Source organism: Klebsiella sp. JB_Kp031 (assembly GCF_040064295.1).
Taxonomy (GTDB): domain Bacteria; phylum Pseudomonadota; class Gammaproteobacteria; order Enterobacterales; family Enterobacteriaceae; genus Klebsiella; species Klebsiella quasipneumoniae.
The window spans coordinates 57672-113424 of the sequence record NZ_JBEAJW010000043.1 but is presented as its reverse complement, the minus strand read 5'-3'; the positions used below and the strand labels follow the sequence as shown (position 1 = coordinate 113424).

General features: G+C 57.3%; 54 protein-coding genes, 8 tRNA genes and 1 pseudogene (2 of these 63 only partly in view). 23 read left to right on the top strand and 40 right to left on the bottom strand.

Annotation, left to right across the window (positions count from 1 at the left end):
* Positions 1-443, bottom strand: the 5' portion of a protein-coding gene (locus tag ABLV64_RS25110; protein ID WP_004203450.1) for an RpiB/LacA/LacB family sugar-phosphate isomerase. The gene continues 196 nt to the left of window position 1, outside the view; the window shows 443 of its 639 coding nt (coding positions 1-443); it begins with the start codon at positions 441-443; its stop codon lies off the left edge, out of view.
* A 142-nt stretch (positions 444-585) separates the two neighbouring features.
* Here ABLV64_RS25110 and ABLV64_RS25105 point away from each other — a divergent pair, with 142 nt between their 5' ends.
* Both ABLV64_RS25105 and ftnA read left to right on the top strand, forming a co-directional pair.
* On the top strand, positions 586-795 hold the full coding sequence (locus ABLV64_RS25105; RefSeq protein WP_048295836.1) for a hypothetical protein: 210 nt from the start codon (positions 586-588) through the stop codon (positions 793-795).
* Positions 796-852: 57 nt separating this feature from the next.
* A complete protein-coding gene (ftnA, locus tag ABLV64_RS25100) occupies positions 853-1350 on the top strand; it encodes a non-heme ferritin (protein ID WP_004203451.1) in 498 nt (165 codons plus the stop codon).
* 36 nt (positions 1351-1386) lie between these two features.
* On the opposite strand, the gene ABLV64_RS25095 is transcribed toward ftnA, so the two are convergent.
* Positions 1387-1626 carry a YecH family metal-binding protein gene (locus ABLV64_RS25095; RefSeq protein WP_004203452.1) on the bottom strand — a complete coding sequence of 80 codons (240 nt, stop codon included), beginning with the start codon at positions 1624-1626 and terminating at the stop codon, positions 1387-1389.
* Between the two features lie 191 nt (positions 1627-1817).
* Between ABLV64_RS25095 and tyrP the strand changes: the two genes are divergently transcribed.
* Entirely contained in the window at positions 1818-3029 is a 1212-nt protein-coding gene (gene tyrP / locus ABLV64_RS25090; protein WP_004203453.1) for a tyrosine transporter TyrP, read from the top strand.
* Positions 3030-3054: 25 nt separating this feature from the next.
* Here the strand turns inward: tyrP and ABLV64_RS25085 are convergent, their stop codons facing one another.
* From ABLV64_RS25085 to uvrY, 8 genes are all read right to left on the bottom strand, one after another.
* On the bottom strand, positions 3055-3723 hold the full coding sequence (locus ABLV64_RS25085) for a YecA family protein (protein ID WP_004203454.1): 669 nt from the start codon (positions 3721-3723) through the stop codon (positions 3055-3057).
* 98 nt (positions 3724-3821) lie between these two features.
* The gene (locus ABLV64_RS25080; protein ID WP_017900232.1) at positions 3822-4703 is read right to left on the bottom strand and encodes a dihydrodipicolinate synthase family protein; all 882 of its coding nucleotides are present in this window, start codon (positions 4701-4703) and stop codon (positions 3822-3824) included.
* A gap of 1486 nt (positions 4704-6189) precedes the next feature.
* Positions 6190-6276 (bottom strand) — tRNA-Leu (locus tag ABLV64_RS25075).
* Between the two features lie 13 nt (positions 6277-6289).
* Positions 6290-6363, bottom strand: a tRNA-Cys gene (locus ABLV64_RS25070).
* A gap of 40 nt (positions 6364-6403) precedes the next feature.
* Positions 6404-6479, bottom strand: a tRNA-Gly gene (locus tag ABLV64_RS25065).
* A gap of 150 nt (positions 6480-6629) precedes the next feature.
* Positions 6630-7178 (bottom strand): CDP-diacylglycerol--glycerol-3-phosphate 3-phosphatidyltransferase, encoded by a 549-nt coding sequence (gene pgsA / locus ABLV64_RS25060; RefSeq protein ID WP_004141115.1) that lies wholly within the window; start codon positions 7176-7178, stop codon positions 6630-6632.
* Between the two features lie 57 nt (positions 7179-7235).
* Positions 7236-9068: an excinuclease ABC subunit UvrC gene (gene uvrC, locus ABLV64_RS25055; RefSeq protein WP_017900233.1), complete on the bottom strand. Its 1833-nt coding sequence runs from the start codon at positions 9066-9068 to the stop codon at positions 7236-7238.
* Positions 9065-9721: a UvrY/SirA/GacA family response regulator transcription factor gene (gene uvrY, locus ABLV64_RS25050; protein WP_002911539.1), complete on the bottom strand. Its 657-nt coding sequence runs from the start codon at positions 9719-9721 to the stop codon at positions 9065-9067. Before uvrY ends, uvrC begins: the two co-directional genes overlap by 4 nt.
* A gap of 461 nt (positions 9722-10182) precedes the next feature.
* On the opposite strand from uvrY, the gene ABLV64_RS25045 reads away from it, so the two are divergent.
* Positions 10183-10407: a DUF2594 family protein gene (locus tag ABLV64_RS25045; RefSeq protein WP_004203457.1), complete on the top strand. Its 225-nt coding sequence runs from the start codon at positions 10183-10185 to the stop codon at positions 10405-10407.
* A 67-nt stretch (positions 10408-10474) separates the two neighbouring features.
* Here ABLV64_RS25045 and sdiA read toward each other — a convergent pair whose 3' ends face one another.
* The 5 genes from sdiA to tcyJ form a co-directional block, all read right to left on the bottom strand.
* Complete coding sequence (gene sdiA, locus ABLV64_RS25040) at positions 10475-11197, bottom strand: transcriptional regulator SdiA (protein ID WP_004203458.1); 723 nt, start codon at positions 11195-11197, stop codon at positions 10475-10477.
* Positions 11198-11511: 314 nt separating this feature from the next.
* The gene (tcyN, locus tag ABLV64_RS25035; protein ID WP_004203465.1) at positions 11512-12264 is read right to left on the bottom strand and encodes an L-cystine ABC transporter ATP-binding protein TcyN; all 753 of its coding nucleotides are present in this window, start codon (positions 12262-12264) and stop codon (positions 11512-11514) included.
* Positions 12261-12929: a cystine ABC transporter permease gene (gene tcyL / locus ABLV64_RS25030; RefSeq protein ID WP_004203466.1), complete on the bottom strand. Its 669-nt coding sequence runs from the start codon at positions 12927-12929 to the stop codon at positions 12261-12263. The genes tcyN and tcyL overlap by 4 nt, the downstream gene beginning before the upstream one ends.
* A gap of 15 nt (positions 12930-12944) precedes the next feature.
* A complete protein-coding gene (gene dcyD, locus ABLV64_RS25025; RefSeq protein WP_348843110.1) occupies positions 12945-13931 on the bottom strand; it encodes a D-cysteine desulfhydrase in 987 nt (328 codons plus the stop codon).
* A 95-nt stretch (positions 13932-14026) separates the two neighbouring features.
* Positions 14027-14827 (bottom strand): cystine ABC transporter substrate-binding protein, encoded by an 801-nt coding sequence (gene tcyJ / locus ABLV64_RS25020; protein WP_004203468.1) that lies wholly within the window; start codon positions 14825-14827, stop codon positions 14027-14029.
* A 200-nt stretch (positions 14828-15027) separates the two neighbouring features.
* Between tcyJ and amyA the strand changes: the two genes are divergently transcribed.
* Positions 15028-16515 carry an alpha-amylase gene (gene amyA / locus ABLV64_RS25015; RefSeq protein ID WP_004203469.1) on the top strand — a complete coding sequence of 496 codons (1488 nt, stop codon included), beginning with the start codon at positions 15028-15030 and terminating at the stop codon, positions 16513-16515.
* Between the two features lie 41 nt (positions 16516-16556).
* On the opposite strand, the gene yedD is transcribed toward amyA, so the two are convergent.
* Positions 16557-16991, bottom strand: a complete 435-nt coding sequence (gene yedD, locus ABLV64_RS25010; RefSeq protein ID WP_072140493.1) for a lipoprotein YedD — start codon at positions 16989-16991, stop codon at positions 16557-16559.
* Between the two features lie 374 nt (positions 16992-17365).
* Between yedD and rcsA the strand changes: the two genes are divergently transcribed.
* The gene (rcsA, locus tag ABLV64_RS25005; protein WP_004203475.1) at positions 17366-17989 is read left to right on the top strand and encodes a transcriptional regulator RcsA; all 624 of its coding nucleotides are present in this window, start codon (positions 17366-17368) and stop codon (positions 17987-17989) included.
* Positions 17990-18021: 32 nt separating this feature from the next.
* Here the strand turns inward: rcsA and dsrB are convergent, their stop codons facing one another.
* Positions 18022-18213: a protein DsrB gene (dsrB, locus tag ABLV64_RS25000; protein WP_004203477.1), complete on the bottom strand. Its 192-nt coding sequence runs from the start codon at positions 18211-18213 to the stop codon at positions 18022-18024.
* 135 nt (positions 18214-18348) lie between these two features.
* Here dsrB and yodD point away from each other — a divergent pair, with 135 nt between their 5' ends.
* Entirely contained in the window at positions 18349-18570 is a 222-nt protein-coding gene (gene yodD / locus ABLV64_RS24995) for a YodD family peroxide/acid resistance protein (RefSeq protein ID WP_004203478.1), read from the top strand.
* 299 nt (positions 18571-18869) lie between these two features.
* Here the strand turns inward: yodD and dgcQ are convergent, their stop codons facing one another.
* Positions 18870-20549, bottom strand: coding sequence for a cellulose biosynthesis regulator diguanylate cyclase DgcQ (gene dgcQ, locus ABLV64_RS24990; protein ID WP_217324794.1), 1680 nt, complete (start codon positions 20547-20549; stop codon positions 18870-18872).
* Between the two features lie 116 nt (positions 20550-20665).
* Positions 20666-21577, bottom strand: a complete 912-nt coding sequence (locus ABLV64_RS24985) for a DUF808 domain-containing protein (RefSeq protein ID WP_004203481.1) — start codon at positions 21575-21577, stop codon at positions 20666-20668.
* A gap of 183 nt (positions 21578-21760) precedes the next feature.
* On the opposite strand from ABLV64_RS24985, the gene yedA reads away from it, so the two are divergent.
* Positions 21761-22672 carry a drug/metabolite exporter YedA gene (gene yedA, locus ABLV64_RS24980; protein ID WP_004203484.1) on the top strand — a complete coding sequence of 304 codons (912 nt, stop codon included), beginning with the start codon at positions 21761-21763 and terminating at the stop codon, positions 22670-22672.
* Here the strand turns inward: yedA and ABLV64_RS24975 are convergent.
* The 4 genes from ABLV64_RS24975 to drpB form a co-directional block, all read right to left on the bottom strand.
* On the bottom strand, positions 22647-23141 hold the full coding sequence (locus tag ABLV64_RS24975; RefSeq protein ID WP_004203485.1) for a very short patch repair endonuclease: 495 nt from the start codon (positions 23139-23141) through the stop codon (positions 22647-22649). The two genes, yedA and ABLV64_RS24975, sit on opposite strands and share 26 nt — an antisense overlap.
* Complete coding sequence (locus tag ABLV64_RS24970; RefSeq protein ID WP_217325194.1) at positions 23122-24522, bottom strand: DNA cytosine methyltransferase; 1401 nt, start codon at positions 24520-24522, stop codon at positions 23122-23124. The genes ABLV64_RS24975 and ABLV64_RS24970 overlap by 20 nt, the downstream gene beginning before the upstream one ends.
* Positions 24523-24598: 76 nt before the next feature.
* Positions 24599-25309: a phosphohydrolase gene (locus ABLV64_RS24965; RefSeq protein ID WP_004203487.1), complete on the bottom strand. Its 711-nt coding sequence runs from the start codon at positions 25307-25309 to the stop codon at positions 24599-24601.
* Between the two features lie 41 nt (positions 25310-25350).
* Positions 25351-25632: a cell division protein DrpB gene (gene drpB / locus ABLV64_RS24960; RefSeq protein WP_004203489.1), complete on the bottom strand. Its 282-nt coding sequence runs from the start codon at positions 25630-25632 to the stop codon at positions 25351-25353.
* A gap of 537 nt (positions 25633-26169) precedes the next feature.
* On the opposite strand from drpB, the gene ompC reads away from it, so the two are divergent.
* Complete coding sequence (gene ompC, locus ABLV64_RS24955; RefSeq protein ID WP_217324793.1) at positions 26170-27306, top strand: porin OmpC; 1137 nt, start codon at positions 26170-26172, stop codon at positions 27304-27306.
* A 274-nt stretch (positions 27307-27580) separates the two neighbouring features.
* Here ompC and ABLV64_RS24950 read toward each other — a convergent pair.
* Positions 27581-27670 (bottom strand) — tRNA-Ser (locus ABLV64_RS24950).
* Positions 27671-27760: 90 nt separating this feature from the next.
* Here ABLV64_RS24950 and mtfA point away from each other — a divergent pair.
* Together mtfA and ABLV64_RS24940 are read left to right on the top strand one after the other, a co-directional pair.
* On the top strand, positions 27761-28561 hold the full coding sequence (mtfA, locus tag ABLV64_RS24945) for a DgsA anti-repressor MtfA (protein ID WP_074194586.1): 801 nt from the start codon (positions 27761-27763) through the stop codon (positions 28559-28561).
* A gap of 100 nt (positions 28562-28661) precedes the next feature.
* Positions 28662-28737: transfer RNA gene (locus ABLV64_RS24940), tRNA-Asn, on the top strand.
* Positions 28738-28826: 89 nt separating this feature from the next.
* On the opposite strand, the gene ldtA is transcribed toward ABLV64_RS24940, so the two are convergent.
* From ldtA to nac, 3 genes are all read right to left on the bottom strand, one after another.
* Positions 28827-29768 carry a L,D-transpeptidase gene (ldtA, locus tag ABLV64_RS24935; protein WP_080847792.1) on the bottom strand — a complete coding sequence of 314 codons (942 nt, stop codon included), beginning with the start codon at positions 29766-29768 and terminating at the stop codon, positions 28827-28829.
* 78 nt (positions 29769-29846) lie between these two features.
* Positions 29847-30797: an HTH-type transcriptional regulator Cbl gene (gene cbl / locus ABLV64_RS24930; protein ID WP_004180456.1), complete on the bottom strand. Its 951-nt coding sequence runs from the start codon at positions 30795-30797 to the stop codon at positions 29847-29849.
* Positions 30798-30903: 106 nt separating this feature from the next.
* Positions 30904-31821 (bottom strand): nitrogen assimilation transcriptional regulator NAC, encoded by a 918-nt coding sequence (gene nac, locus ABLV64_RS24925; protein WP_004203498.1) that lies wholly within the window; start codon positions 31819-31821, stop codon positions 30904-30906.
* A 330-nt stretch (positions 31822-32151) separates the two neighbouring features.
* Here nac and ABLV64_RS24920 point away from each other — a divergent pair.
* Positions 32152-32227 (top strand) — tRNA-Asn (locus ABLV64_RS24920).
* Positions 32228-32320: 93 nt separating this feature from the next.
* On the opposite strand, the gene ABLV64_RS24915 is transcribed toward ABLV64_RS24920, so the two are convergent.
* Positions 32321-33955, bottom strand: coding sequence for a Na+/H+ antiporter (locus ABLV64_RS24915; protein WP_348843111.1), 1635 nt, complete (start codon positions 33953-33955; stop codon positions 32321-32323).
* 492 nt (positions 33956-34447) lie between these two features.
* Between ABLV64_RS24915 and ABLV64_RS24910 the strand changes: the two are divergent.
* The 3 genes and pseudogenes from ABLV64_RS24910 to ABLV64_RS24900 all read left to right on the top strand — a co-directional run bounded on the left by ABLV64_RS24910 (position 34448) and on the right by ABLV64_RS24900 (position 37177).
* Positions 34448-35273, top strand: a pseudogene (locus ABLV64_RS24910) (TetR/AcrR family transcriptional regulator).
* Positions 35212-36126: an MDR family oxidoreductase gene (locus ABLV64_RS24905; protein ID WP_224222647.1), complete on the top strand. Its 915-nt coding sequence runs from the start codon at positions 35212-35214 to the stop codon at positions 36124-36126. The pseudogene ABLV64_RS24910 and the gene ABLV64_RS24905 overlap by 62 nt, the downstream one beginning before the upstream one ends.
* A 118-nt stretch (positions 36127-36244) precedes the next feature.
* Positions 36245-37177: a nucleoside recognition domain-containing protein gene (locus ABLV64_RS24900; RefSeq protein WP_004203502.1), complete on the top strand. Its 933-nt coding sequence runs from the start codon at positions 36245-36247 to the stop codon at positions 37175-37177.
* Here the strand turns inward: ABLV64_RS24900 and ABLV64_RS24895 are convergent.
* Positions 37088-38710: an alpha/beta hydrolase gene (locus tag ABLV64_RS24895; RefSeq protein ID WP_348843112.1), complete on the bottom strand. Its 1623-nt coding sequence runs from the start codon at positions 38708-38710 to the stop codon at positions 37088-37090. The two genes, ABLV64_RS24900 and ABLV64_RS24895, sit on opposite strands and share 90 nt — an antisense overlap.
* Positions 38711-38980: 270 nt before the next feature.
* On the opposite strand from ABLV64_RS24895, the gene pmrD reads away from it, so the two are divergent.
* Both pmrD and ABLV64_RS24885 read left to right on the top strand, forming a co-directional pair.
* A complete protein-coding gene (gene pmrD / locus ABLV64_RS24890; RefSeq protein ID WP_004203504.1) occupies positions 38981-39226 on the top strand; it encodes a signal transduction protein PmrD in 246 nt (81 codons plus the stop codon).
* A 129-nt stretch (positions 39227-39355) separates the two neighbouring features.
* On the top strand, positions 39356-40810 hold the full coding sequence (locus ABLV64_RS24885; protein ID WP_004203506.1) for an AMP nucleosidase: 1455 nt from the start codon (positions 39356-39358) through the stop codon (positions 40808-40810).
* 168 nt (positions 40811-40978) lie between these two features.
* On the opposite strand, the gene ABLV64_RS24880 is transcribed toward ABLV64_RS24885, so the two are convergent.
* Positions 40979-41054 (bottom strand) — tRNA-Asn (locus ABLV64_RS24880).
* A gap of 126 nt (positions 41055-41180) precedes the next feature.
* Complete coding sequence (locus ABLV64_RS24875) at positions 41181-42617, bottom strand: EmmdR/YeeO family multidrug/toxin efflux MATE transporter (RefSeq protein ID WP_032456343.1); 1437 nt, start codon at positions 42615-42617, stop codon at positions 41181-41183.
* Positions 42618-42810: 193 nt separating this feature from the next.
* On the opposite strand from ABLV64_RS24875, the gene ABLV64_RS24870 reads away from it, so the two are divergent.
* Positions 42811-42886, top strand: a tRNA-Asn gene (locus tag ABLV64_RS24870).
* A gap of 281 nt (positions 42887-43167) precedes the next feature.
* Positions 43168-44271, top strand: a complete 1104-nt coding sequence (locus ABLV64_RS24865) for an AarF/UbiB family protein (RefSeq protein WP_231791962.1) — start codon at positions 43168-43170, stop codon at positions 44269-44271.
* On the opposite strand, the gene ABLV64_RS24860 is transcribed toward ABLV64_RS24865, so the two are convergent.
* The 3 genes from ABLV64_RS24860 to ABLV64_RS24850 all read right to left on the bottom strand — a co-directional run bounded on the left by ABLV64_RS24860 (position 44268) and on the right by ABLV64_RS24850 (position 47049).
* Positions 44268-45239 (bottom strand): sensor domain-containing diguanylate cyclase, encoded by a 972-nt coding sequence (locus ABLV64_RS24860; RefSeq protein ID WP_004203513.1) that lies wholly within the window; start codon positions 45237-45239, stop codon positions 44268-44270. The genes ABLV64_RS24865 and ABLV64_RS24860 overlap by 4 nt on opposite strands.
* 205 nt (positions 45240-45444) lie before the next feature.
* On the bottom strand, positions 45445-46281 hold the full coding sequence (locus ABLV64_RS24855; RefSeq protein ID WP_004203515.1) for an alpha/beta hydrolase: 837 nt from the start codon (positions 46279-46281) through the stop codon (positions 45445-45447).
* 192 nt (positions 46282-46473) lie between these two features.
* Positions 46474-47049 carry a hypothetical protein gene (locus ABLV64_RS24850; protein WP_032456345.1) on the bottom strand — a complete coding sequence of 192 codons (576 nt, stop codon included), beginning with the start codon at positions 47047-47049 and terminating at the stop codon, positions 46474-46476.
* Positions 47050-47180: 131 nt separating this feature from the next.
* On the opposite strand from ABLV64_RS24850, the gene ABLV64_RS24845 reads away from it, so the two are divergent.
* Positions 47181-48095 carry a LysR substrate-binding domain-containing protein gene (locus tag ABLV64_RS24845; protein ID WP_004203519.1) on the top strand — a complete coding sequence of 305 codons (915 nt, stop codon included), beginning with the start codon at positions 47181-47183 and terminating at the stop codon, positions 48093-48095.
* 5 nt (positions 48096-48100) lie between these two features.
* Here the strand turns inward: ABLV64_RS24845 and ABLV64_RS24840 are convergent, their stop codons facing one another.
* The 4 genes from ABLV64_RS24840 to ABLV64_RS24825 all read right to left on the bottom strand — a co-directional run bounded on the left by ABLV64_RS24840 (position 48101) and on the right by ABLV64_RS24825 (position 51379).
* Positions 48101-48436, bottom strand: coding sequence for a DUF1869 domain-containing protein (locus tag ABLV64_RS24840; protein WP_032456346.1), 336 nt, complete (start codon positions 48434-48436; stop codon positions 48101-48103).
* Positions 48437-48440: 4 nt separating this feature from the next.
* Positions 48441-48773: a DUF1971 domain-containing protein gene (locus ABLV64_RS24835; protein ID WP_004203524.1), complete on the bottom strand. Its 333-nt coding sequence runs from the start codon at positions 48771-48773 to the stop codon at positions 48441-48443.
* 223 nt (positions 48774-48996) lie between these two features.
* Entirely contained in the window at positions 48997-50907 is a 1911-nt protein-coding gene (locus tag ABLV64_RS24830) for an EAL domain-containing protein (protein ID WP_017899687.1), read from the bottom strand.
* A gap of 10 nt (positions 50908-50917) precedes the next feature.
* On the bottom strand, positions 50918-51379 hold the full coding sequence (locus ABLV64_RS24825; protein ID WP_023318660.1) for a molybdopterin-dependent oxidoreductase: 462 nt from the start codon (positions 51377-51379) through the stop codon (positions 50918-50920).
* A 340-nt stretch (positions 51380-51719) separates the two neighbouring features.
* Here ABLV64_RS24825 and shiA point away from each other — a divergent pair, with 340 nt between their 5' ends.
* Both shiA and ABLV64_RS24815 read left to right on the top strand, forming a co-directional pair.
* Positions 51720-53039 carry a shikimate transporter gene (gene shiA, locus ABLV64_RS24820; protein WP_048325038.1) on the top strand — a complete coding sequence of 440 codons (1320 nt, stop codon included), beginning with the start codon at positions 51720-51722 and terminating at the stop codon, positions 53037-53039.
* 46 nt (positions 53040-53085) lie between these two features.
* Entirely contained in the window at positions 53086-53826 is a 741-nt protein-coding gene (locus ABLV64_RS24815; RefSeq protein WP_146412027.1) for a lipoate--protein ligase family protein, read from the top strand.
* Here the strand turns inward: ABLV64_RS24815 and ABLV64_RS24810 are convergent.
* Complete coding sequence (locus ABLV64_RS24810; protein ID WP_348843113.1) at positions 53786-54742, bottom strand: LysR family transcriptional regulator; 957 nt, start codon at positions 54740-54742, stop codon at positions 53786-53788. The genes ABLV64_RS24815 and ABLV64_RS24810 overlap by 41 nt on opposite strands.
* Positions 54743-54858: 116 nt before the next feature.
* Here ABLV64_RS24810 and ABLV64_RS24805 point away from each other — a divergent pair, with 116 nt between their 5' ends.
* Positions 54859-55248: a tautomerase family protein gene (locus ABLV64_RS24805; protein WP_023318664.1), complete on the top strand. Its 390-nt coding sequence runs from the start codon at positions 54859-54861 to the stop codon at positions 55246-55248.
* Positions 55249-55269: 21 nt separating this feature from the next.
* Here the strand turns inward: ABLV64_RS24805 and ABLV64_RS24800 are convergent, their stop codons facing one another.
* On the bottom strand, positions 55270-55753 hold the 3' portion of the coding sequence (locus ABLV64_RS24800) for an HPP family protein (protein ID WP_017899693.1). It continues 248 nt past the right edge of the window; the window shows 484 of its 732 coding nt (coding positions 249-732); its start codon lies off the right edge, out of view; the stop codon is at positions 55270-55272.

Sequence of the window (55753 nt, the reverse complement as noted above, 5' to 3'; positions counted from 1 at the left end):
TCTTTGCGCTCCGGCGGATAGCCTTCCCCGTTACGACCGGTAAAGGCTTTTTCAAAGATAAAGCGCACATTCAGCTCGGCGCCCCACCCGAAACCTTTGGCAAACGGCAGCGACAGCGCGTTACCGTTGTTGATCTGGGCAAACAGGAACGCGTCCGCCGGGTCGATACAGTAGCCGCAGACCACGCCAGGATGGATGTTCAGCGACATCAGTGCTCCCTGGCCGGTACCGCAGCCGGTGACCACGAAGTCAACCGCCTTCGAATTCAGCAGGATGCTGGCCATGATCCCGAGGTGAATATAGGTCAGATGATGATCGTTCTCATCGCTCATACCGACGTTAAAGACCGGAAATCCTTTTTCGTCGGCAACCGCGTTAAGCTCCTTGAGAATGATGGCGTTTTTGTTCGCCTGGCTGTTCTCCATCATCAGTGCAATCTTCATGGTTTACTCTCCTGAATGCTGTGCGGGCCTGCCCGCAGAATGTCATTGGCGTTGACTGCACTCTACTACCTGGAAAACAAACTTTCAAATTTTATGAAAAGTTGTTTTAAAAATTACGCAGCGCTTCACACTTTCACCGCCTCTGCCGCTCAGGTTACCGTGTCGCCCCTCATCAGGACCACTCCGCCTGGCGCTCCCCACCTGGCAACCCGCAGAGGGCGTCGTTTCGCCTCCGCAAAAAACTAATAATAAATTAAAACCATTCTCATTTATTATTAAATTGCCAATGCGTGTTATTCCCATTAGCATTTTAAATAAATTCTTTTTAAATTTACTTTTTGCAAATAATTAAATAACAAATTATAGTGGCAGCCGATAACATCTATTTTTTAATTCCAGGAGCGCGACGATGCTGAAAACGGAAATGATCGACAAACTGAATGAACAGATGAATCTTGAACTTTATTCTTCTCTTCTTTATCAGCAGATGAGCGCCTGGTGCAGTTACCATAGTTTTGAAGGGGCTGCGGCCTTCCTGCGTCGCCATGCCCAGGAAGAGATGACCCATATGCAGCGCCTGTTCGACTATCTGACCGACACCGGCAGCCTGCCGCGCATCAACGCCATCGCCTCCCCGTTTGCCGAGTATGCGTCACTGGATGAACTGTTCCGCCAGACCTATGAGCACGAGCAGCTGATCACGCAAAAAATTAATGAACTGGCGCACGCGGCTATGACCAGTCAGGATTACCCGACCTTTAATTTCCTGCAGTGGTATGTCGCCGAACAGCATGAAGAAGAGAAATTATTTAAATCGGTAATTGACAAACTGACCCTCGCCGGGAAAAGCGGTGAAGGTCTGTACTTTATCGACAAAGAGCTGGCCACTCTCGATACGCAGAATTAATTGCTCGCGCCGCGACGCTTCTCCGTCGCGGCATTTTTAATGCTGGCAAATCTTATTTTCTGCGGTGGTAAACCCTGTCGCTCTGGCAATAAATTTACCTTTTTGCTCTAAAAACGCCACCAGCTCCGCAGCGCTCAGATTTTCCGCCGAACAGGTGTGAAAGCGCGCCTCTGCGCCAAAGCGACGGTGTATGGCCGCCTCCAGCGAAGCTGCCGTCCAGCACTCCCCCGACGCCAGCATCATCTGCAGCACTTCATGACCATGAATAGAAGACATAACCCCTCCGGAAAAAACGTCAGCTTAGGCCAGACCGGCGGCCCGCGCCTTGCGCCAGCGCAGGCTTTCGCCCTTTCGAATTCGTAAAGTTTTGATTACACTGCTTGTAACCCTGATTTGACGAAAGACGCAATATCCCCTACTCTGCGCGGCATAAATTATTGTGATTTGCTGTAGGGATAGCGAAAAGCGTGAAGAACCGCACTCTGGGCAGTATTTTAATCGTAGCCGGCACCACAATCGGTGCAGGAATGTTGGCAATGCCATTGGCCGCCGCAGGCGTCGGGTTTACCGTCACGCTGGGTTTACTTTTCACCCTGTGGGCATTGATGTGCTATACCGCCCTTTTGCTGCTGGAAGTCTACCAGCATGTCCCTGCCGATATGGGGCTCGGTTCTCTGGCGGCGCGCTATCTGGGCCGTTACGGACAGTGGATCACCGGGTTGTGCATGCTGTTTCTGTTATACGCCCTCACGGCGGCCTACATCAGTGGCGCCGGCGAATTACTCGCTTCCAGCCTCAACCAGTGGCTGGACTGGCAGCTGCCGCCGGCCGCAGGCGTACTGATCTTCACCCTGCTCGGCGGGGCGGTGGTGTGCATTGGCACCGCGCTGGTCGACCTGTTCAATCGCTTCCTGTTTAGCGCCAAAATCGTCTTCCTGGTGATTATGCTGGCCCTGCTGATGCCGCACATTCATCAGGTGAATCTGCTCACGCTGCCGGTTGAGCAAGGCCTGGCGCTGTCGGCCATTCCGGTGATCTTTACCTCCTTCGGCTTTCACGGCAGCGTGCCGAGCATCGTCAGCTATCTGGGGGGCGATATCCGTAAACTGCGTCGGGTGTTTATTATCGGCAGTTTTATTCCGCTGGTGGCCTATATTTTCTGGCAGCTGGCGACGCTGGGCAGTATCGACGCCCCAGCCTTTACCGCCCTGCTGGCGCAACATGCCGGTCTGAACGGTCTGCTGGAGGCGATCCGCGAAGTGGTAGCGTCACCGCACGTGGAGCTGGCAGTACACCTGTTTGCCGACCTTGCGCTGGCGACCTCCTTCCTCGGCGTCTCGCTCGGGCTGTTTGATTATCTGGCCGATATGTTTCAGCGCAAAAACAACGTCAGCGGGCGTCTGCAGAGCGGGATGATCACCTTTCTGCCGCCGCTGGCGTTCGCCCTGTTCTATCCCCGCGGCTTCGTCATGGCCCTGGGCTACGCCGGGGTGGCGTTGGCCGTTCTGGCCCTGATGTTACCGGCCATGCTGGTCATGAAGAGTCGCCGACTGCATCCGCAGGCCGCCTGGCGGGTGGCCGGCGGCGCCCCGGCGCTGTGGCTGGTCCTGCTGTGCGGGATCGGCATCGTGGCGATCCAGTTCTGCATCGTCGCCGGGCTGTTACCGGCGGTGGGATAAAAGAAGGGGCCAGCCGGCCCCTTTTTCATTTCGCTAAGCAACACTGCTTATACTTTTTACCGCTGCCGCACGGGCAGGGATCGTTACGTCCGACTTTCGTCTCATTTCTTACCGGCTGCGGGACCACCTCCGGCTGCGGATTCGCCATCCAGTACTGGTAAAGCGCCAGCGCCGCCGGGGTGATACGCTCGATACTGGCGATAAATTCATCCGCCGTCAGATTATCCAGCGCGGAAAACTGTTCTTCGCTACCGTGAAGCGCAATCGCCTCCAGCTCAGGCTGAAGTTCAGCGGGCAGCGTCGACCAGTCGCTCAGCGCCACGCCGCGCAGATAGCCAAAACACCACTCTTCAACGATGGTCAGCTCCTGACCTTCCGCTTCGCGGGTGCCGAACAGCGGTTCGAACTGATCGGGATAAGACTCAAGCCGTTCGGCGATATCGCTCATATGCTGCAGCGTCAGATTGACAAAGCGATCGCGCTCGCGGTCGTTGGCCCAGCGTGGCACGTTATCTGCGCCACCCCAGATCGCCAACAGCCACTGGGCGGGTTCAATAGCGGTGGGCGCCGAGAGGATCGCCGTCAGCAGGCCATCCAGTTCAGAGACATCCAGAATAGCGCCTTCGGTGGCGTATTTCGCCAGCGTCTCGTCCAGCCATTCCAGTTCGTTTTCGTTTAAGGGTCCGGTATTCATTCACAGGCTCGCATGGTAAAAATCGGGCCTACAGTAGCCGAAATGCCGGCAGAAAGCCACCCGGCTGCGCCCATTGCGCCTGCGCCGACCCGACACAATCAGGCCAGCCCTTGTAGCGCCGCCGCCACGTCGCGACAGGCCTCCTCCCCTAACGGCAGCAAGGGGCGGGGAAGCGAGTCAGGGTCGCACAATCCCAGGATGGCCGCAGCGGCGGCGATCACCCGCAGGCTGCCGCCGTAGCGGTCAAAGCACCGCCAGAGGGGCGCCAGTTGCTTATTCAGCGCCGCCACCTGTTCCGCGTCGCCGTGACGGATGGCTTTTACCAGCGCCAGTGAGATCCGGGGAAAGAGTCCGCCGCAGACCGAGTACCAGACCTCACAGCCGGCCTGCAAGCCCGCTGTCGCCCGGACGTCACCGCTCACGCCAAGCGTGACGCCGCAAGGCAGATGACGACGCAGCGCCGCCACCCGTTCGCTGGCCTGTGGCGCGGGCAGACCGGGAATTTTAATCGAGGCGATGGCCGGTAAGGCGGCAATGCGCCCCTGCAGCTCATCCGATAACGTCACATGGGTGGTACGGGGATTGTCATACAGGCAAACCGGCACCGAGGCATGCCGGCAGACCTCCTCGTAAAAAGCATAGATCTCCTCCGCAAACAGCGGCTGATAGGACATCATCGGCAGGAGCAATGCATCCGCCCCGGCCTGCTGGGCATCTTCCACCAGCCGCAGCACCTCGCTGGTGGCGATGGCGCCGACGCCGACCATCATCGGGGTCGACCCGGCATGCGCCTTCGCCACCTGCACTACCCGCTTGCGCTGCTCACGACTGAGATAAGCGTAGCTGCCGGTTGAGCCTAAGATGCCCAGGGAGTCGACTCCCGCATCGGTAAGACGAGCAAGAATACGAATAAACGCTTTTTCATCGATATTTTGCTGATGCAGCGGCGTCAACGGAAATGCGCAAAGCCCTGTGAACATGATGCCTCCGGCAGGCTGGGAGAAGTGTCCGGACGATAGTAGCAGGGAGAGATCGTTTTGTCCTGGGACAAATGAGCGATTGCCGGTGACAATGGAGTGGTTCTCCACTACGTGGCGATCCTATTCGCGATATTGCCGCTGTCAGCCCAGACATCGATAGCCACCAGTTTCTGCCGAGGATATTCAACGACGCCGTTCCCTGCAGTCGCTATTTTTTGCTGCATTGCCAATCTTGAATCAATTTGCCATAAGACCGCATGATTGATGTTGTTATATATAAGCAGCAATTAAATAAGGTACCACTACGGCTTCAAATGGATAAAAAATGGCAGATGACATCCAGGAAAAATATCTAAAAATATGATTAATAAAGTCAACGTATAAAATATTACTGGGTCGACCTGCAGATCCTGACGGTCCTGAAAACTATTATCACGCAACTTCTGACAAGCCGCTTGCAGAATCAGCGCAACTTCTTAACGCATCGCTGATAAACAGTGACGAGTTCATGGGATTAACAACATCCAGAATGGCATTCGAGAATATGTGTCTCCCGCCACATTGTGTATCAGGGACGGAGACTCAAGAGCGGTTGGCTGTAAAGCACATTGTGTCGCCAGGAAGCCATTGTTTAACATCGCGGACACTGAAAAAATTCAATCTGAAAACACCTCTCTGCCTTTTGACTGGATTTTTTCCTGCCCCGCGATGGTCATCGATTGCCTGTGGGACGAATTTCACCCATCGCGATCCCTCGAACCGTTTAGGCGTATTACGTCCGGGCAGTAAAGAGGTTCAGGAACATATTAAAAAGCGCGGATGGCAAGCTTTTTGTCATTTGCTGCAGAGAAGAGTTCAATCTTGTAAAGGTGCCACCGGCATTAGTCGCCGAACTTGCTCAGCATACGACGAACTTCTATCTGTTAGCTTTTTCACTGCGGAAACCCTCTCATATTCAACTGGAGAGCATCGCTCCTGGGGACAATTATTCGCTATATCGTTTTACCCCGGAGTCTGAAGAAAAATTTACCGGCAAATTCCCCTCGCTTACGGATGAGATGGTATTTATATCGACAGTACTTTCTTTCAACCTCGAACTATAGAGACGGTTTCAACGCCGGTCCGCTGTCTCGTCTTGTACCCAATCGCTTCCTCCCTGCTGGCCTGGGGGAGCGAGATCGTCCCGAACGTATAATCACCCACCCGTTAAGCGACCCGGACCTGCTTCACTACGGTAAGCTTCTATGCCAGAAGTCTGTGCCAACCACAGACCTTGACTTCAAGCCTCTCCTTGCCCGGAGTCAGAACGCCATACCGTATCTCCAGGCGCAGGCTTAGCCAGTGACAATAATTCGGGTGTAGCGCAAGATGGACAAGAGAAACAGGATGACATGTCGTGATGAAGAGGGATTTAAAAACAAAAAAACCACCCGTAGGTGGTTTCACGACACTGCTTATTGCTTTGATTATTCTGCTTTTATCCCAATGGTACCCGGAGTGGGACTTGAACCCACACAGCGCGAACGCCGAGGGATTTTAAATCCCTTGTGTCTACCGATTCCACCATCCGGGCTCGGGATATAAAGTGGAGGCGCGTTCCGGAGTCGAACCGGACTAGACGGATTTGCAATCCGCTACATAACCGCTTTGCTAACGCGCCTTTGATACTGAAGCACCCGCCTATGCCGATGCTATTAATTTGGAGCGGGAAACGAGACTCGAACTCGCGACCCCGACCTTGGCAAGGTCGTGCTCTACCAACTGAGCTATTCCCGCATCATCAAGTTATTTGCTAATCACTTGATTTTGTTATCGTCTGGAAGACTGTGCCGCCGTTCGATGCGTTGCATTCTACTTATCTCTCGCGGTGAGTCAACGGTATTTTTCGCAACTTTGCATCGTTTGCTGAAAATAACGGCGAAACGATCACTGATCAAGCAAATCGCCGCGCGCCGCGTTCAAATATTGCAGCATCGACCACAGCGTCAGCACCGCCGCCACGAGGAAAAGCGCGATCCCTGCCCATTCCACCCACGGATAAGGACGCCACAGCATCCACACCAGGGCGGTCATCTGCGCGGTGGTTTTTACTTTGCCAATCCACGAGACCGCCACGCTGCTGCGTTTTCCCAACTCCGCCATCCACTCGCGCAGCGCGGAGATAATAATTTCCCGGGCAATCATCGTCGCCGCCGGCAGCGTGACCCACCAGGTGTGATAGTGCTCAGCGACCAGCACCATGGCGATAGCCACCATGACTTTATCGGCCACCGGATCGAGGAAGGCGCCGAACCGGGTACTCTGGTTCCAGCGACGGGCGAGGAAACCATCAAACCAGTCGGTCACAGCGGCAACAAAGAAAATCAGCGCGCAGGCAAACGGCGCCCAGCTAAAGGGCAGATAAAACGCCAGCACAAAGAACGGGATCAGGATGACGCGGAACAGAGTAAGCAACGTAGGGATATTAAATTGCATAGTGACGGGTAACTATCTGTTGTAAGTAAAAATTAGCCCTATGTTGCTACAGAGCCCCTAATGTTTCAACGAGTAGAAGATCTTTTCTGCCAGAGCGTGAGAGATGCCCGGTACTTTGGCAATTTCTTCGACGCTGGCCTGCTGCAGCCCCTGCAGTCCACCCATGTACTTCAGCAGCATCTGGCGACGCTTCGGCCCCACCCCCTCGATAGTCTCAAGCGAGCTGGTGTTCTTCACTTTCGCCCGTTTTTTGCGATGGCCGGAGATTGCATGATCATGCGATTCATCGCGGATATGCTGGATCACGTGCAGAGCCGGCGAATCCGGCGGCAGGCTAAACCCCTCGCCTTCCGGCTCAAAGAATAACGTTTCCAGGCCGGCTTTACGATCGCTACCTTTCGCCACGCCCAGCAGCAGCGGATGATGTTTATCCCAGGGGACGTCCAGCTCCGCAAATACCGCTTTCGCCTGCGCCAGCTGCCCCTTGCCGCCGTCTATCAGGATCACATCAGGAATCTTGTTGTCATCAATCGCTTTGCCATAGCGACGGCGCAGGACCTGATTCATCGCCGCATAGTCATCGCCCGGGGTGATGCCGGCGATATTGTATCGCCGGTACTCCGCGCGCAGCGGACCATTGCTGTCAAATACCACGCAGGAGGCGACAGTCTGTTCGCCCATGGTGTGGCTGATATCAAAGCACTCCATCCGCTTCACCGCCGGCAGCTCCAGCACGGAGGCCAGCGCCTGCAGACGCTGATGAATGGTCGATTGCTGAGACAATTTGGTGGTTAACGCCGTCGCGGCATTGGTGCGCGCCAGCTTAAGATAACGCGCCCGGTCGCCGCGCGGCTTGGTCTGCACATGGATTCGACGCCCCGCCAGTTCTGACAGCGACTCGGCCAGCAGCGTCTTATCTCCGAGGTTAAAGTCGAGCAAAATTTCCCCCGGCAGCGTGCGCATCTGGCTGCCCTGCAGATAGAACTGGCCGACAAAGGTCTCGACGACCTCGCCCAGCTCGGTGCCGCCAGGCACTTTCGGGAAGTAGCTGCGGCTGCCCAGTACTTTACCCTGGCGGATAAACAGTACATGGACGCAAGCCATGCCGGCATCGAAGGCAACCCCGATCACGTCAAGATCGTCGCCGGTGTTAGAGACAAACTGTTTCTCCGTCACGCGGCGGACGGCCTGAATCTGGTCGCGAATGCGCGCCGCCTCTTCAAACTCAAGGTTCTGGCTCGCCTTCTCCATCCGCGCGATGAGCTGAGTCAGCACCTGGTCATCTTTGCCGGCAAGAAACAGCCGCACATACTCCACCTGCTGTGCATACTCGTCTTCACTGACCAGCCCCGCCACGCACGGCCCGAGGCAGCGGCCAATCTGATACTGTAGACAGGGACGGGAGCGATTGCGGTAGACGCTGTTTTCACACTGACGGATGGGAAAGATCTTCTGCAGCAGCGCCAGGGTCTCGCGCACGGCATAGCCGTTGGGAAAAGGACCAAAATACTCGCCCTTCGCATGTTTGGCGCCACGATGCATCGCCAGACGCGGATGGGTATCGCCACTGAGGAAAATAAAAGGATACGACTTATCGTCGCGCAACAGCACGTTGTACCGCGGCTGGTACAGCTTGATATAGTTGTGCTCAAGCAGCAGCGCTTCCGTCTCGGTATGGGTGACGGTCACGTCGATTTGCGCGATCAGCGCCACCAGCGCTTCCGTTTTACGCGACGCGAGGTTGCTGCGGAAGTAGCTGCTGAGCCGCTTTTTCAAATCTTTGGCTTTGCCAACATAGATGACGGTTCCGCCAGCATCATACATCCGATACACACCGGGCTGGCTAGTTACCGTTTTCAGGAAAGCTTTTGCGTCAAAAACATCACTCACTGGCTTGCTAACGACTCCGCATTACACAGGCCATGGCGAATTGCCAGGTGGGTCAGCTCGACATCGCCATGAATGTTCAATTTGCTGAACATCCGATAGCGATAGCTGTTAACCGTTTTAGGACTCAGATTCAGCTGCTCTGAGATCTCATTCACCTTCTGACCTTTGGTGATCATCAGCATAATCTGCAATTCGCGTTCAGACAAACTGGCAAACGGCGATTCTGTTTTTTCCGGTTCAATCTGACTTAACGCCATTTGCTGAGCAATATCAGAGGCAATATAACGTTGCCCTGACGCGACGCAGCGAATCGCATTCACCACTTCCTGTGGCGCGGCGCCCTTACTGAGATAGCCTGCCGCCCCCGCCTGCATGACCTTGGCAGGTAAGGGATTCTCAGTATGCACGGTCAACATGATCACTTTCGTGCCCGCTACCGAGCGCGCAATTTTGCGCGTCGCTTCCAGACCCCCGATCCCGGGCATGTTCATGTCCATCAGGACGACATCGGCGGAATTAGCCCGGCACCACTTGACGGCGTCTTCGCCGCAGCAGGCTTCGCCAGCGACTTTAATCCCTTTTATATCTTCCAGAATGCGTCGTATCCCTGCGCGCACCAGTTCGTGGTCATCAACAAGAAGAACGTTGATCAAAGGAATAATCTCCAGAATGAGGGATAACGCTACTGATACTTTATCTCCCACATATTACCGGGTTTTATTGCTATTTTAAAAGGCAAAAAAATGCCCTCGCCTCGATTTGGCTCTCATTTATGGCAATGTCTGTGCACACTCAGTGGAAAGTCATTGCGAACAGTCGGTTGCACGAGTCTTATTTTTTAACAATCCCCATACAGAAGGCACAAAAAACACAACAGATTACGTAGCGCATAAATACGAAGCTAAATATGTAACAATTATTAACGTACTAAATAGATAGTGGCAATTATTGGCCTGACGATGGCTATTACGTCTTATCTGAAGCATAAAACCATTCACAGCTCAGATGAGAGAACAGAAATTAAGCACTCCTTTTTTTTCTGTCGCTTGTGGTATACTGCGCGGCCTTCACATTGAGTAGAGCGCAATAGCGCAGCGAGTAAACGAGGATATCGATGAGCACACCAGATTTTTCCACTGCAGAAAATAATCAGGAACTGGCGCAGGAAGTCTCCTGCCTGAAAGCGATGATGACGCTGATGCTGCAGGCGATGGGCCAGGCAGATGCGGGTCGCGTGATTATTAAAATGGAAAAGCAGATCGCGCAGATGGAAGATGAGGCTCAGGCCGCCGTATTCTCCAGCACCGTTAAGCAAATTAAACAAGCTTATCGGCAGTAATCCTGTACCGGCTGAAAGTATGACTGACAGCCGGTATCACGTCTGGCACGCAGAACGGCAGGCGCCTTCAGATTAACCCTGTCGCCACAGCGTAACAGGCAATTTGCGTTTTATTCGGCGCGTTAAATTTCCGTTGCATATTCTTCTGATGGAAATTGACCGTATTTTCCGAAATCGAGAGAATCATCGCCACCTCCGCAGAGGTCTTTCCTTCCGCGGTCCATTTGAGGATCTCCAGTTCGCGCCGGCTGAATTTCATCTCCGGCGGCATCACCATCTCATCTTCAAGACGCAAGAGCGTCAGCAGGCTCAGCTCCGTCAGCGTTCGCAAGCGCAGCTCCAGCTCATCTTCAGCATAAGCGTTCGGCAAACGGTTGTTCGCGGAGACGGAGAGAAAACCCTGAGCATGATTCGGCAACGTCAGGCACTGTGTCACCCCTTTTTGCAGACCATGGTCGCGCGCGCCGTCCCATAACGCCTGCGCATCGCGAAACAGCCCATCTTCCCACGGCAGATGGCCACGCATAAAATTCTCCGGGCGTAATACGGGATCTATGGCGAAATAATTCTCTGCCTGGTAATGAGACATCCATGCGCGGGGATAGGTCGACTGAAACGTGACGCGGGGGCGAGTGAAAGGCACCGGGTGACGCACACAAAGCGTATAGAAATCATATTCCAGCGTTTCTGTTTCTCGTTGCAGGAGATTATAAACCTCCTGAGCGGCGGCCATGGACTGAAATTGATGCAGCATATCCCGCCGCCAGCTGAAAAAATCATTGTCCCTCATAGCTGTGCAAATAACTCCTGATTGATAATCATTATTATAAATACAGAAAACTAACACATAAATCTTATTTATATGTATAAAATATCGTAGCTGTCGCATTTATTAGCCTGAAGACTTGCCTTTTCCCAGTTAGCTGCGCTGAAACTAAGGCCCCTCCCTTCATTTTCTACACCCTACAAGGGGGGATGGGAAGCGGTGTATACGGCCAGGGGAGTAAATAGCACAAAGACGTGACGATGGGGTGTTACCCCAGCGTGGAATTGGGCTCATTGCGGCGGCTCACACGAAAGCGAGCCGCCGCGCCTGCGCCTGCTCTATTGCATCAGGAATTTTTCGAGGAACTGGCGGGTTCGCGGCTGCTGAGGCGAGGCGAACAGCGCTTTGGCCTCGCCTTGTTCAACGATGCGTCCCTGATCCATAAAAATCGCCCGATCGGCAACGTCGCGAGCGAAGCTCATTTCATGGGTCACGATAACCATGGTGCGTTTCTCCTGCGCCAGCTGGCGGATGGTATTGAGCACCTCCCCTACCAGCTCGGGATCGAGGGCCGAGGTCGGTTCATCAAACAGGATCACGTCCGGACGCATGGCCAGCGCGCGGGCAATCGCGACCCGCTGCTGCTGCCCGCCAGAGAGGCGGCGCGGATAGCTGTTCTCTTTGCCGCTGAGGCCCACTTTCGCCAGTAGATCGCGCGCCCGCGCCATCGACTCCTGCTTGTCTTCACCTTTTACGATGACTGGCCCTTCAATGATGTTCTCCAGCACCGTCCGGTGGGGAAACAGGTTGAAGTTCTGGAAGACAAAGCCAACGTGCTGGCGCAGCCGACGGATAAGCCCTTTTTGCGGCCCGAGGCTGCGACCAGCGTCGATCGTCACATCGCCGACGCGGATAGTGCCGCTCTCCGGTTGCTCCAGCAGATTAATGCTGCGCAGCAGGGTGGTTTTACCCGAGCCGCTGGGGCCGATGATTGCCACCACTTCGCCTTCCTGCACCTCCAGGTCGATACCGTGGAGCACCGTCTGGCCATGGAATTTTTTCACCAGGCTTTTTACTTCAATCGCACTCATTTCGGATCACGCTCCTGGCGGTTCAGCTGGTTTTCAAAATAGTTCTGCAGCGAGGAGAGTACCGTCGCCATCACCCAGTAGATCAGAGAGGCGGCCAGATACATGGTGAAGACCTCCAGCGTACGCGAGGTGATAAGCTGCGCCTGACGGAACAGCTCCGGCACCTGGATCGTCGCCGCCAGCGAGGTATCTTTTACCAGGCTGATAAAACTGTTAGAGAGCGGCGGCAAAGCGACCCGCGCCGCCTGGGGTAAAATAGCCCGACGCATCGTCTGCCAGGGGGTCATACCGATACTGGCCGCCGCTTCCCATTGCCCTTTGTCAATCGAGGCGATGGCCGCGCGCAGGGTTTCCGCCGCGTAGGCCGCCGTGTTCAGCGATAAGCCGATCATCGCCGCCGGGATCGGGTCAAGCTCAATGCCAAACTGCGGCAAGCCGTAGTAGATCATAAACAGCTGAGCGATAAGCGGTGTCCCGCGAAAAATGGAGATATACATGCGCGCCAGCCATTTTACCGGCCAGAGGGTCGACATGCGCATCAGCGCCAGGATAAAGCCCAGCACCAGGCCGAAAAACATCCCGCCAATGCTCAGCTGCAGCGTAAAGACGGCGCCTTTCAGTAGAAAAGGCGCAGAATCGATGACCAGTTGAATACTTTCTTGCATGCTGTGGTTTCTGTATTAGAGGTGAGGATGATAGGCAAACAGCGCCGGCGCTCCGCCGGTATGGACGAACAAAATCGGCCCTTCATCCTTAAAGCATTTCTGCGTAATGCCATCGATAAGTCCGGCCATCGCTTTGCCGGTATAAACCGGGTCGAGCAAAATACCTTCCAGTTGCGCCAGCAGCTTCACGGCGGCCATTCCTTCCTCATTTGGCGTCCCGTAGCCTGGGGCAAAGTAATCGTCCCACAGGATGATGTCGGCTTTCGCCTGCAGCTCAAGGCTGTTGGCCACGGCCTGCTGCAGCGCTACCACTTTCGGCAGCTGGTCGGCAACAGCGCGCGACACCGTCACCCCAATCAGTTCCGCCTGCGGCATCAGCTGTTCAAGGCCGACCGCCAGTCCGGCATGGGTGCCGGCGCTCCCGGAGGCCACCACCACCGACGAAATCTCCACCGCGTCTTCGCACTGCTGGGCGATTTCCAGCGCGCTTTCCACATAGCCTAGCGCCCCAAGGGCGTTTGAACCGCCGACCGGAATGACATACGGGCGGTACCCCTGCGCTTCGATACGGGTCGCCAGCTCGTCGAGCTGCGCAGCGGGATCGGTCAGGGCATCGCACATCTCAACCTGGGTATTAAACAGATCCAGCAGCAGGCGGTTGCCATTGCTCAGATAGTTCTCCGCACGGGTGCCGATGGGATTTTCCAGCAGCGCCACGCAGTGCAGGCCCAGTTTGGCGGCGACCGCCGCCGTCTGGCGCACATGGTTAGACTGGATCGCGCCGGCGGTAATTAAAGTATCCGCCCCTTCGCGCAGCGCATCGGCGGCGAGAAACTCCAGCTTGCGCAGTTTGTTTCCCCCCATCGCCAACGGCGTCGTATCATCACGTTTGATAAATATTTCGCGCCCGAGGTGATCGGACAGACGCGGCAGATACTCCAGCGGCGTCGGCGCGCCGATCAATTCCAGACGCGGAAAGCGGGTTAAATTTTGCAGTGACATGGCCCCTCCTGACTCAGTTATGCTTCATTATGCACACAGTTACGCGCTAAATAAAAAAAGGCGCTTCCAGGAGCGCCTTTTTTCACCGCTGGCCTTTATTTTGTCACGTCAGCGCCAAACCATTTCTCTGACAGGGCCTTCAGGCTGCCATCTTTCTGCATATCCGCGATCGCGCCATCTACCGCTTTCAGCAGGTCATCGTTGCCTTTGCGTAGTGCAACGCCAGCTTCCTGACGGGAGAACGCTTCGCCGGTTACCGCCAGCGTGTTGTTAGTTTTCTTCACCAGATCCAGCGCCGCCAGACGGTCAACCAGAATGGCGTCAATACGGCCTACGCGCAGATCCTGGTATTTGGTCGGATCGTCATCATAGGTGCGGACATCCACGCCCTGGACGTTCTGACGCAGCCACTCTTCATAGTTTGTGCCCAGCCCGACGCCCACTTTCTTGCCTTTCAGATCCGCTGCGGTTTTAATCGCGCCTTCGTTGCCTTTCTTCACCAGCGCCTGCACACCGGAGATCGTGTACGGGGTGGAGAAATCGTATTTTTTCTTACGTTCATCAGAGATAGTGACCTGGTTAATCACCACGTCAATGCGCTTGGAATCCAGCGAGGCCAGCATACCGTCCCACTTGGTCGGTTTGAGGTCAGCCTTCACGCCCAGATGTTTCGCCAGCTCGTTGGCGAACTCCACTTCAAAGCCGGTCAGCTTACCGTCATCGCCCTGGAAGCTAAAAGGAGGATAGGTGCCTTCGAGGCCCACGCGCAGGGTGCCGCGCTCTTTAATCTGATTGAGCAGGTTTTCCGCCGCAAAAGTTTTCACGCTAACGCCAGCCATCAAAACAACGGCCATCGCGCCCATCAGCGCCTGACGACCCAGAAGTGCTAATTTCATAGATACCCCGAAGGTTAGGATTTTCCTGTAGTGTAAAGCGCTTAACGGCCCGACACCAACATCGTTACGCTACATCTTATGCAAATTTATTATATATGATCCGCTTTAGGGTATAGCGAAATTCAGGGCTTTCCTCACCCGTTTTGCGGGATATCTCCCATACTGCAAAGGTCAGCCTGTTGACGTCTGGAGCATGGAAGATGAAAAACCCCACCTTGTTGCAATGTTTTCACTGGTACTACCCCGCCGGCGGCGAACTGTGGCGTGAAGTCGAAGCGCTGGCCCCCAGTCTTAACGAAATCGGCATCAATATGGTCTGGTTGCCCCCCGCCTACAAAGGCGCCTCGGGCGGCTATTCCGTCGGCTATGACACCTACGATCTCTTCGACCTCGGCGAGTTTGATCAAAAGGGCTCTGTCGCCACCAAATATGGCGATAAGACCCAGCTGCTGGCGGCGATCAACGCCCTGAAGGAGCACGACATCGCCGTGCTGCTGGACGTGGTGGTGAACCATAAAATGGGCGCCGATGAAAAAGAGGCCCTGCGCGTGCAGCGCGTTGATGAGCAGGATCGCACGCAAATTGACGAGACGATCATCGAGTGCGAGGCATGGACTCGCTATACCTTCCCTGTGCGCGCCGGACAGTATTCGCAGTTTGTCTGGGACTACAAGTGCTTTAGCGGCATTGACCACATCGAGAATCCGACGGAAGACGGTGTATTTAAAATCGTCAACGACTACACCGGCGAAGGATGGAATGAACAGGTCGATGACGAGCTTGGCAACTTCGACTACCTGATGGGCGCCAATATCGATTTTCGTAATCACGCCGTCACCGAAGAGATCAAATACTGGGCGCGCTGGGTGATGGAGCAAACCGGTTGCGACGGTTTTCGTCTTGACGCTGTGAAGCATATCCCCGCATGGTTTTACAAAGCGTGGATCGAGCATGTTCAGGAGGTAGCCCCGCAGCCGCTGTTTATTGTTGCGGAATACTGGTCCCATGAAGTGGAAAAGCTCCAGCAGTATATCGATCTGGTCGAGGGCAAGACGATGCTGTTTGACGCCCCGCTGCAGATGAAATTTCATGAAGCGTCCCGCCAGGGGCGCGATTACGACATGAGCCAGATTTTCAGCGGGACGCTGGTGGAAGCCGACCCCTTCCATGCCGTCACCCTGGTCACCAACCATGATACCCAGCCGCTGCAGGCGCTCGAGGCGCCTGTTGAGCCATGGTTTAAACCGCTGGCCTATGCGCTGATCCTGTTGCGTGAAAATGGCGTACCCTCGGTCTTCTATGCCGATCTCTTCGGCGCCTCCTATGAGGATACCGGCGGCGACGGACAAACCTACGCCATAGAAATGCCCGTTATCGAACAACTCCACGAGCTGATCGACGCCCGTCAGCGTTTTGCCCACGGCGTGCAGACTCTCTGGTTCGATCACCCCAACTGCATTGCCTTCAGCCGCAGCGGCACGGACGAGGATCCCGGCTGCGTGGTGGTGATGTCCAATGGTGATGAGGGAGAAAAGACCCTGACGCTGGGCGAGAATTATGGCAACAAACGCTGGCGGGATTTCCTGGGCAATCGGGAAGAGATTGTCGAAACCGACGGCGAAGGCTGCGCCACCTTTACCTGTAACGGAGGAAGCGTCAGCGTGTGGGTGCTGGAGGCGGTGCTGTAGTCATCTGACGCCGGACGGGCCAGCGGTGGCCCGCCGGAATCTTAGTGCGCGGTGGTCGGCGCGCTGACTGGAGCGGTGGCACGCGCTTTAGCCCACGCTTTCTCGCACTCCGGGGTGAGACGTTCAACGCGGGTCAACGTCATACGATCGTAGGAAAGGGTGTTGCCCTCGCGCTCGATCGGGTAGATATCCAGGGAAGCGGTCACGTTGTAGATATCGCTATCGCGGTTCATCAGTTTCCCCGGCTGGGCGATCACGCGCTGCCACTGGCGGCAGTCGAAGGTGTCCCCATCTTTGGTGACGATCAGGCTGGCGATGGCGTCCGGACTCATCATCTCACTCTGCGGCCCTTTCGTCTGCCAGTAGCCTTCCAGGCCTGCCGGCGCGGGGGCTTTAACAACGTCTTCGTAACGATCAACCTGCACGCATCCGGCCAGCGCCACCACCATGCCAGCAAAAACTAACTGTTTCATCATTCATCCCACAAGCTGATAAAAAAGTATTGTGGCATTAAAGCGTTAAGCCTTCCACCCCCGCTGCGGGCGGAGAAGCCGGGTAAAACACGGCCAGGCATCGCGACCTTCATATGAAATAAGGAAATTCTGAAAGTAAAAGAATCTTTGGCGCCTAACCATAGCAGCCACGGGCACTTTTTGTTTTTAATTCGCTCACACTACCGGTTCTCGACTTTACTTTAAGAGTTTTCCTGGCAAATTATATGCAGAGATGCGGAATAGTTTAATGGAACTAATGGGTTCTTTCTTAAACCTACTATTATTACCGCCCGCAAGGACTGCTTCGCACAGCCAGTGCGAAGTGTATATCGTTACGTGTTGATTGAGGATGGGTCATGTCAACGATGATTATGGATTTGTGCAGTTATACCCGGTTGGGACTTACGGGATATCTGACCAGTCGGGGAATTAAAAAACAGGAAATCGTTGAGGTCAACTGCGCTGAGGATCTGCACAGGCACTGTGCGTCATGTTGCCCGGCGGTGGTGTTTCTGAATGAAGATTGCTTTGTGCATGATGATGAAAGTAATAACATTATTCGCCAGATCATCACGCAAAATCCGGCGACGCTGTTTGTGATTTTTATGTCGCTGGCGAACATCCATTTTGACCGCTATCTGCGGGTACGTAAGAATCTGCTAATCAGTTCAAAATCGATCACCCCAAAAGACCTTGATGTCATTCTGGTTAATTATCTTAAATACAAGAACACGAGCCTGGGGCAGTTGAATTTACCGACGTTGTCGCTAAGCAAAACAGAATCAAATATGCTGCAAATGTGGATGGCCGGGCATGGTACTTCGCAAATTTCAACGCAAATGAACATCAAAGCGAAAACGGTATCATCGCACAAAGGTAATATTAAAAAGAAAATACAGACGCATAATAAGCAGGTGATTTACCACATCGTTCGGCTGACCGAAAACATTACCAGTGGTATTCAGGTGAATCTACGCTGAAACAAACTGGCGGTGGTCCCGCCAGTTCGGTTTTACGAGATTTCTTTTTCCACGAAGATCCCATCCGGGTGCCCTATTTCATTGAAAAACCAGATCCCCAGGGGATAGTCTTCCAGCGAAACCAGATACATCGTCCCTTCGCTAAACGACTCAATTGCCAGCACTACGCCCGATCGACGTGGGCCACCGTCGGTCTTCACCGTGACACGATCGTTCACCTGCATAATCCATCTCCTCTCTATTTTCAGCCAGTGTAGAACAAAACCACGCCGCTCGCAGCGTCGCGGCCGGTGACTGGCGTTTTTTTAGACCGACTATACTTAAAAAGGCTTGAGCGATGCTCAGCGAGGGGGGTAATGATGAAGAACCGATTGACAGACCAGACCGGGAACGACGTTGATGTCAACGTTGATGCTCTGCTGGCGGCGATTAATGAGATCAGTGAAAGCGAAGTCCACCGCATCCTCGATGACCCTCAGCGCGCCAGTATCGATGGCCGCGGGGCGCATACCTGGCGCGAACTGGCGGAGGCATTTGAACTCGATATTCATGATTTCAGCGCCAGTGAAGCCAACCGCTAGCGATGGGCGAAAAAAATCCCGACTCGCAGGAGTCGGGATCAAACTTGCTAATGCAAGAAGCACTTGAAAATTCGTTACACCGGGAAATCCGATGCGTTGAAACATTATCCTCAATTATTTTGCATGACAAGAGATATTGATGACGCAAAATATTGAGAAAGTCGGCGCTTCGCAGCAGAAAGGGCTGCAAGGCTGATGCGAGAAGGCTTAGCCGCAAACCGGTTTCATCCGATAGTACGATCGCCAGACATTACTTTAAGATAAATCTCAAATCCGCTGGCGCGAGCGAAACGTTTTACTCACGCTTCGCTGCGATAACAGACCTGGTTGCGGCCATTCTGCTTGGCCAGATACAGTCGACCATCGGCGACCGACTGCAGCGCTTCAAAGTGATACTCTCCCTGCTCTTCGCTGGCGCTTACCCCTAACGACGCGCTGACCCGCAGCGTCACGTTGTTATGCAAAAAGACCTCCCGGCCATGAATACGCAGGCGTAGCCGCTCCGCTATCGCCGCCGCTTCCTGCAGCGTGGTATTCGGCAGCACGACACAAAACTCCTCTCCCCCCACGCGGCCCAGCAAATCGCCTTCCCGCACAGTGCCGGCAAGGGTACTGGCCACCATCGACAGCACCCTGTCACCCGCCTGATGACCATAGCGATCGTTAATGCTCTTAAAGTGATCCAGATCGAGCTGGATCACCGCCAGCGGTAGTCCGCTGCGCTGGCAGGCGCTGGCGAGCGCCATCGCCTTTTCAAACAGCGCCCCGCGATTGAGCAGGCGGGTTAAGGCATCGTGCCAGGCCTGCCACTCCAGAGAGGTCTGGAGGACGCTCATATTGCGGACCATACGGCGGATCACCAGCCAGGAGAGCAGCAGCATCAAGGTGAAGAGGATCCACATCAGGGTCAGGGCGATGGTGATGGTGCCAAAGTTGCCGCGAACGCCTTCCCGCAGGGTGTGGATCCGCAGCAGCACGCCGTCAAAATTCCGTAGTTTGGCCCAACTGATATAGCGCGTCAGCAGACGCAGGCCGCCCTGGTTATCATGGGCAAACGCGCGGCTGAGCAGCTCCTGCTCGCGCGGCGACAGCAGCGTCAGGACATTCCCCGGCGCAGAGGAGGCCAGCAGGCTAAGATGGCTGTCATAAAGCTGGTATTCCCCCTCCTGCCCGCCCTTCATCGCGCTGATTAAAAATGCTTTTATTTCGCTGACTGAGAAATCCATCGCCAGCACGCCGCGCCAGTAACCGGCAAAATCCAGCGGTATCGAGGCGGTAACCACCTGCTCTTCCAGCTGCGGGTCATCGTCAGGAAAGGTTTGCCAGATAACGCCGCGGTACGGATTGTTCCGCTGGGTCTGCCGGGTAAACCAGAGGGCGCTGATAGCGCGCGAATAGTACGTCTTCACCTGCGATTCATCGCGCAGCGGCAGGGTCGAGGTGAAAAAGCCGCTGCGGGAGATATATTGCATCCGCTCGGCAAAATCGCGGTCATGCTGCGTCAGATTTAACAGATAACCCAGCTCCAGCGTCGCCATCAGTTCAATGACCACCAGCGGATCGTCCGGCAAGAGCAGCGGGTTCTCCCTGACGACGCTCTCCGAGAAGCCAAACACCGGCAGCGTCCGGCGGTTCGGGAGCGCCACCCGCCAAATCTCCTGATGGCGCTGGTTCAGATAGCGCTGGCTGGCCTCGTGCAACACATCGACGTCGAGGGGGCGTTCAAGTGCGGACTGCATACCGTGGCGAAAAAACATCATCCTGTCGATGTTAAACTGCAGCAGCCCATCCATTTCATGCGCGACGTTAGCCAGATTATTGCGCTGGTTCGCCACGTAGGCCTCTTCCAGGACGTTGATTTCACGCCAGATCAGCAGCGTGGAGAAAAATAGCACCACGATAAAACAAACGTTAACCACATGTGCCGGGCGAGTCAGGAAGTAGCGCTTTTTCAACTTCAACCGCAGTGGCTTATCCATCTTTCTCTCGTAGTACGTTGCGCAAACCTGACGTCGTCAGCGCACGCGGTTTCTGTCGATACCGGACGCGCTTTTAGCGTAGACCACGCGGCGCCAATACGCTGCGCCGCACCTGACTACTTCGCAGCGCCACGCAGGCGGCTCACCGCCTTGACGCCGGCCAGGACCACCGCACCGATGATAAAACCCAGCACCAGATTGACCACCATCGGCAGCAAGGCGGCCAACATGCCGCCCAGGCCCGCGCTCCAGTGCTCAATGGCATGGTGCAGCGGCGCAATACCGTGGACCACAATCCCGCCGCCAACGAGGAACATGGCCAGCGTCCCGACGACAGAGAGCAGTTTCATCAGCCAGGGAGCCACGGCCAATAACCCTTTGCCCAGCCACTGCGCCAGCGTACTGCGTTTCTCCGCCAGCCAGTAACCCATGTCATCCAGCTTGACGATCACCCCCACCAGGCCATAGACCCCGATGGTGACCAGAATCGCGATCCCCGAGAGAATGAGGATCTGATTCAGCAGCGGCGCTTCCGCGACAATGCCGAGGGTGATGGCGACAATTTCCGCGGACAAAATAAAGTCGGTGCGAATCGCCCCTTTTACTTTGTCACGCTCAAAGGCCTGCGGGTCACGATCCGCCAACGCCTGAAGACGCTGCTGCCGTTGCGCTGGGTCCTCCTTGTGCTTACGCGCTTCCAGACTGTGGAGCACCTTCTCCACCCCTTCAAAACAGAGAAACGCGCCACCCACCATCAGCAGCGGCGTGATCGCCCAGGGAATAAAGGCGCTGATCAGCAGGGCCAGCGGCACGAGGATGATTTTATTGACGAACGACCCTTTCGCCACGCCCCAGACCACGGGCAGCTCACGATTTGCCCGCACGCCGGTCACCTGTTGGGCATTCAGGGAAAGATCGTCGCCCAGCACCCCCGCCGTTTTTTTCGCCGCCAGCTTGCCCATCATGGAGATATCGTCCAGCAGCGTGGCGATATCATCAAGTAATGTTAAAAGACTACTTCCTGCCAAAATGATTTTCCTTCTCTTTTCATCAATGTCTCCCTCGAGTATGCGTTAAAAAACGGCCGCTGCCCAAGGTACAATTAGTCAATATAAATTTAACAACCTGGCGCAAATTAAGCGCTCGCCAGCAGGATAGTTTTCACGTTTACTATATGTCCCCTTTCTATCTCTGCACCGTCGTGAGGAAGTATGTCTACCCGTCAGCTGTTACCGCTTATCGGGGCGCTGTTTGCGCTGTATATCATTTGGGGCTCTACCTATTTCGCCATCGCCGTCGGCGTCGCCAGCTGGCCGCCGCTGATGATGGCCGGAATTCGCTTTCTCTCTGCCGGCGTGCTGCTGCTGGGATGGCTGTTGGCCACCGGCCATAAACTGCCGGCACGCAGGCCGTTGCTTAATGCCGCGCTGATCGGGGTTTTGCTGCTGGCCGTCGGCAACGGCTTTGTCACCCTGGCCGAACATCAGCACGTTCCCTCCGGGATCGCCGCGGTGATGGTCGCCACCGTTCCGCTGTTCACCCTGTGCTTCAGCCGCTTTTTCGGCATCGCCACTCGGAAGCTGGAGTGGCTGGGGATTGCCATTGGCCTCGCGGGTATTGTGATGCTTAACAGCGGGGGCAACCTGAACGGCAACCCCTGGGGCGCACTGCTGATTCTGATTGGCTCTCTGAGCTGGGCCTTCGGCTCGGTTTACGGCTCGCGGATCGTGCTGCCGACCGGCATGATGGCGGGGGCAATCGAGATGCTCGCCGCCGGGATCGTCCTGCTGGCCGCCTCATGGCTGAGCGGTGAAACCTTAACCCGCGTTCCGTCGTGGTCCGGGATCGCCGCCGTAGCCTATCTGGCTATCTTTGGCTCGCTGATTGCCATCAACGCCTACATGTTTTTGATCCGCAATGTCACCCCGGCGGTGGCCACCAGCTACGCCTATGTCAACCCGGTGGTAGCGGTTCTCCTTGGCACCGGATTCGGTGGCGAAAGCCTGTCACTGATCGAGTGGCTGGCGCTGGCGGTGATTATTTTCGCCGTCGTGCTGGTGACGCTGGGCAAATATCTCTTCCCGGTTCGCAGCGAAGCTACCCCTTGTAAGGCGTCGAAATAAGCGCCAGTTCGCGGATCCCCTGGGTGTCGATCTGCGCGTCGTGTCCGGCGCCGCAGATCCACTCTTCCAGACGCTCGGTGAGCGCCTCGTCATTCAGCTTCAGGCGACCGCGCAGGGCGCACTCCCAGACGATAAGAACCCGCCAGCCCTGCGCGGCCAGCTTTTGCCGGTCACGGGCATCGCGCGCTACGTTGCCGGCGATCTTGTCCAGCCAGAACGCCGTCCGGGTGGCCGGCACCTTAAACAGGTAACAGTCATGGTGGTGCCAGAAACAGCCGTGGGTAAAGATGACGCAACGGTAGTCGGGTAAAGCGAAATCGGGGCGCCCCGGCAGCTCGCGATCCTGAGCAATAAAGGTGAATCCCGCCTGAGTCAACAGCGCCGCTATCCGCTTTTCGATCGCCGTATCGCGCGTGGCGATAGCCCGCATATTTTTACTGCGTGTGGCTTTATCGTGAACATCCGCCATCGTTATCATCCGCTTCGCGACGCGCCACCGCCTGAGCGATACGCGGGGCCAGGAGCTTCGCCACCGCGGCGAAGACCGGAACCACCACCGAGTTGCCGAACTGACGATAGGCCTGGGTATCCGACACCGGGATGCGGAAACGCGCCCCCTGAGGCGATTCGAAGCCCATCAATCGGGCGCACTCCCGCGGCGTCAGCCGACGAGGACGCCGCTGTTGATTCTGCGGATCGTCAAAATGCGTCTCGCCCAGCGGCCGGTCCCAGCCGCGATCGACGAGAATTTCGGCGCCATCTTTATAGTAGCGGGCGGAAAGCGTCCGGGCCACGCTGTGGGGATTGGCGGGGTCCACCAGGCCATAACCAAAGCCATTGCCCCGCGCCTGATGCTTGCGCGCATAGCGATAAAGATATTTCCACAGTACCGGCGTGAGGATAAATTTGGCATCCACCGTCGGCTCCAGCAGCTCGCCAAATGTTGGCCGAACCGCCGGGTAAAGCGCCGCGATATCGCGCAGCGTAAACCCTTCGTGCAGCTGCAGATCGCGACGGAAGCCTACCAGCACGATGCGCTCCCGGTGCTGTGGTAAGAAATGGCGCCCGTCGATCACTTTCGGATCGTCCGGCCCGCTATGCCCGGAGTCAGCGACCTCATACCCCAGCTCATCCAGCGTCTGCATGATGATGCGGAAGGTGCGTCCCTGATCGTGACTTTTGAGATTTTTGACATTCTCCAGCACAAAGATCGCCGGCTTACGGGCGGCGATAATTCTCACCACATCAAAAAACAGCGTCCCCTGGGTTTCGCAGGCAAAGCCGTGGGCGCGACCCATGGCATTTTTTTTCGATACGCCGGCGAGTGAGAAAGGCTGGCAGGGAAAGCCGGCCAGCAGCACATCATGCTGCGGGATAGTCTCGCGGATATGCTGCGCCGCCTCGTCATCGCTAACGTCGGGGCGATGGCTGAGGGTGATATCGCGGATATCTTCATTGAAACGGTGTTGCTGCGGATCGCAATACCAGTTGGCCTTATAGGTGCGCACCGCATGCTTATTCCACTCGCTGGTAAAGACGCACTGCCCGCCGATGGCTTCAAAACCGCTGCGGATCCCGCCGATACCGGCAAACAGATCGACAAAGCGGAACCCATAGTGCGGATGATGGGCCGGCGGCGCCGGCAGCAGCGTCGCCAGATGAGCGACCTCCTGCGGACGCAAACGCCCCGCCGCGCGGCCGAGGGCCGCCACGCGCTTGAGGATCGCCGCGCTCCAGTGCTGCTCCCCGACGCTAACCAGCTCGGCGACCAGCGTTTTCACATCGTAGATCGTCATCAGCTGACGCAGCAGCGCCTGAGCCTCTTCACCGGCCTGCTCCGTCAATGACAACGACCTGTTTTCCTTGATTAACTTTTGTGGCATATCCTCAACCAGCGCGGACGATTTTTGCAGAGAGTACCATAAATCACTGGTCGGTTGACGGCTGTGGTGCAAAGCGGCGTAAAACCGCCTCATCCAGCGCCATAGGCTCCCCCTTCAGCTCCGCGCTGATCTTGGCCATAAACTCAACGAGGAAGCGCGCATTATGCTGCGCCATAGCCCTTCCTGCGGCGGTCTGCATGGTTTCCGGCAGGCGCAGGAGTTTGCACTGGAAATGGTCGAGGGCATATTTTCTGTCATCCAGCGCTCGCCGGTCGGCGAAAGGATCGTCGGCATCAAACAGAATGGTGTTCAGGGCGCCGGCGACGGCGAAGACCCGCGCCAGGCCAATCGCCCCAAGCGACTCGAGACGGTCGGCGTCCTGGACGATTTTCGCCTCCAGCGTGCGCGGCGGGATCGCCGCGCTAAAGCTGTGCGCCTCAATAGCATGGCTGACCGCCGCATAGCGGTCTGCGGGAAAATCGGTAAACGACGACTGCAAAATCGCCAGGGTTTTCTCGGCAGCCATCATCGAGGAGCGGCTTCGCTCCGGATGATTTTTAGGCAGACTGACAATGTCATGAAAATAGCAGGCCGTTAGAAGCACCAGCCTGTCGACTTCCACCTCCCCGGCGGCCAGCCGGGTGGCGGTGGCCCAGACGCGACGAAAATGGGACAGATCGTGCGCCGCATCCTCCTGGGCGTGGTGCGTCAGTATCCAGTGCTCAAATCGTTGCTGCCAGTCTACCAGGTTCATAGGCGTTCCTTATCTGAAGGTCAGCCTCGAGCATAGCAACTTTACGACCGATGATCCCGCCTGCTTCTGGCGGGCCGTGTATACCAGACGACAGCACCAAGGATCGCGCCAATGCCGGCGAGCACCAGCATCCCCAACAGGGCGCCAAGCCATTTCCCTGCCATTGTGCCAAAGTCGCCCTCCGCGCTGGCGCCGGGAACGCTGTGAATTTTCCCTACCACCCACCAGTAACGCACAATGACCCAGACACAATATCCGCAAAAGGCATACAACGCCCAGAGCGCGAGTTTGCCGCCCGGGCTGCGTTTTGCCTGCTCTTCCATCTCATTCTTCTCCGTGACAAATCATACTACTGCCACCCAAAACGTGACACGCATCACATTATAGCGCCAACCTGCGCCACAGGCAGCAGTTTCATCCTTGTCTTCTGCATCTACTTATCACTTATGCTGCCAATGGAAATACCCAAGGGTTTGTTCTTTATTACTTACCCACAGGATTAAACATTAACGACATCAACCATGCCGCGTATTGTACTTATCTCACCCTGCGAGTTTGTCTCATAAATTATATTTAAATGCTAAATAATCCCCTCGCCGTAAATTAATAAAAATAATTTCATTTGGTTAACCGAGGCCGCAACAAAGCAACATAACCCATTGCTATATAATAAAATAATAATAAAAGAAGATTCATTTAAATTTAATATAACGAACCATTTGGAAATATTTTGCAATATGTTACATTATTTATTTACATATTTTATTTTAAATAAAAATGAACCTGGTCGTTAGTATCTGATAGTCATTCCGGAGGGATTGTCATAATTCACAGAAATTATTATTAAAAGGGAATATATAATGAAAAGAAAAGTACTGGCTCTCATGGTTCCGGCATTATTAATGGCCAATGCCGTTAATGCCGCGGAAATCTATAACAACAACGGCAACAAACTGGACCTTTACGGGAAAGTCGCCGGCCTGCACTATTTCTCAGACGACACTTCAGAGGACGGCGATCAGACCTATGCACGCTTTGGCATCAAAGGCGAAACGCAGATCGCTTCCGAGTTAACCGGCTACGGTCAGTGGGAATACAATATCAAGGCCAATACCAGCGAAAATGAAGGAGCGAATTCCTGGACCCGTCTGGCCTTCGCCGGTCTGAAGTTTGCTGACTATGGCTCACTGGACTATGGCCGTAATTACGGCGTGGTGTACGACATCGAATCCTGGACTGATATGCTGCCAGAATTCGGCGGCGATACCTACACCCAGACCGACGTCTACCTGACCGGCCGCACCAACGGGGTGGCCACCTACCGTAACAGCGATTTCTTCGGCCTCGTCGACGGCCTGCATTTCGCCCTGCAGTATCAGGGTAATAATGAAAACGCCGGTTCTGGCGAAGGCACTAACAACGGTGGTGCTCGTAAACTGGCGCGGGAAAATGGCGACGGGTTTGGTATCTCCAGCTACTACGATCTCGATATGGGCATCAGCTTCGGGGCCGCCTACTCATCTTCCGACCGTACCCATAACCAGCTGGCGGCAGCACGTAGCAGCCATATTTATGCCAACGGTGATAAAGCCGACGCCTGGACCGTCGGCGCCAAATATGACGCCAACAACATCTATCTGGCCGCCATGTATGCGGAGACCCGCAACATGACCTTCTACGGCAACGGCGCTATTGCCAACAAGACGCAGAACTTTGAAGTCGTCGCCCAGTACCAGTTCGATGAGTATAATTTACCGCTGCGTCCGTCTGTGGCCTATCTGCAATCAAAGGGTAAAGATCTCTACTCCTCTTCTCGCTTCGGCGACAAGGATCTGGTCAAGTATGTCGACATCGGCATGACCTACTACTTCAATAAAAATATGTCCACCTATGTGGATTACAAAATCAACCTGCTGGATGAAGACGACCGCTTCTACAGCAACAACGGTATCTCGACCGATGATATCGTGGCCCTCGGTCTGGTTTACCAGTTCTGATCCCCATCTAAGCCCGCGCTCAGCGGGCTTTTTCTTGTTCCCGCTCCGTTGAGATCACTCTTTTCGACATTGCCGCTTTCCAGGCGTACCTTCCCTCTTTATGATGCGTTTAAGCTCGTTCGGGCAAATTGCGGCGGTAAGACCACAAAAAGACAAGGCACAGTACCGCGTCTTTACGCTGAAACCAGGACGATGATGATGGCGATACCCCAGCGCAGGCGTTATACCTGAAGCTAACGGTGTTATTGAAGGGGAATGGTCAGAGAAAGAAGAGTGGCGGAGAGAGGGGGATTTGAACCCCCGGTAGAGTTGCCCCTACTCCGGTTTTCGAGACCGGTCCGTTCAGCCGCTCCGGCATCTCTCCGCTGTTGTGGTTGCTATAATGCCAGGATCTTTGGCATTTTAATAGCTCCCGTTTCGGTAATCGTGTTCAAGTGACGACTTTGCGAGCAATATGATGTTTAAATGGCCCTGGAAAGCAGATGATGAGTCCGGCAACGCAGAGATGCCCTGGGAGCAAGCGCTTGCCATTCCGGTTTTAGCCCACCTTTCGCCCGCTGAGCAGCATAAGCTGACGCAGATGGCTGCCCGTTTCCTACAGCAAAAACGTCTGGTAGCGCTTCAGGGACTGGAGCTGACTCCGCTGCACCAGGCGCGGATAGCTATGCTCTTTTGCCTGCCGGTGCTTGAGCTGGGGATAGAGTGGCTGGACGGTTTTCATGAAGTGCTGATCTACCCTGCCCCGTTTGTCGTGGATGATGAATGGGAGGATGATATTGGCCTGGTCCACAACCAGCGGGTGGTGCAATCGGGGCAAAGCTGGCAGCAGGGTCCCGTGGTGCTAAACTGGCTGGATATTCAGGACTCCTTTGATGCGTCAGGCTTTAACCTTGTGGTGCATGAGGTAGCGCATAAGCTCGATACGCGGAATGGCGATCGGGCCAGCGGGGTGCCGCTGATCCCACTGCGCGAAGTCGCCGGCTGGGAGCACGATCTCCACGCGGCGATGAACAACATTCAGGATGAGATAGATCTGGTGGGGGAAAGCGCAGCCAGCATTGACGCCTATGCCGCCACCGATCCCGCGGAGTGCTTCGCCGTCCTTTCGGAATATTTTTTCAGCGCGCCTGAACTGTTCGCGCCCCGCTTCCCGGCCCTGTGGCAGCGTTTTTGCCATTTTTACCGCCAGGATCCGCTGGCGCGCAGACGGGAGAATGGCCTGCAGGACGAAGACGATCGGCGCACTGTTCACTAAAACAACGTGTTGAGCTAAATTTAGCCATTTGAATCAGCAGGTTAATTTTAGTGTTGACACAAAAATGCCGGGCCAGTAGTATGCGCCTCGTTCACACGATTCCTCTGTAGTTCAGTCGGTAGAACGGCGGACTGTTAATCCGTATGTCACTGGTTCGAGTCCAGTCAGAGGAGCCAAATTTAAAAAGCCTGCTTTTAAGCAGGCTTTTTGCTTTTCGGGTCCCGCCGGGCCGCCATCCCGCATCAAGGCTTAACTTTTTCCACCGCTACAAACTTCCCTGCGCCGCTGTGGCGCTGATATTCACCGGCATGCCGGAGCGGCGCTGCAGGGTTTGCTCGGCCTGCGAAGGACTCACTCCCGGCCCCTGAGTAAACTCGCGCAGCGCCGAGGTCATCGGCAAGGGGACTTTTCTGTCGGATTCAAACTCCGCGCGGTTGCGCGACAGCGGCTCGTGCACCTCTAGCCAGTGGCTGCCGTCCGGCTCCACGCTGTACTTCACCGGCTGATCGATGAGCTGGACGCGCGTCCCAACCGGCACGTTATCAAACAGGAATTTAATGTCGTCATTACGCAGGCGGATGCATCCCTGGCTGACGCGCAGCCCGATACCAAAGTTGGCATTGGTGCCGTGGATGGCATACAGCCTGCCGATATAGATCGCATACAGCCCCATCGGATTATCGGGCCCGGGCGGCACCATAGCCGGCAGCGTTTTGCCCTCTTTCGCATACTCGCGGCGGGTATTGGCGGTCGGTACCCAGGTGGGTCCCTCCTGCTTGCGCTCTACCGCCGTCACCCAGTTACGCGGCGTTTCGCGTCCCGCCTGACCAATGCCGATTGGCAGGACTTCCACGCTATTGCCCAGCGGCGGGTAATAATAGAGACGCATCTCGGCGACGTTGATGACGATCCCCTCACGCACGGTGTCAGGCAGGATCAGCTGCTGCGGAATAGTCAGCGTCGAACCGGAGTGCGGCAAATAAACATCGACGCCGGGGTTCGCCTCCAGCATATTGCTCAACCCCTGGCCGTACTGGGCGGCAAAGCTTTCCAGTGGTTGAGTGTTGTTCTCCGGCACGGCAATGGTAAAAGCGCTGCCCACCAGACGGCTCCCCTCCGGCGGCAGCGGATAGCTGACGGCCAGCGCGCTGTGGCTGGCGAACAGCATCAGCGCCGAACAGAGTAATGTCACACGCCGCATCGTCATTTTCCCTTCCTCAGTCGCGACTCTCGTGTGTGAATTATAGCGGCATTTCCTCTCCCCGATCCGCTGGCCAGCATTTCCTTAAATCTGATAGTCGATAGCGGCCTCTTCCGGCTCCATCGCCTGGCGCTTGATCTCATCCAGCGACAGTCCGGCATTGCACAATTCGATAAAGCGCCAGACGTAATTACGCTGCAGCTGACCCCGCTTCAGTCCCAGCCATACGGTATTGGCATCAAACAGATGGCGGGTATCGAGCCGTGTAAAGGTGTCCGCTTCGCGGGCATCCCCGGACTGCTCAGCGACCAGCCCGACGCCCAGCCCCAGCTCGACGTAGGTCTTGATGACATCGGAATCCTGGGCGCTCAGCACAATATCCGGCATCAGCCCTTTGCGGTTGAAGGCCTCATCGATCCGCGAACGGCCGGTGATCCCCTGGCGATAGGTGATTAACGGCCAGCGGGCAATCGCCTCCAGCGTCAGAGGAGACACCTGGGTCAGGGGATGGTCTTTGGGTACCAGCAGGCTGTGATGCCAACGGAACCAGGGGAAAGCCGCCAGCGTCGGGTCGTTGCTCAGACGCTCGCTGGCGATGCCGATATCCGCCCCGCCGTTATGCAACAGCGCTTCGATTTCCTGCGGGGTGCCCTGCACCAGCTCGACGCGAACGTCGGAGAACAGCTCGCGGAAAGCTTTAATCACCGGGGGCAGGCTGTAGCGCGCCTGAGTATGGGTGGTGGCGATGGTTAAGACGCCGGAGGCATCGTTAGTGAAGAGATCCGCCAGCCGCCGGACGTTGCTGGCTTCATTGAGGATCCGCTCGGCAATGGATAACAGCGCTTTACCCGGCTCGGTCATGCCTAACAGGCGTTTGCCGCGACGGATAAAGATCTCAATCCCCAGCTCCTCTTCCAGTTCCCGGATATGGCGGCTGACGCCTGACTGCGAGGTATAGAGCATATTCGCGACTTCCGTCAGGTTGTAATCCTGACGGGCCGCCTCACGGATAATTTTCAGTTGCTGGAAGTTCACCCTTTCCTCCGGGCCAATGGACTTAACGTATCTGCTATTGTTAAAGTCTGTTGTCCCGGGTAACAAATAATAAAAACCAGCAACTTATTCCTTAAGAGAATATAGCCTAACTCACCAGCTGCAGTTCGCGGTTCTCCAGCGATGGACGGCTCACCAGAGACAGCAGGATCTCCTTCACCGCCTGCGCCTGCGGCGACAAACCGCCGCGCGCCGACATGTTCAGCGACAGCGACAGGCTCATTGACGGCGTGCTAATCCGCGCCATCCAGCCGTTCGCCGCGCCGCACAGGGAGCGGGCAGCGGATTCCGGCAGGACCGTCGCCCCCATGCCGCTGGCGATGGCCGCGGTCAGGGTGGTAATGGATTCAATCTCGCCGATAATTTTCGCCGACAGACGACGCAGGGTGAACGCCTCAGTGACCCGCGCCCGTACCGCGCTGTAATCTCGCGGCAGGAACAGGTTCATCTCCGCCACCGCCGTGAGGTCCACGCTCTGCCCCGGGCAGTCGCGGGTGCCGACCAGGTAGAGGTCTTCTTTCAGCAGCGGCTGGCTGACGATGCCGGCCACCGGTGAACGCTCATACAGCACCGCCATATCCAGCTGGCCCGCCAGCAGCTTGTCATTCAGCGCCGTGCCGCTGCTTTCCTGCAGATAGACCATCACCTCGGGCAGTTCATTACGCACCGTCTGCAGCAACGGCATAGTAATGGCGGAGGCCGCCGTGCCCGGCGCCAGGCCGATCGAGACCTGGCCACGCAGCGTCTGACCGACGTTATTGACCGCCAGCTGCGCCTGCTCACACTGGCGCAGGATGGTCCGCGCATGGGTATACAGGATTTTACCGGCTTCCGTTGGCGTGACCCCTCGCTTAGTGCGTATCAGCAGCTGCTGGTCCATTTCACCTTCCAGGGTCGCGACCTGCTGGCTGAGGGCCGGTTGGGCGATGTGCAAGACTTCAGCGGCCTGGGTCAGACTGCCGATATCGACGATTTTCACAAAATATTTCAGTCGTCTTAAGTTCATTTTGCCTCCTGTAAGGAACGCCAGCGTCAACGCTGGAAGTATGATGAAACTGGTTTTGCAATTTGCTTGCCAGCTTTTCATTTCCGCTGCCGCTGCCCGCCACAGGCGGTGTTATAAGGGATAGTGATAGCAATCCGGTTTTTATTTGCCCGGTAAGCAGATTGTGGTATGCCCCATTAGGGGTACATTCGCACTACAACGGTGCAATCTGCTGAAAAAAACAGCGCATGAGCGGAGGTTGCTGAAATTGTCAGCAGTCGAACGCAATTCTTTGAATCAGGCTTTGACAAGGCCGGGTGGCATCGTTAATATGCGCCCCGTTCACACGATTCCTCTGTAGTTCAGTCGGTAGAACGGCGGACTGTTAATCCGTATGTCACTGGTTCGAGTCCAGTCAGAGGAGCCAAATTTAAAAAAGCCTGCTTTCGAGCAGGCTTTTTGCTTTTCCGCGCCAGCTGCGCGGCCGGAGGGCGAAGGCTCCCCTCCAGCAATGGCGCCCCTAGCGCAAACTCTCTTCCTTCAGGTCTATCTCCCGCAGCACCTCATAAAAGGTGATATCGCTAATGTTGTGAGCGCGACGCAGCCGGAACAGCTCCTGACGCTGGGCGATAATGACCTCTCTTTGCATATATTTCTCCAGCCTGGCGCGCTTCGCCAGCTCCAGCCCGACGTCCTGCCCTTCGTCATTGTCGTTATAGTGAAGCCGACGCTGATAGGTTTCCAGCAGCATATTGCCGGCATCCGCCCGCAGGGCCTGCTCAGTGGGATCCTCCACCGGCTCGTCGAGTAGCGCATTTAGCCGGTTGATGGCCACTTCGGTCATGACGGCGCCAATATCGTCCTTGCCGGTGTCATGGGGTAAATCATCGGCAAGATAGCGGGTCATGAACGGCAGACCGATAGCCGCCACCACCAGCGACATCAGGATCACCGCCATTGAGAGAAAGATCAGCAGTTCGCGGCCCGGGAATGGTGAATCATCCGCCAGCACCGCCGGCAGCGTCAGAATACCGGCGAGCGTCACGGAGCCTTTAACCCCCGCCAGCGCCATGACGGCGAGGATGCTGAATCGCGGACGGACGGTGATGGCCTTGCCCCGGCGTTTACGGCGAAAAATGGTCAGCGTCATCGACAGCCATACCCAGGCGAAACGCATCAGACCGAGCGCGAGAGTGATGGCCACGGCGTACAGCAGCAGATACCAGGGCGAAGGGACGCCGGCCTGGCTGGCTACCGCCGGCAACGTCCTGAGCATGCGGGGCAACTGCTCGCCCAGCATCAGGAAGATCATCCCATTGAGGGTAGTCTGCAGCATGGACCACACCGCGCTGCTTTTCATGCGCGTCGCGGGAAGCCGCGGCCCCGACAGCTGCTCATAGTGCATCGCAATGCCGGCGGCGACGGCGGCAAGAATGCCGGAGACATGGAACGCCTCGGCCAGCAGGTAGGCGGCGAAGGGGATAAGCAGGCTGATCAGGATCTGGATGGCCGGCTCCTCGCGGGTGCGCCGCACCAGAAAGTTATTACATTTGCCGGTGACCCACACCACCACGAGCCCACTGAGGATGCCCCCGAACGCCATCAGGAAAAACTTCATCACCGCCTCTCCCGGTGAGAAGCTGCCGGTCAGCACCGCGGCGATGGCAAAATTAAAAGCGACGAGACCCGAAGCATCGTTTAACAGCGACTCCCCTTCTAGGATATGCGCCATCCGGGAAGGCAGCGGCGAGCTGGCGGTCATTGCCGATACCGCCACCGGATCGGTAGGTGACAGAATCGCCGCCAGGGCGAACCCCGCCGCCACGGTAATCGCCGGAATAAGCCAGTGAATAAACAGGCCAATACCGAGGATAGTCACCATCACCAGGCCTATCGCCAGCGACAGAATCGGCTTCATATCGCGGAAAAACGCGTCTTTCGGGATCCGCCAGCCATCGAGGAAAAGCAGCGGCGGGATAAACAACAGCAAAAAGATATGCGGATCGAAATCGACCTGAAAACCACCGGCGGCCAGCGCGGCGCCCGCCGCAATCTGGATCAACGGCAGCGGCACTTTAACGGGCAGAAGATGGGAAATGAACACCGTCACCACGATGGCCATGATAAAGACCAGCACAATAGCGATTAGCGACATTCCTCCCCTCCTTTGACGGCAATATTCATTCTGTACATCAGGCTGTTATTCCTTTTTCGCAGGTGTGGTTTCAGCGGCGGGTTATTTATCCAGACGCCGATAATAAAGGACAGGCTTTCCTGTCTGGCGGCGTGTTTATTTAAACTGAGGTGGCAACCGGCGCCCGTTCAGGGGGGACAATGTGTTTTATCATGCCGGCATTGTCAATCCGCTATGGTCTGCAAATCATCGTCAGCCCGGCCATATAATCTCTACCATTCATCCTTATCATTCCGTGGCGACCAGAGAGATATATGGTCAGCGGAATAGCCTCAGCGGATTGATATTCTCTGTCGTAACGGCACGATATCCATGCATTAGCCATTATGGATAATCCGCGTCGCCTTCATAAGCCGAATGCCTCGAAATCCCGCCCTTCGCTGCCATACATTGCTTGCCCCATACCAGGATTGGGGGTACCCTGACAAACAATTAAACCACACGGTCTAAATGATGAATCCCGCTATCTCCGCCAACCTGAAGCCCCGCCGCGGCCGACCGCCAAAGGCCGATCGGCAGTTTGTCGACACCCGCCAGGCGCTGATTCGCTCGGGCCTGGAGGTGCTGACCGAAACGGGCTATCTCGCGGCGGGGATTGATGCGGTAATCAAGAATATCGCCGTGCCAAAGGGGTCGTTTTACCACTGTTTCAAAAGCAAGGAGGCCTTTGGCCTCGCCGTGCTTGCCGCCTATGGCGACTACTTTGCGCATAAATTAGATAAATTCCTGCTGGACGACACCGTGCCGCCGCTGGAACGGATGGCGGCCTTCGTGCGAGATGCCGGTCAGGGAATGGAGAAATACCAGTTTCGTCGCGGCTGTCTGGTAGGCAACCTGCTCCAGGAAGCTCCGCTGTTGCCCGAGGCATTTACCCAGCGGTTGCAGGCCATCCTGGCGGCATGGGAGGCGCGCGTGTCCCGCTGCCTGCACGAGGCGCAGGCTGCCGGGGCGATCGCCAGCGACACCTCACCGGAGGCGCTGGCCCAGGTGTTCTGGATCGGCTGGGAAGGCGCGGTGATGCGCGCCAGGCTGGTCCAGTCCGCCTCTCCCCTTAACCAGTACTGGGATTTCTTTGCGCACAATATGATGACAATAACACCTGCACAGGACGGCGATAGCGCCGATAACTCCCTTCAGACGAGGAATACTCAGTCATGAGAGCATTAGTTCTGGACCAGATTGACAACCGCACCGTGGCCGCCGTCAAAGCGATTGACCTGCCCGCCCTTGCCGAAGGCGACGTGCGGGTCGCCATCGACTGGTCGAGTCTCAACTATAAAGATGCCCTGGCGATCACCGGCAAAGGCAAAATCATCCGCCAGTTCCCGATGGTGCCGGGGATTGATTTTGCCGGCAGGGTAAGTGAAAGCCGCGATCCGCGCTTTGTTCCCGGCCAGGCCGTGATCCTCACCGGCTGGGGCGTGGGCGAAAACCACTGGGGCGGTCTGGCCACCGAGGCCTGTGTCAAAGGCGACTGGCTGGTTGCCCTGCCGGAGGCACTCAGCGCGCGCCAGGCGATGATCATCGGCACCGCCGGCTTTACCGCAATGCTGTGCGTCGATGCCCTCGTCAGTGCGGGCATCACCCCGGAAAGCGGTGATATCCTGGTCACCGGCGCCAGCGGCGGGGTCGGCAGCACCGCCGTGGTACTGCTGAAAGCGCTCGGCTACCGGGTGACAGCCGTATCGGGCCGCGAGTCGACGCACGATTACCTTCGCCAGCTCGGCGCCGACGCCATCCTGCCACGCAGCGACTTCGCAGAGACCCGCCCGCTGGAGAAACAGCTGTGGGCGGGCGCGGTGGATACCGTTGGCGGCACGATGCTGGCTAAAGTGCTGGCGCAAACGCACTATCGCGGCTGCGTCGCCGCCTGCGGTCTGGCCGGGGGCTTCGATCTGCCGACCACCGTAATGCCGTTTATTCTGCGCAATGTGCGTCTGCAGGGGGTGGATTCGGTGATGGTGCCCACCGCAGAACGCGACGCGGTCTGGCAGCGTCTGGCCCAGCTGCTGCCGGAGGGCTACTACCAGCAGGCAGCCACCGAAATCACGCTGGAGCAGGCGCCAGCGTATGCAGCAGATTTCCTCAGCAACAATATTCATGGCCGCACGCTGGTCAACATCGGCCAGTAATTCTCTCCTCCCGGCGCCCTATGGCGCCGGTCCCCCGGGCGATCCTGACATATCATTTCCTTCCCCACGGGATTATGATGACGCGAACGAATGGCTTTGCGAGTGGTAAAGAACGTAAATGGATGTCATAAGCATCATTATGGCGGCGGGCAAATCGTCCGTTGACGTCGCGCTGTATACGCTGTTGCCGATCATGGTGATCATGCTGATTATCATGAAATATCTGGAGGTCCGCGGCATCCTCGATGTGATTGTGCGCTGGGTTGCGCCATTGCTGAAGCCCTTCGGCTTAACCGGGATGAGCGCCTTCGCCCTGATCCAGATTAACTTTGTCAGCTTCGCCGCCCCGCTGGCCACGCTGTCCATTATGGACAAACGTGGCGTTTCTGACCGGCAAATGGCCGCCACGCTGGCCATGGTCTTCGCCATGGGGCAAGGCAACGTCTTCTATCCCCTCACCCCTTTCGGCCTCCACTGGCTGGCCTCGATCGTTATCTCAGTTGTCGGCGGCCTGTGCGCGGCCGCCGTCGCCTGGCACGTCACCGGACGGCGCTTATCGGTCGCCGAGAATCCTCGCGCGGAAGCGCTGCCCAACGCCGAGCAGAACAGTCAGGGCATTCTGGCGGTGATCAATAGCGCCGGCTCCGACGCCATCCGCCTGGCGCTCGGCGCGGTGCCGATGCTGATCCTGTCGTTAACCATCGTCGGACTGCTTCAGGGCGCTGGCGCCATCGACCTGCTGCAGCAGCTGCTGAAACCGGTGCTCGGCTGGCTGCACATTCCGCAGAACTTTGTGCTGCCGGCGCTGGTGAAGTGCGTCGCCGGAGGCACCGCTTACTTTGGCGTCATTTCCGAGCTGATCCAGCAGGGCAAAGTCACCGTCAGCCAGGTCAACGCCTCGGCAGGCCTGCTGATCCAGACCTTCGATCTGCCCGGAATCGGTATTTTCCTCGGCATCAGCTCACGGTTTGTCCGCCTGTTTCGCTTCGTGGTTCCCGCGGCGATCGTCGGCATTCTGCTGCGCACCGTCCTGCACCTGAGCCTCTTTTAACGCCTGCGCGCTGGCCTGCGCCTTCAGGCAGGCCACTACCGCCGCCTGTTCGCCGCAGGCGATATGCTCATCGACGCGCGCCAGCATCCACGGAAAGAAAGGATTAGAGGTGACGCGCATTAACGTCTCCAGCCCCACGCTCAACGTTCCGGTTTCTCCACGCAGTGAAATGGTGCCCAGGCTAATGCCGTAGCGGTTCTTCTCGTCCGGCTCGCGGCCATACAGCGAGTCGCTCAGGGGAAACGGCACCGCCACATGCGACAGGGAGTACATATCCGCCGGCCAGGCAAGGTGTAGGGAATAACGATGCTCTTCCCGTTCCTGCGCCAGCGTAGTGCGGGCGACGGTCTGCAGCGTATGCGCCGTCGCGTTGGTCACCACCGTGGTGGTATAGGCCCTCGGCGCCGGCGGTAGCAGCGTATTCACCGCCGCATAGAGCGCGGGACGGAACAGGACCCGGAGATCCGCCGCCTGGTTTATGTCGAACACCACCAGCTCACTGCCGTTGTCCGGCAGGTAGCGATACAGGGACTCCACCACCGCCCGGGTGCTGACGGTGGAATCCATCACCGACTGAAAGGTGAGGACTGGCGGCAGCGCTTTCAGCTCCCCCTGACGGGACGCGCGAATAATCTGCTGCTGCAGCGCCTGGCTTAACAGCCAGGACTGTCTCGCCGCTTTTACCGGAAAAGAGTTGTACTTGAACGGGTTAAATTCAGGCGCCACGTTTAGCCAGGCCGCGCGGGCAAACGCCGGGAAGATGGACGGCAGCCCGGCGAGACCGGCAAAACGGGCAAACGCCGTCACGCCGATCATCGGCGACAGCAGGATAATCTGCTGCGGCTGGCGTAAATGGCTGTCCTCCAGGCTATCGAGGGCATACTTGAGCGCCAGCGCGCCGCCGTTAGAGTAGCCGACCAGATGCAGCGGCACGTCCGCCCCGGCCAGGCGCGTCGCTTCGCGCACCGCCAGACGCGTTGCCGCCAGCCAGGTCTCCCAGTCAACGGCGGTTAACGCCCCCGGCGCGGTGCCATGGCCCGGCAAACGCGGCGCCACCGCCACATAGCCCCGCTGCCGCCAGAGTTGCGCCAGATAGCGCACGCCGTAGGGCGAATCGGTCAGGCCATGGAGCAGCACCACGCTGCCGCGCGGTTTGCCCTGCGGCAATAGTACAAAAGAGCGGTTCCAGTCCTGCGTAAACTGTCCCGGCCAGACCCGGCTATGGCGATAAAAGCGGTTGACTGGGGTTTTATCTTCTTCCGGCAAGGCCTCTGTCACCTCGCGCTGAAGATCGGCGAAAATCGTTTTCTCCCGCGCCAGATACTGGGCAAAGGTCGCCTGGTCGATCTCTTTGGCCGTCATCTCGTTGCCATGCCAGGTATGCCAGGAATGCAGCGCGGGGCCGCGCTGGGACTCATAGATCCGTCCGGCGAGAAACACCACCAGCAGCGCCAGCACCGCAACGATCCCTTTTTTTAACAGTGAGCCAATAACGGCGCCTGACGTTCGCCAGTGGCGTAAAAGATGCTTCATGACGCTCTCTCTATTATTTTTCGCATAGCCGAACTCAGCTGCCCTATTCCTGACAGGCTATTTTCACTGTCTGCTTCTCAGCATAGTCATCGGCTCCGGCAAATTAAACCCGGCAGATCATTCATGTTCAGCGAAAAAAAGCCTACCACTGAGATCAACGTTAGGTCGCCTATTTTTAAACACTGTATAAACCAAGGGGATAATCTTATTGTCAGGCCTTCAGGAAACATGAATTATCGGCAGGGATGTGATCAGGACAGGAAGATATAGATGGAGTGGTGGGTAAAAAAAGTGAGAAAAAATTCAATGACCAGCCCCTGCTGCGTCGTGCTTCAGAGCGGTACATTAGCGATGATTGCTGAAATTGAAGCCTGTCGCCTTCACCTGCAGGAAGGCGATAAACTTACTCCGCTGGCCGATGCGCGTTATTGTCTGAATAATAACCCGACACAGACGTTGAAGATCCTCAAAGCAACCCATTATAGCAGTGAGCGCTGGGCAAACGCCGGCAAATAAATCGGGTCCGACCCCTTTGCCAGTGATGATCTGGGTCTCTTCGCATCTGACAGATAAATTCCCCTTCGCCCTTTTCACGCTGTGACATACTATCGGGAATGTCAGCAGACCTGAAACAAGGAGCGAATCATGAATAACAAGGCCGCCAGTCTGACCCCGGAACAAGCGCTTGCCGAGCTGGAAGCGCGCTATGAAGCCTCGGTCACGGCATTACGCAAAGCCATCGGCGACTATATTGACCATAATACGCTCCCCGATACCGAAGCCCGCGCGGAAGGTCTTTTTGTCTATCCGCAGCTCTCGGTCTCCTGGGACGGCGCCGATCATAAAGCCCTCAAAACGCGCGCCTGGGGACGTTTCACCCATGCCGGGTGCTATACCACCACTATCACGAATCCGAAACTGTTCCGCCACTATTTGCTGGAACAGCTGACCCTGCTGTATCAGGACTATGGCGCGCATATCAGCGTCGAGCTGTCGCAGCATGAGATCCCCTATCCTTACGTGATAGATGGTTCCACCCTGACACTCGACCGCTCGATGAGCGCCGGTCTGACGCGCTATTTCCCTACCACCGAGCTGTCGCAGATTGGCGATGAGACCGCAGACGGCCTGTTCCATCCTACCGAGTTCTATCCGCTGTCGCACTTTGACGCCCGCCGCGTCGATTTTTCGCTGGCGCGTCTGCGGCACTATACCGGCACGCCGGCGGAACACTTCCAGCCCTACGTGCTGTTCACCAACTATACCCGCTACGTGGATGAGTTCGTCAGCTGGGGCTGCAGCCAGATCCTCGATCCCGACAGCCCCTATATCGCTCTCTCCTGCGCCGGCGGGATCTGGATCACCGCCGAAACCGAAGCGCCGGAGCAGGCCATTTCCGATCTGGCGTGGAAGAAGCACCAGATGCCGGCCTGGCATTTGATCACCCACGACGGCAAAGGGATCACGCTGATTAATATTGGCGTCGGCCCGGCCAACGCCAAAACCATCTGCGACCACCTGGCGGTGCTGCGCCCGGATGTCTGGCTGATGATCGGCCACTGCGGCGGCCTGCGCGAAAGCCAGGCTATCGGCGACTATGTGCTGGCCCACGCCTATCTGCGCGACGACCATGTACTGGATGCGGTGCTGCCGCCGGATATTCCCATCCCCAGCATTGCCGAAGTGCAGCGCGCCCTGTACGACGCCACCAAGCAGGTGAGCGGGATGCCGGGCGAGGAAGTGAAGCAGCGGCTGCGTACCGGGACGGTGGTCACCACCGACGACCGTAACTGGGAGCTGCGCTATTCCGCTTCCGCGCTGCGCTTTAATCTCAGCCGCGCGGTGGCTATCGATATGGAGAGCGCGACCATCGCCGCCCAGGGCTATCGCTTTCGCGTCCCCTACGGCACGCTGCTCTGCGTCTCGGACAAACCGCTGCACGGTGAGATCAAGCTCCCCGGTCAGGCCAACCGCTTCTATGAGGGGGCCATCTCTGAGCATCTGCAGATCGGCATCCGGGCCATCGATCTGCTGCGCGCCGAGGGGGATCACATGCACTCGCGTAAGCTACGCACCTTCAACGAACCGCCGTTCCGCTAACCGGTGACGTGAGAATAAAGAGGAAAACGCTGGCGTTCCCCGCTGGGGAGCGTCAGCGCTCGGGTGAGCGAAACAAACGTCCCGGCGGTGACTCCAGATTTTTCGTCCGCAAGGAAACAGGCAGACAGAAAAGCAAAAAGCCTGCTCGAAAGCAGGCTTTTTTAAATTTGGCTCCTCTGACTGGACTCGAACCAGTGACATACGGATTAACAGTCCGCCGTTCTACCGACTGAACTACAGAGGAATCGTGTGAACGGGGCGAATATTAACGATGACGCCGTACGCTGTAAAGCCTGTTTTTAATAAAATGAATCGTTTGCCGAATTATTCCTCACTTTGCGCAAAAAATGGCGTTTATCCGGCAAACGGATCAGGTTTCCGGCGTTGAGGCCTTAACCCGCGGGTACTTCCACAGCCAGCGACCGCTCACCATGCGGAAGTAAAACAGCGCGCCGCGCACGGCCCAGTCGAGCACCATCCCTAACCAGACGCCGATCACCCCCATCCCCAGCACGATGCCCAGCGTATAGCCCGCCACCACCCGGCAGCCCCACATGCCGAGCATCGACACCCACATGGTATAGCGTACGTCACGGGCGCCTTTAAAGGCGCAGGGTAAAGTCCACGACAGCGACCAGATCGGCATAAACAGGGCGTTGAGCCACAGCAGCTGCTTCACCACCTCTTTTACATCCTCTTCATGGGTATAGAAAGAGGCGATAAAGCCCGCGAACGGGGCGCTGCCCCAGGCAATCAGCGTCAGAATAATGGTCGACAGCCAGAACACATGCCAGGCCTGGAATTCCGCCTGACCAATCTGCCCTTTCCCCAGCCGCTTGCCGGTGATGATCGTCGAGGCGGAGCCGAGGGCGTTGCCCGGCAGGTTAATCAGCGACGCCACCGAAAAAGCAATGAAGTTGCCGGCGATAACGTTGGTGCCCATCCCGGCGACGAACATCTGGGTCAGCAGCTTACCGCCATTGAACAGAACCGATTCGATACTGGCCGGGATGCCGATCCCCATCACCTCCCAGATAATGGCGAAGTTAAAGGGTTTGAAGTAGCCTTTCAGCGACAGCCGCAGCGCGGGATTGAGGCCCACCATCAGCACCCAGATAGTGGCGATGGCGCCAATATAGCGGGCAATGGTCAGCCCGAGACCGGCGCCGACAAAGCCCAGCCCCGGCCAGGAGAAGAGGCCATAGATGAGCACGCTGCTGATTAGGATATTGAGGATGTTCATCCCGCCGTTGATCAACAGCGGGATTTTAGTGGTACCGGCCCCGCGCAGCGCCCCGCTGCCGATCAGCGCAATCGCCGCCGCCGGATAGCTCAGCACCGTCAGCTCGAGATAGGTCAGCGCCAGGTCCTTGACCTGGGGGGTGGCATCGCCGGCGACAAAATTAATAATTTCCTGACCAAAGGCGTGGATCACCCCCGCCAGCACAATGGAAAACAGGGTCATAATGGCCAGCGACTGGCGCGCGGCCGCTCTCGCCCGCCGCCGATCTCGCTTGCCGAGGCTAAAGGCTACCACCACCGTGGTACCCAGATCGATGGCGGCAAAGAACGACATGATCACCATGTTAAAGCTATCGGCCAGACCCACCCCGGCCATGGCCTCTTTTCCCAGCCAGCTGACAAGGAAGGTGCTCAACACCCCCATCAACAATACGCAGGCATTTTCCAGCAGAATGGGCACAGCGAGGGGGCTGATTTCGCGCCAGTACAGCACACGATAACGCTGACGTTTTTTAAACCAGGATGTCCGTTCGACGGCCTGGCGTACGGCGGAGGTGACGTTCAAGAGAGACCTTAGTGAGAGATGTTGAAACAACATTTCAAATGATGATCGAGAAATGGATATCCTGCAAAGTATTTTTCCGTAATAATTGTCGGAAATGACAACAAATTGTTGATGGAAGCGGCAGTTGCACCTGAACGGGCGAATTGATGTTTGACAAAAGATTTTTCGCCGCTAAGATACGACTCCACACGATTCCTCTGTAGTTCAGTCGGTAGAACGGCGGACTGTTAATCCGTATGTCACTGGTTCGAGTCCAGTCAGAGGAGCCACATTTAAGAAGCCTGCTTTCGAGCAGGCTTTTTGCTTTTCTGCGTCTCTGGCCTTAACGCAGAATCGCATCCAGCCCGGCAAGCACCTCATTGACAACGGCGACAGGTATGCGTTTCAGACGCTTGCCTTTCGCTACCGCCGCCCTACGCCCCAGGTATCCTCCATGAACACGCCGCCGCTCAACCTGAAAAAGCGCCCGGCGGTAGGATGATTTTGCTGACGCTTGCGGGTGAGATAGCGTGAATGAATCACTCTGTCCCATGTCTTATAAGGAGGCGCCATGAACCTCAGACAACAGCAGCAGCAGGCGTTTGACCGCAGCGGTCAGCCGCTTATCGTCGGCGACGTCAACCACTGTCCACTGCCGCCGGAGACCCTCGCCGCGCTGGGTCCGGATTCCCCCTATGTGGCGCAGGTATACGGTTCGGGTCTGACCGGCGAGGTTTACCGGCTGCGCATCGCCGGCAAGGAGTATAATTTAAAGAAACGACGCGCCGTCGCCGGCGTTGCCAATCTTAACGGCCAGCTGTCGTTTTTGAATGAGGTACAGCGCCGACAGGCGTTGCAACGGCTGAAGGATGACCCGAATACCGCACTGCGCTTCACCCACATCGTCCCAACGCTGTATGCCGATTATCGCCTCGGCATCCTGCTCTCCCCCTGGATCGATGGCGAGCCGATTCACCAGCTGACCCCGCCGCTGATCGCCCAGCTGTTCACCACGCTGGAAGCCTGCGAGGAGCAGGGGCTGATGGAGTGGGATCTCTGTAGCGGGAACCTGTTGGTGGACCGGGAGGAGCAGCTGTGGCTGTTCGATTTTGGCTATATGTATCCCTTCGACCCGCTAAGAGAATTCAACAGCAACGGTCTGGCCGATCCCCTGTTTCACTTTGTCGAGCGCTTTGAGACCCGTTTCTTTTTTAGCTGGCTGATGACCCGGGTGCCCGATGCCGAACAGCAGCTGGCGCAGTATCGCGAGATGAAGCGGCTGGCCGTCGAAAGCTACCGGCGCAAGCTGGTATGGCTTCGCGCCCGGCGGGCAGCCCCGCAGGTACAGGCTCATTTTCAGCAGATAACGACGCGCTGGGAGACGGCGCTGGCTGACCCTTCCGCACTGCGCCGCTTGTTTGCCCTGGAAGCCTTCCGCTCCCATGTGCTGGATATTGAAGACGACCTGCATGGCCAGTCCTGCACCTTGCTCACCCTGCAACGTATCGACTGGGTGATAGGCCAGCTGGAACAGCATTATCGCTTTATCGCCGACGAAGGCGGCCTGTTTTACGACAACGCTGGGAAATCGCAGCAGGCGCTACTCGGTGACTATGCGCAGAAGCGGCAGCAGGCGCAGCAGTACCTGCTCAATGCCGCCGCGGCAAAGGATTAACGGCGTTCGCGCCCCTGTTTCTGCTTCGCCTGATACATCAGGCGGTCGGCGGTGGCCACCAGCGCGTTGAGACTGGGATGGCTGGCGGGATCGTACTCGACGCAGCCCCAGGAGAACGCCAGCTGCCAGGGGTGAGCCGCCTGTTGATTGAAACGCGCTACGTTGTGGCTGAGCGTCTCCATTGCCGCCGCGGCATCGTGGCGGCTGGTATTGGCGAACAGAATAATAAACTCATCGCCTCCCTGCCTGGCGAGGATATCGGATTCACGGAAGGCGCTTTTCATCAAATCGGCGATGGCGATCAGCGCGCGATCGCCCTCTTCATGCCCCCAGGTATCGTTGATGTGCTTAAAGCGATCGAGGTCGACAAACGCCAGGCTCACCGGCTCATGGCGGCGCTGGGCCGTCAGCAGGGCATACTCGGCGAGGGTGAGGAATCCCCGGCGGTTAAACAGTCCCGTCAGCTCATCGGAGGTTGCCGCATCCAGCACCTTGAACTCATCCTCCACGATCGCCGCCAGATCGCTTAAGATCTGTATTTCATGCGCGGAGAACGAACGCGGCTGATGGTCCATCAGACAAAAAGACCCCACCGTCGCGCCATCCGGCAGCTGAACCGGGTACCCGGCGTAAAAGCGGATAAACGGCGCCTGAATCACCAGCGGATTGTCGTGAAAACGCTCGTCCTGCTGCATGTCGTTAACGATAAGCGGGTCGGTTTGCAAAATGGTATGGGCGCAAAATGAAATATCTCTCGGCACCGTGTCCACATCCAGACCGGCACAGGATTTGATGTGCAGCAGATCTTCCCCTACCAGGCTGATGGAGGCCACCGGCAGGTTATACAGCGAACGGGCAAGCCTGGTCAGGCGATCAAAGCGTTCTTCTTTTCCGCTATTCAACAGCCCGGAAGAGCGAAGCGATTGCAGGCGACGCTGCTCGTCGGGATGAAGTCCGGCTAATTTCATTGTCTCTCTCTTGTCTCTTGCGCAGAATTCCACCGGGATTCCCGCTGGAAACCCGGTGTTTTATCCTGCCAGGGGAAAAATAGTCGTCAGGTATCCCATGAGTTAAGCAGATTTCCCCTGCTCGTCAACCGGCGCGCCCCGGCGACTGGCGGCCAGGGCGCTGGCGGAAGGCCATTGACGGCTTTCCGCCCGGCGAAAGGGAAGATCAGGCGCGGATAAACGCCAGCAGGTCGGCGTTGATGGTATCGGCGTGAGAAGTGTGCATCCCGTGCGGGAAGCCAGGATAAATGATCAGCTGGCTGTTGGGCAGCAGCTGGTCCTGCAGGATAGCGGCATTTTTATAGGGAACCACCTGATCGTCATCCCCCTGCATAACCAGCACCGGCAGCGTAATCGACTTAAGATCTTCGGTCTGGTCGGTTTCTGAAAACGCCTTGATGCCTTCATAATGGGCTTTGGCGCTACCGATCATCCCCTGTCGCCACCAGTTCTGGATCGTCCCCTGCGACACCTCCGCCCCGTCACGATTGAAGCCATAGAACGGGCCAGAGGCGACGTCGAGATAGAACTGGGCGCGGTTAGCCGCCAGCGCTTTGCGGAAACCGTCAAACACCTCGATCGGCGTGCCGCCAGGATTCTGTTCGGTCTTGACCATCAGGGGCGGGACGGCGCTGATGAGCACCGCCTTCGCCACCCGCCCCTGCGGCTGACCGTAGCGGGCCACGTAGCGGGCGACCTGGCCACCGCCGGTAGAGTGTCCAACATGGACCGCATTGTGCAGATCCAGATGCTCCACTACCGCCGAGACGTCTGCCGCATAATGGTCCATATCATGCCCCTCGCTGACCTGATCGGAGCGGCCATGGCCCCGGCGGTCGATAGCGATGACCCGAAAACCTTCGGCAAGGAAAAACAACATCTGGTTATCCCAGTCGTCGGCGCTTAACGGCCAGCCGTGATGGAAAACAATCGGCTGAGCTTCCTTTGGACCCCAGTCTTTGAAGTAAATATTGACGCCGTCTTGGGTGGTGACAAATGCCATGTTACAGACTCCTCTCTCAGGATAACCAGCCTGCAGGCCCGTGCCTGGGCTGAATGCCGACGGCGGCCGGCTGAGATGCCAGCCGCGCAGGAATGTGATGCCAGTAACAGTGTAGAAGAAATTTATCACCCCGCCGGACGACTTATCCCGTCTCGCTTGATCGGCTCGCTCAAGCCCAGCAAGCGCCAGCGGCTACGCCGCACTCTCCTGCTGGCGGATCCGCACAATCAGCGCGCCGAGCAGCGCCCAGTCCAGCAGCACGGCGAAGGCAAAGCACACACCGCCGCGTCCTGCCCCGGCGGTGTGCCAGGTCAGCAGCGTCGCCGCGATGGCGACAGCCACGCTCAGCGCCGTGGCGCCGCTGACGCGGCTACCCGACAGTGCCGCCCGTCCCGCGGCAACGCGCCAGGCGACAGCCGCCCCCGCGCTGCCGAACGTCACGCCGGGGAGCAGCGCCGGCCAGGCCTGGCCGCCATACCACGCCACCAGCGCCAGCAGCCAGCCGGCCGCCGACAGCAGGAAAGCCCAGCGCGTTGCCGCCAGGGGCGCCCGATAGAGCCTGGGCTGCGCGCGCGCGAATCCCCATCCGGCGCCGAAGGCCGCGATCAGGAGCGCCAGCAGACCCAGCGTGCCGCTCGCCCCGATAACGGGAGCCATGATTAACAGCAAGGCCCCGGCGGCGAAGAGCACGCTGAGAGCGATGGCGCGGCCGCGCGGGTCGATGGTTCCCGCCGCGTCCGCGGCGGCATGGTGGTGTAAAACGTGCATATTCAGCTCCTGACACTGTAAACGACATGAAAATAACTCATGCCATCGTCTTTACATGCCCGTAGCCTATCGCCACTATACAGGGACACACAAACGCATAGTTTTCAGCCATAGATGAGAAAAACTCAGCCATGAGAACACCCCGCCTGCCGCCGCTGGGCGCCCTGCGCGCCTTCCACGCCGTCGCCCGCCAGCGTAGTTTTAAACTGGCCGCCGGGGCGCTCGGCGTCAGCGCGACGGCGGTCAGCCATCAGATTAAACTGCTGGAATCGGTCCTGGAGTGCCGGGTCTGCGAGCGCAGCGCGCAGGGCGTCAGCCTGACCGCCGACGGCGAGATCCTCTACGCCGCCACCCAGCGCGCCTTCAGCGCCCTGGAGCAGGCCGTTGTGCAGATAGCCCAGGCCCGCCAGCCGCCATCCTTAACCGTCACCACCACCTCCAATTTTCTCACCCACTGGCTGGTGCCACGGCTGGCGGACTTCACCGCCCGCTTTCCGGCTATCGACCTGCGTCTGCACACCAGCGTCGAACGGGTGGATCTGCATCTGGGCACGGTGGACGCCGCGATTCGCTATCGCGAAACGCCCGAGCCGGATCTGTGCTGTACGCTGCTGCATGAGGATCGCTTTATCGTGGTCGCCAGCCCGACGCTGGCCCTCAGTCGGCCTGACGATCTGGCGGAAGTAACACTGTTTCACGTCGCCAACCGGCACGTACCGGCGGATTCGCCGAGCTGGGAGAACTGGCGTCGCCGCTATGGACCGCCGACGCTGAATATTGACGCGGGGTTAACATTTAGCGATGAAACCCATGCCCTGCAGGCGGCGGTGGCTGGCCAGGGGGCGGTGATCGCCAGCGAACTGCTGGCGCGGGATCTGCTGCAGCGCGGAGTGTTATCCGCGCCATTCAGCAGCGCGTTACCGGGCGCCAGCTACTACCTGGTCACCACCGAGGCGGCAGCGCAGCGGGGGGATATTATCGCGCTGCGGGAGTGGCTGGTGGGGCAGATGGCCTCGGGCGACAGCGGCCAGCCGGCAGCGGGATAGCGGCCTTACCAGCCGCAAACGTTGGTCTCTTCGTCGGACTCATAGCCGCGGACGATATTGATCAGCTCCTTCACTGCATCGGCCGCGGCGAGCGGATCGCGCAGCGCCGCCAGCGAGGAAAAGCTTTTATCGACCGAGACGCCGTTATTGTTATTGGTGACCGTCAGCACAAACTCCCCCTCTAAATTGTCGTCCGGCAGATCGCTCAGCAGCCCATTAACGGCCTCCACCGCCTGCTGCGGAATATACAATGCCATCGGTTTGAGGAATATTTTTTCTTGTTTCCGCTGAAGGCGGCCATTCTCTACCGCTAAGGTATAACCTTTATTTTCACTGTTCATGCTTTTAGCCCTCGATAAGAATATTCGGATCAACATAGAAGTCGACATTAAATACCGTGTCCTCCGACAGGGCCTCAATGCAGTGCCATTTTTCCGGCGGAAAAACGCCAAACTGGCCGGCTTCAATGGTCAGGGTTTCAACCGGCTCGGGGCTGCTCTCATCGGCATAGCCGAGATAGCGGATCGCCCCCTGCATCACCGACAGCCGGGGATAGACCCCCTGGCGGGTGCCAGCGTCCAGATGGCGGCGCCAGATAGAGGCCGGAGCGGTCTCCTTTGTCCACAGCGGCGTGCTGCGGGTATGAACGTAATGGGTGGGAATAATAATTCGCTGCATGATTGCGCCTCACTTTACCGTCGCACAGGATACGGTCAGAAATAATCGATATGATGCATATCATATACCTCTTTCAAAGGGGAAGGATATTATTTTGCCGGTGAATTTTACCTCTACTCCTTTTTATACCCCTCAGGGATTAACGCTTTGATAAAATAAAAAAGGCGATTACAGTGTCCTGAAATCGCCCCGCAATAATTATGTTAAGCCGTTTACATTTAAATTAGCGCAGCGGACTCGGTTTGCCGATTAAATAGCCCTGCACCAGGTCGCAGCCCAGCGCCTGTAGCGAGGCCAACTGCTCTTCGGTCTCCACGCCTTCAGCCACAATACGCATATGCAGGCTCTTTCCCATGCTGATAATCAGGCGCACGATATCCAGATCGTCTTTTTGCTCCGGAATATTAATAACAAACGAGCGGTCGATTTTGATTTTGTCGAACGGGAAGTAGCTTAAACGTGACAACGAAGAATAGCCGGTACCGAAGTCATCGATGGAGATTTGAATGCCCTGCTCGCGCAGCTGGCTGAGAATTTCCAGCGAACGGGTGTTCTCATTGAACACGTCCGACTCGGTGATCTCCAGATCCAACCGTCGCGGGTCGAGGCCAGTCTGCTGCAATACGCTGATAATGGTGTCGGTCAGCGAGGTGTTCATCAGCTGAATCGGCGAAACGTTGACCGAGACCTTGAGCGGCGTCGCCCAGCTGGCCGCTTCGGCACAGGCGGTTTTCAGCACCCACTCGCCGAGGGCATTGATAAGGCCGATTTTCTCTGCCACCGGGATAAACACCGTCGGCGGCACGGCGCCGCGCACCGGATGGAACCAGCGAACCAGCGCTTCGTAGCCGTAGATTTCGCGCGTGACGGTATCGGCGATCGGCTGGTAGTAGACTTTGAATTCGTCATGGGACAGGGCCTGCAGCAGATCGTCTTCAAACGATTTATTCTCCTGCAGACGCTGCAGCATCCCCGGCCGGAAGATTTGTACATGGCCGCTGCCCTCTTTTTTCGCCTCATACAGCGCGAGGTCGGCGCACTTATACAGATAATCGGTCCGGCTTTCGCCATCAGAGATCACGATCCCGATGCAGGCGTCGATATTAATCTGCGCATCGTAGATCTGATAGGGCTGGCTGATCTTCTCCCGGATAACATTGGCCCGCTCGAGGGCCATCTCTTCGGTGAGATCGTAAGAGAGCATCGCGAACTCATCGCCGCCGAGGCGATACAGCGTCTCAGAGGTTTTACGGAAAAAAGAGAGGCGGCTGGCCAGATCCTGCAGCAGCTTATCGCCGGCGTCATGGCCGAGGGTATCGTTTACATCCTTAAAGCTGTCGAGGTCAAAAAGCATCACCACGGCGCATCCGTTATAGGGACGCACCTGATTGACGATCTCCTGCAGACGCTGCCAGAAAGAGAGACGGTTTGGCATACCGGTCAGCGAATCATGGTAGGCGTCGTACTGCAGACGACGGTTCTGCACCTGCAGCTTCTCTTTCGAGACCTGCAGATCGTTGGCCAGGGTTTTCATACGAACGTGGGCGCGCCGCAGATTATTATTCTGCCGCAGCATCAGCAGCCCGAGGGTAATACACATGGCGATCAGCAAAATGGAGATCACCGAGTAGATATAATAGAGATGCTGAATTTTATCATGGGTGATATTAACGATATTAATATCTTGCGTCAGCGTGGCGGCCGCCATTGAGGTCAGGGGACCATCCAGCTCGCTTAACACCGGCAGGATCGCTTTAACCTGTGCCGGCGTCATGGTGTCAACTTGTTTATCAAGCAAATGAAGATTGCGGATCAGCGTGGCGACCACCGCCTTCCGCTGTTCGCTTTTATTAATAAAGCGACCCAGATCGCCCTGCTGCAGAAGTTCGATCTGGCTCATCATGATCTCGAGGCGCAGGCGCACCTCATCGTGGTCCGCCCCTTCGGCCCCAATCGCCATGCCCGCCAGACGAGACTCCAGTCGCATATATTCCGATACCATCTGCGACATTGACCACGAGTCCGTATAGCGGGTAAATTTTTGCAACTCACTTTGTCGCTCATGCACCAGATAAGTAATATATCCAGTAACAATAAACAACGACAAAATAATAGCCGTGAGTATTCGATTCAAGATCCAACCCTTACTCTATAATAATCTTAGAAACTTGCCAGGCCGATCGGGAATAATAGATCTGGTTCTGTAATTCAGCACTGCTGTCGTAAGGGTAGACGATAAATAACGGGCCTTTATCCCGAACGCGCATATATTCGCCGTTCATTTTTAACGCCATAATGACCGGGAATTTATAAAAATCGTCCATCGGGATAAGGGTGGTGTAGTCGTTGAGCGCCAGCACGCGGACGGATTGGCCTTTAGCGCCGACTAAATCCATGAGTTTATTAAGGGGAATGCCATCAAAACGGACCTTCCCGGTGTACCAGGGGGTGGTGGTTTCCACCGTCTTCATGCCCAGTTTTTCCAGCATCGCGAGATCAAAAACCGCCTTGTCACCGACGTTCGTATTTCCGATTTTCCCGGAAATGGTCAGTACAGGTTTTCCTGTCGGCGCAGGCAGTTTTTCAGCATAAGCAGAAGGCAACATGACAGAACAAAATAAAACTGCAAGAAGTAGACGCATTTAACTCACCATTCCAGAGAAGGAGACATGTTAAGTGTAAACCATTTACGTCAATTCTTAAAAGGTGCTCCTCTTTGTTATCCGTTGATTTAATTAAAAGTATAAGCTGGCTGGCAAATTGCCAGAATGTTTAGTAAAGGGTGTGATTTCGCCCGCCTTTCCGGCCGCTTATTTTTGCACCAGTTCTCCGCTTAGCAGGCAAACTACTTTCCTCCACGGCCGCCGCGCGGTAGTCTCAGTGCAGACGCTACGCGAAAAGCGTCTCATTCCAATAACAACGAATATGTGACTGACAGGACAGGGTATGGATTCAACAATAAGCGTGCAGCCCGACGAGGCGCCGGATTCGCTGCATCGGGCCCGGCGGGCGGCATGGGGCAGCTTTGCCGGCGCCGTGGTCGACTGGTACGATTTTCTTCTCTATGGCATTACCGCCGCGCTGGTGTTCAACCGCGAATTTTTCCCGCAAATCAGCCCGGCGATGGGCACCCTTGCCGCATTTGCCACCTTCGGCGTCGGGTTTCTTTTTCGCCCGCTGGGCGGGATTATCTTTGGCCACTTCGGCGACCGTCTCGGGCGCAAGCGGATGCTGATGATGACCGTCTGGATGATGGGTATCGCCACCGCCTGCATCGGCCTGCTCCCGTCGTTCAGCCAGATCGGCTGGTGGGCGCCGGTGCTGCTGGTATTCCTGCGGGCGGTTCAGGGCTTTGCCGTCGGCGGCGAATGGGGCGGCGCGGCGCTGCTCTCGGTGGAGAACGCTCCGAAGGGAAAAAAAGCCTTTTACAGCAGCGGCGTGCAGGTGGGCTACGGCGTCGGCCTGCTGCTCTCCACCGGGCTGGTATCGCTGATCAGCAGCCTGACCACCGACGAGCAGTTTCTCAGCTGGGGCTGGCGCTTACCCTTCCTGTTCAGCGTGGCGCTGGTCCTGATTGCGCTGTGGATCCGTAACGGTATGGCCGAATCGCAGGAGTTTGAGGCCCAACAGCGCCAGACCAACGCGCCGCAGGTGAAAAAGCGGCTGCCGGTGGTGGAAGCCCTGCTTCGCCATCCCGGGGCGTTTTTACTGATTATTGCCCTGCGGTTGTGCGAACTGCTGACCATGTATATCGTTACCGCCTTCGCCCTCAATTACTCAACGCAAAACCTCGGCCTGCCGCGTGAGCTGTTTCTCAACATCGGCCTGCTGGTGGGCGGCCTCAGCTGTCTGACTATCCCCTGCTTCGCCTGGCTGGCGGACCGTTTTGGCCGTCGGCGGATCTACATTACCGGGGCGCTAATCGGCACGCTGAGCGGTTTCCCGTTCTTTATGGCGCTGGAGAGTCAGTCCGTTTTCTGGATCCTGTTCTTCGCCCTGATGCTGGCCAATATCGCTCATGATATGGTGGTCTGCGTCCAGCAGCCGATGTTTACCGAGCTGTTCGGCGCCAGCTATCGCTATAGCGGCGCCGGCGTCGGCTACCAGGTAGCGAGCGTAGTCGGCGGCGGCTTTACGCCGTTTATCGCCGCGGCGCTGGTCACCTTCTCCGGGGGAGCCTGGCACAGCGTGGCCCTCTATCTGACCGCGGGATGCCTGCTGTCAGCACTCACCGCGCTGCTGATGAAAAAACATACCGTCGACTGACCCGCCTGCGGAGGGCGCGACCCGCGCCCTCCGGTAAGGAGAATGCATGTCTTTATTGCCTCTGGCCGACTGCTGGCCACGCCGCTTTACCCCCGCCTCGCTGGCGCTGCAGTTTTGCGAGGACCCCACCCTGGCAGAACAGCCGCTGTTTGCCAAAGCCTGCGCCGGCGAGGCCGTCGCCCAGCTCTGGCAGGCGCCGCAGGGATTCGTGGTGCCGGGGAGCTATCGTCAGTTTGCGGACCTGCCGGCGGTCAGCGCGCATTTTGCCGCGCGGGGCTGGCCGGTATGGCTCCGCCGCTCCGGGGGCGGTCTGGTGCCCCAGGGGCCGGGGATTATCAACCTCAGCCTCGCCTGGCCGGTGCAGCAGCCGCTCGGCGAAGCCGCCGAACCCATCTATCACTCGCTGTGCGCTGTGCTGCAGCGCACCCTCGCGCGCTTCGGCGTTGCCAGCCACCCCCAGGCGGTGAGCGGTTCCTTTTGCGATGGCCGTTATAATCTCGCCTGCGGGGAGGGAGAGGCGGCGCGTAAGATTGTCGGTACCGCCCAGTACTGGCGGCCGCTGACGGCGAGCGGCGGCCATGTGGTGCTGGCCCATGCGGTGATCCTTATTGACGCCGACCTGAGCGCGGCGCATCAGGCGGCGAACGCCTTCGAAGCGCAGCTCGGCAGCGGGCGGGTCTACCGCGCCGACAAAACCGTCACCCTGGCGCAGTTGCTTCCCGGCGAGCGCCATCTGCTCCCCCGATTCAGCGAGGCGCTGGCGCGGGAGCTGGACGCGGCTCGCTGAAGGTCGCTTTCAGGTAGCGGCTGAATGTCTCCACCGCGCGCGACACCCGCGGAGCATAGGGCCGGATGACGTACAGCCGATCGGCGAACACCTCCACCGGCTGCCACGCCGGCAGCAGCTCCTGCACCAGCCCGCGGCCGATGGCCTCCCGGGCGCTAAAATCCGGCAGCAGCGCCACCCCCAACCCCGCCAGCACCGCATCGCGCAGCGACTCGCTGTTGTTGGTGGCGAACGGCCCCTGCACGTTGATGGTCACCCGTTCATCGGGCGTCTGGCGGGAGGCAAACGTCCACTGCGGGCGCTGGGGCCCACGGGGATAGGTCAGGCACTGGTGATGACGCAGATCGTCAGGCGTCTCGGGGCGGCCATGGCGAAGGATATAGTCGGCGGACGCGACGATCAGCGTCGCGGTGTGGCACAGCGGCCAGGCGACGTGGGTGTCCGGGAGCGCCTCGCGCAGACAGTGGCGGATGGCGAGGTCGAACCCTTCGCTGCCGAGAGAGACCAGCCGGTCGGTAACCTCCAGCTGCAGATGCAGCTGGGGATGCTGATGCAAAAACGGCGCGATCGCCGGCACCAGCTGTTGACGGGAAAAAGCCACCGGCGCGGTCAGGCGCAGCGTCCCCCGCAACGGCCCGCCCTCATCGCAAGCGCCGGTGAAAATATCCCGCAGCTGGCCAAACGGCTCATTGAGCTCCGCCACCAGCCGCAGCCCGTCGTCGCTGAGGCTGACGCTGCGGGTGGTGCGATGGACCAGTGTTTTACCGGTCACCCGCTCCAGCTCGCTGATTTTCTGGCTGATGGCCGACTTGCTGATCCCCAGCTTTTCCGCGGCCCGGGTATAGCTTTTCTGCTCTTCCAGCACCGTCAGCCAGTAGAGATGGGCCCAGTAACTCTCCGGACGACTCTCGCTCATGTTGATTGTTCACCAGTAAAAACAATGTATTCAACTATAGCGGTTTTTGCCCGCGACGGCATCGGCTACCATCTTTATCAGACCGCGATTATTGCCTAACGATAAGGAACACCTGCATGCCATTACTGACATTTGACCTGATAGAAGGCCGTACGGAACAGGAGATCAGAACCCTGCTGGATGCCGCTCATCGCGCCGTGCTGCGCGCCTTCGAGGTACCGGAACGCGACCGCTACCAGATTGTTCACGAAAACAAAGTCCACCATATGGTGATTGAAGATACCGGCCTCGGACTGACCCGCACGCGGGATCTGGTGGTGGTGCGGGTCTATACCAGCCCGCGCAGCGACGCGCAGAAGCAGCGCTTCTTCGCCATATTGCAGGAGGAGCTGGCGGAGCACTGCGGCCTGAGCGGCGATGATCTGATGGTGTCGATTATCAGCAACCAGAAAGGCGACTGGAGCTTTGGCCGCGGGGTCGCCCAGTATCTTACCGGCGATCTCTAACCCGCGGCCGGGAGAGTGCTGTCAGCGGCGGCCAGCCGCCGCGATGCGCTGGCGCGCCTGCTGTTCGATATTTTCCAGCAGTTCCTGGACATCGTCTTCGTCAATGTCGAGGAACTGTCCTTCCAGCAGCGCGGCGTGAATATCTTCCCGGGTAACCGAAATGCCCAGCGGCACCGTCCGGGATTTGACCTCCTCTGCCGCCAGCGGATGGGGGTAGCGGCGGCCAACCAGATTGTTAAACACGATGGCCAGCAGCGCCAGCATCAGCGAGTTGAGCAGCACCGGCGTCAGCACAAAGTGATAGCCTTCGCTGTGCACCCCGGCGCCGCCGAGGATCGCCGTCAGGGCCACCGCGCCGCCGGGAGGATGCAGGCAGCGCAGAAAATACATTCCGGCGATGGCCAGCGCCGCCGCCAGCCCGCAGGCCAGCGCCGGGTCGGGCACCAGCATACCCACCGTGACGCCGATCAGCGCCGACAGCACATTGCCGCCGACAATCGACCAC

Bases quoted from the DNA above. Each gene is read 5' to 3' on its own strand.
- ftnA (WP_004203451.1), top strand. From the start codon at position 853: ATGCTGAAAACGGAAATGATCGACAAACTGAATGAACAGATGAATCTT.
- ABLV64_RS25095 (WP_004203452.1), bottom strand. From the start codon at position 1,626: ATGTCTTCTATTCATGGTCATGAAGTGCTGCAGATGATGCTGGCGTCG.
- ABLV64_RS25085 (WP_004203454.1), bottom strand. From the start codon at position 3,723: ATGAATACCGGACCCTTAAACGAAAACGAACTGGAATGGCTGGACGAG.
- ABLV64_RS25080 (WP_017900232.1), bottom strand. From the start codon at position 4,703: ATGTTCACAGGGCTTTGCGCATTTCCGTTGACGCCGCTGCATCAGCAA.
- pgsA (WP_004141115.1), bottom strand. From the start codon at position 7,178: ATGCAATTTAATATCCCTACGTTGCTTACTCTGTTCCGCGTCATCCTG.
- ABLV64_RS25045 (WP_004203457.1), top strand. From the start codon at position 10,183: ATGAGCACACCAGATTTTTCCACTGCAGAAAATAATCAGGAACTGGCG.
- sdiA (WP_004203458.1), bottom strand. From the start codon at position 11,197: ATGAGGGACAATGATTTTTTCAGCTGGCGGCGGGATATGCTGCATCAA.
- tcyN (WP_004203465.1), bottom strand. From the start codon at position 12,264: ATGAGTGCGATTGAAGTAAAAAGCCTGGTGAAAAAATTCCATGGCCAG.
- tcyL (WP_004203466.1), bottom strand. From the start codon at position 12,929: ATGCAAGAAAGTATTCAACTGGTCATCGATTCTGCGCCTTTTCTACTG.
- dcyD (WP_348843110.1), bottom strand. From the start codon at position 13,931: ATGTCACTGCAAAATTTAACCCGCTTTCCGCGTCTGGAATTGATCGGC.
- tcyJ (WP_004203468.1), bottom strand. From the start codon at position 14,827: ATGAAATTAGCACTTCTGGGTCGTCAGGCGCTGATGGGCGCGATGGCC.
- amyA (WP_004203469.1), top strand. From the start codon at position 15,028: ATGAAAAACCCCACCTTGTTGCAATGTTTTCACTGGTACTACCCCGCC.
- yedD (WP_072140493.1), bottom strand. From the start codon at position 16,991: ATGATGAAACAGTTAGTTTTTGCTGGCATGGTGGTGGCGCTGGCCGGA.
- rcsA (WP_004203475.1), top strand. From the start codon at position 17,366: ATGTCAACGATGATTATGGATTTGTGCAGTTATACCCGGTTGGGACTT.
- dsrB (WP_004203477.1), bottom strand. From the start codon at position 18,213: ATGCAGGTGAACGATCGTGTCACGGTGAAGACCGACGGTGGCCCACGT.
- yodD (WP_004203478.1), top strand. From the start codon at position 18,349: ATGAAGAACCGATTGACAGACCAGACCGGGAACGACGTTGATGTCAAC.
- dgcQ (WP_217324794.1), bottom strand. From the start codon at position 20,549: ATGGATAAGCCACTGCGGTTGAAGTTGAAAAAGCGCTACTTCCTGACT.
- yedA (WP_004203484.1), top strand. From the start codon at position 21,761: ATGTCTACCCGTCAGCTGTTACCGCTTATCGGGGCGCTGTTTGCGCTG.
- ABLV64_RS24975 (WP_004203485.1), bottom strand. From the start codon at position 23,141: ATGGCGGATGTTCACGATAAAGCCACACGCAGTAAAAATATGCGGGCT.
- ABLV64_RS24965 (WP_004203487.1), bottom strand. From the start codon at position 25,309: ATGAACCTGGTAGACTGGCAGCAACGATTTGAGCACTGGATACTGACG.
- drpB (WP_004203489.1), bottom strand. From the start codon at position 25,632: ATGGAAGAGCAGGCAAAACGCAGCCCGGGCGGCAAACTCGCGCTCTGG.
- ompC (WP_217324793.1), top strand. From the start codon at position 26,170: ATGAAAAGAAAAGTACTGGCTCTCATGGTTCCGGCATTATTAATGGCC.
- mtfA (WP_074194586.1), top strand. From the start codon at position 27,761: ATGATGTTTAAATGGCCCTGGAAAGCAGATGATGAGTCCGGCAACGCA.
- ldtA (WP_080847792.1), bottom strand. From the start codon at position 29,768: ATGACGATGCGGCGTGTGACATTACTCTGTTCGGCGCTGATGCTGTTC.
- nac (WP_004203498.1), bottom strand. From the start codon at position 31,821: ATGAACTTAAGACGACTGAAATATTTTGTGAAAATCGTCGATATCGGC.
- ABLV64_RS24915 (WP_348843111.1), bottom strand. From the start codon at position 33,955: ATGTCGCTAATCGCTATTGTGCTGGTCTTTATCATGGCCATCGTGGTG.
- ABLV64_RS24900 (WP_004203502.1), top strand. From the start codon at position 36,245: ATGGATGTCATAAGCATCATTATGGCGGCGGGCAAATCGTCCGTTGAC.
- ABLV64_RS24895 (WP_348843112.1), bottom strand. From the start codon at position 38,710: ATGAAGCATCTTTTACGCCACTGGCGAACGTCAGGCGCCGTTATTGGC.
- pmrD (WP_004203504.1), top strand. From the start codon at position 38,981: ATGGAGTGGTGGGTAAAAAAAGTGAGAAAAAATTCAATGACCAGCCCC.
- ABLV64_RS24885 (WP_004203506.1), top strand. From the start codon at position 39,356: ATGAATAACAAGGCCGCCAGTCTGACCCCGGAACAAGCGCTTGCCGAG.
- ABLV64_RS24865 (WP_231791962.1), top strand. From the start codon at position 43,168: ATGAACCTCAGACAACAGCAGCAGCAGGCGTTTGACCGCAGCGGTCAG.
- ABLV64_RS24860 (WP_004203513.1), bottom strand. From the start codon at position 45,239: ATGAAATTAGCCGGACTTCATCCCGACGAGCAGCGTCGCCTGCAATCG.
- ABLV64_RS24855 (WP_004203515.1), bottom strand. From the start codon at position 46,281: ATGGCATTTGTCACCACCCAAGACGGCGTCAATATTTACTTCAAAGAC.
- ABLV64_RS24850 (WP_032456345.1), bottom strand. From the start codon at position 47,049: ATGCACGTTTTACACCACCATGCCGCCGCGGACGCGGCGGGAACCATC.
- ABLV64_RS24845 (WP_004203519.1), top strand. From the start codon at position 47,181: ATGAGAACACCCCGCCTGCCGCCGCTGGGCGCCCTGCGCGCCTTCCAC.
- ABLV64_RS24840 (WP_032456346.1), bottom strand. From the start codon at position 48,436: ATGAACAGTGAAAATAAAGGTTATACCTTAGCGGTAGAGAATGGCCGC.
- ABLV64_RS24835 (WP_004203524.1), bottom strand. From the start codon at position 48,773: ATGCAGCGAATTATTATTCCCACCCATTACGTTCATACCCGCAGCACG.
- ABLV64_RS24825 (WP_023318660.1), bottom strand. From the start codon at position 51,379: ATGTTGCCTTCTGCTTATGCTGAAAAACTGCCTGCGCCGACAGGAAAA.
- shiA (WP_048325038.1), top strand. From the start codon at position 51,720: ATGGATTCAACAATAAGCGTGCAGCCCGACGAGGCGCCGGATTCGCTG.
- ABLV64_RS24815 (WP_146412027.1), top strand. From the start codon at position 53,086: ATGTCTTTATTGCCTCTGGCCGACTGCTGGCCACGCCGCTTTACCCCC.
- ABLV64_RS24810 (WP_348843113.1), bottom strand. From the start codon at position 54,742: ATGAGCGAGAGTCGTCCGGAGAGTTACTGGGCCCATCTCTACTGGCTG.
- ABLV64_RS24805 (WP_023318664.1), top strand. From the start codon at position 54,859: ATGCCATTACTGACATTTGACCTGATAGAAGGCCGTACGGAACAGGAG.